At 65.8% G+C, this 57671-nt stretch carries 41 protein-coding genes; 12 read left to right on the forward strand and 29 right to left on the reverse strand.

What is annotated here, in order from left to right:
• Positions 1-591 (reverse strand): DHH family phosphoesterase (locus H5T65_00880; GenBank protein ID MBC7257780.1); only part of this gene is annotated, 591 nt, incomplete at its 3' end.
• Between the two features lie 149 nt (positions 592-740).
• Between H5T65_00880 and H5T65_00885 the strand changes: the two genes are divergently transcribed.
• Positions 741-2447, forward strand: coding sequence for a hypothetical protein (locus H5T65_00885; protein MBC7257781.1), 1707 nt, complete (start codon positions 741-743; stop codon positions 2445-2447).
• Here the strand turns inward: H5T65_00885 and H5T65_00890 are convergent.
• From H5T65_00890 to H5T65_00935, 10 genes are all read right to left on the reverse strand, one after another.
• Positions 2391-3272: a hypothetical protein gene (locus tag H5T65_00890; protein MBC7257782.1), complete on the reverse strand. Its 882-nt coding sequence runs from the start codon at positions 3270-3272 to the stop codon at positions 2391-2393. The genes H5T65_00885 and H5T65_00890 overlap by 57 nt on opposite strands.
• Positions 3269-4690, reverse strand: coding sequence for a 2-oxoacid:acceptor oxidoreductase subunit alpha (locus tag H5T65_00895; GenBank protein ID MBC7257783.1), 1422 nt, complete (start codon positions 4688-4690; stop codon positions 3269-3271). Before H5T65_00895 ends, H5T65_00890 begins: the two co-directional genes overlap by 4 nt.
• A gap of 326 nt (positions 4691-5016) precedes the next feature.
• Complete coding sequence (locus H5T65_00900) at positions 5017-6210, reverse strand: 4Fe-4S binding protein (GenBank protein MBC7257784.1); 1194 nt, start codon at positions 6208-6210, stop codon at positions 5017-5019.
• 9 nt (positions 6211-6219) lie between these two features.
• On the reverse strand, positions 6220-7020 hold the full coding sequence (locus H5T65_00905; protein ID MBC7257785.1) for an electron transfer flavoprotein subunit beta/FixA family protein: 801 nt from the start codon (positions 7018-7020) through the stop codon (positions 6220-6222).
• Between the two features lie 135 nt (positions 7021-7155).
• Entirely contained in the window at positions 7156-8376 is a 1221-nt protein-coding gene (locus H5T65_00910; protein MBC7257786.1) for an acyl-CoA dehydrogenase family protein, read from the reverse strand.
• A 248-nt stretch (positions 8377-8624) separates the two neighbouring features.
• On the reverse strand, positions 8625-10622 hold the full coding sequence (gene cooS, locus H5T65_00915) for an anaerobic carbon-monoxide dehydrogenase catalytic subunit (protein MBC7257787.1): 1998 nt from the start codon (positions 10620-10622) through the stop codon (positions 8625-8627).
• 32 nt (positions 10623-10654) lie between these two features.
• The gene (locus H5T65_00920; GenBank protein ID MBC7257788.1) at positions 10655-10906 is read right to left on the reverse strand and encodes a DUF2249 domain-containing protein; all 252 of its coding nucleotides are present in this window, start codon (positions 10904-10906) and stop codon (positions 10655-10657) included.
• A gap of 18 nt (positions 10907-10924) precedes the next feature.
• Positions 10925-11479, reverse strand: a complete 555-nt coding sequence (locus tag H5T65_00925) for a hemerythrin domain-containing protein (GenBank protein ID MBC7257789.1) — start codon at positions 11477-11479, stop codon at positions 10925-10927.
• A gap of 230 nt (positions 11480-11709) precedes the next feature.
• Entirely contained in the window at positions 11710-13356 is a 1647-nt protein-coding gene (locus tag H5T65_00930) for a cbb3-type cytochrome c oxidase subunit I (protein MBC7257790.1), read from the reverse strand.
• 12 nt (positions 13357-13368) lie between these two features.
• On the reverse strand, positions 13369-13791 hold the full coding sequence (locus H5T65_00935) for a hypothetical protein (protein MBC7257791.1): 423 nt from the start codon (positions 13789-13791) through the stop codon (positions 13369-13371).
• 555 nt (positions 13792-14346) lie between these two features.
• Here H5T65_00935 and H5T65_00940 point away from each other — a divergent pair.
• The 6 genes from H5T65_00940 to H5T65_00965 all read left to right on the forward strand — a co-directional run bounded on the left by H5T65_00940 (position 14347) and on the right by H5T65_00965 (position 21712).
• Positions 14347-15504, forward strand: coding sequence for a trypsin-like peptidase domain-containing protein (locus H5T65_00940; GenBank protein MBC7257792.1), 1158 nt, complete (start codon positions 14347-14349; stop codon positions 15502-15504).
• Between the two features lie 16 nt (positions 15505-15520).
• Positions 15521-15862, forward strand: a complete 342-nt coding sequence (locus tag H5T65_00945; GenBank protein ID MBC7257793.1) for a helix-turn-helix transcriptional regulator — start codon at positions 15521-15523, stop codon at positions 15860-15862.
• A 37-nt stretch (positions 15863-15899) separates the two neighbouring features.
• A complete protein-coding gene (locus tag H5T65_00950; protein MBC7257794.1) occupies positions 15900-16991 on the forward strand; it encodes a hypothetical protein in 1092 nt (363 codons plus the stop codon).
• Between the two features lie 46 nt (positions 16992-17037).
• A complete protein-coding gene (locus H5T65_00955; GenBank protein MBC7257795.1) occupies positions 17038-19512 on the forward strand; it encodes an AAA family ATPase in 2475 nt (824 codons plus the stop codon).
• A gap of 31 nt (positions 19513-19543) precedes the next feature.
• Positions 19544-20632, forward strand: coding sequence for an RNA 3'-phosphate cyclase (gene rtcA / locus H5T65_00960; protein ID MBC7257796.1), 1089 nt, complete (start codon positions 19544-19546; stop codon positions 20630-20632).
• A gap of 132 nt (positions 20633-20764) precedes the next feature.
• Positions 20765-21712 carry a ribonuclease Z gene (locus tag H5T65_00965; protein MBC7257797.1) on the forward strand — a complete coding sequence of 316 codons (948 nt, stop codon included), beginning with the start codon at positions 20765-20767 and terminating at the stop codon, positions 21710-21712.
• A 6-nt stretch (positions 21713-21718) separates the two neighbouring features.
• Here H5T65_00965 and H5T65_00970 read toward each other — a convergent pair whose 3' ends face one another.
• Positions 21719-22942 (reverse strand): hypothetical protein, encoded by a 1224-nt coding sequence (locus H5T65_00970; protein ID MBC7257798.1) that lies wholly within the window; start codon positions 22940-22942, stop codon positions 21719-21721.
• Entirely contained in the window at positions 22929-23174 is a 246-nt protein-coding gene (locus H5T65_00975; GenBank protein ID MBC7257799.1) for a Trm112 family protein, read from the reverse strand. The genes H5T65_00970 and H5T65_00975 overlap by 14 nt, the downstream gene beginning before the upstream one ends.
• Before the next feature lie 109 nt (positions 23175-23283).
• Here H5T65_00975 and H5T65_00980 point away from each other — a divergent pair, with 109 nt between their 5' ends.
• The 5 genes from H5T65_00980 to H5T65_01000 are packed head-to-tail and all read left to right on the forward strand — an operon-like array spanning position 23284 to position 28634.
• The gene (locus H5T65_00980; GenBank protein MBC7257800.1) at positions 23284-24201 is read left to right on the forward strand and encodes an SGNH/GDSL hydrolase family protein; all 918 of its coding nucleotides are present in this window, start codon (positions 23284-23286) and stop codon (positions 24199-24201) included.
• Positions 24198-24842 (forward strand): protein-L-isoaspartate(D-aspartate) O-methyltransferase, encoded by a 645-nt coding sequence (locus H5T65_00985; protein MBC7257801.1) that lies wholly within the window; start codon positions 24198-24200, stop codon positions 24840-24842. The genes H5T65_00980 and H5T65_00985 overlap by 4 nt, the downstream gene beginning before the upstream one ends.
• Positions 24832-27138: an alpha-galactosidase gene (locus H5T65_00990; protein ID MBC7257802.1), complete on the forward strand. Its 2307-nt coding sequence runs from the start codon at positions 24832-24834 to the stop codon at positions 27136-27138. The genes H5T65_00985 and H5T65_00990 overlap by 11 nt, the downstream gene beginning before the upstream one ends.
• Positions 27139-27196: 58 nt before the next feature.
• Entirely contained in the window at positions 27197-27988 is a 792-nt protein-coding gene (locus H5T65_00995; protein MBC7257803.1) for a type III pantothenate kinase, read from the forward strand.
• Positions 27978-28634, forward strand: coding sequence for a GNAT family N-acetyltransferase (locus H5T65_01000; GenBank protein MBC7257804.1), 657 nt, complete (start codon positions 27978-27980; stop codon positions 28632-28634). Before H5T65_00995 ends, H5T65_01000 begins: the two co-directional genes overlap by 11 nt.
• A gap of 113 nt (positions 28635-28747) precedes the next feature.
• On the opposite strand, the gene H5T65_01005 is transcribed toward H5T65_01000, so the two are convergent.
• The 16 genes from H5T65_01005 to H5T65_01080 form a co-directional block, all read right to left on the reverse strand.
• Positions 28748-34600, reverse strand: a complete 5853-nt coding sequence (locus H5T65_01005; protein MBC7257805.1) for an Ig-like domain-containing protein — start codon at positions 34598-34600, stop codon at positions 28748-28750.
• A 112-nt stretch (positions 34601-34712) separates the two neighbouring features.
• Entirely contained in the window at positions 34713-35417 is a 705-nt protein-coding gene (locus H5T65_01010; protein ID MBC7257806.1) for a DUF881 domain-containing protein, read from the reverse strand.
• Complete coding sequence (locus tag H5T65_01015) at positions 35392-36132, reverse strand: DUF881 domain-containing protein (GenBank protein ID MBC7257807.1); 741 nt, start codon at positions 36130-36132, stop codon at positions 35392-35394. The genes H5T65_01010 and H5T65_01015 overlap by 26 nt, the downstream gene beginning before the upstream one ends.
• Positions 36133-36230: 98 nt before the next feature.
• On the reverse strand, positions 36231-36725 hold the full coding sequence (locus H5T65_01020; protein ID MBC7257808.1) for a hypothetical protein: 495 nt from the start codon (positions 36723-36725) through the stop codon (positions 36231-36233).
• Between the two features lie 331 nt (positions 36726-37056).
• Positions 37057-39405: a ComEC/Rec2 family competence protein gene (locus H5T65_01025; GenBank protein MBC7257809.1), complete on the reverse strand. Its 2349-nt coding sequence runs from the start codon at positions 39403-39405 to the stop codon at positions 37057-37059.
• 93 nt (positions 39406-39498) lie between these two features.
• Positions 39499-40440, reverse strand: coding sequence for an NAD-dependent epimerase/dehydratase family protein (locus H5T65_01030; protein MBC7257810.1), 942 nt, complete (start codon positions 40438-40440; stop codon positions 39499-39501).
• A gap of 22 nt (positions 40441-40462) precedes the next feature.
• Complete coding sequence (locus H5T65_01035; GenBank protein MBC7257811.1) at positions 40463-41242, reverse strand: alpha/beta fold hydrolase; 780 nt, start codon at positions 41240-41242, stop codon at positions 40463-40465.
• A 24-nt stretch (positions 41243-41266) separates the two neighbouring features.
• Positions 41267-41644 carry a response regulator gene (locus H5T65_01040; protein ID MBC7257812.1) on the reverse strand — a complete coding sequence of 126 codons (378 nt, stop codon included), beginning with the start codon at positions 41642-41644 and terminating at the stop codon, positions 41267-41269.
• 25 nt (positions 41645-41669) lie between these two features.
• Positions 41670-50447 (reverse strand): GAF domain-containing protein, encoded by an 8778-nt coding sequence (locus H5T65_01045; GenBank protein ID MBC7257813.1) that lies wholly within the window; start codon positions 50445-50447, stop codon positions 41670-41672.
• Positions 50448-50476: 29 nt separating this feature from the next.
• Positions 50477-51388, reverse strand: coding sequence for a response regulator (locus H5T65_01050; GenBank protein MBC7257814.1), 912 nt, complete (start codon positions 51386-51388; stop codon positions 50477-50479).
• Positions 51389-51436: 48 nt separating this feature from the next.
• Positions 51437-52489 (reverse strand): shikimate dehydrogenase, encoded by a 1053-nt coding sequence (locus H5T65_01055; protein ID MBC7257815.1) that lies wholly within the window; start codon positions 52487-52489, stop codon positions 51437-51439.
• 1 nt (position 52490) lies between these two features.
• Complete coding sequence (locus H5T65_01060) at positions 52491-53741, reverse strand: multidrug transporter (GenBank protein ID MBC7257816.1); 1251 nt, start codon at positions 53739-53741, stop codon at positions 52491-52493.
• A gap of 206 nt (positions 53742-53947) precedes the next feature.
• Positions 53948-54538: a 4-vinyl reductase gene (locus tag H5T65_01065; protein MBC7257817.1), complete on the reverse strand. Its 591-nt coding sequence runs from the start codon at positions 54536-54538 to the stop codon at positions 53948-53950.
• 182 nt (positions 54539-54720) lie between these two features.
• Positions 54721-55479 carry an alpha/beta fold hydrolase gene (locus H5T65_01070; GenBank protein MBC7257818.1) on the reverse strand — a complete coding sequence of 253 codons (759 nt, stop codon included), beginning with the start codon at positions 55477-55479 and terminating at the stop codon, positions 54721-54723.
• A 45-nt stretch (positions 55480-55524) separates the two neighbouring features.
• Positions 55525-56061: an ATP/GTP-binding protein gene (locus tag H5T65_01075; GenBank protein ID MBC7257819.1), complete on the reverse strand. Its 537-nt coding sequence runs from the start codon at positions 56059-56061 to the stop codon at positions 55525-55527.
• Positions 56062-56078: 17 nt separating this feature from the next.
• Positions 56079-56888 (reverse strand): DUF4388 domain-containing protein, encoded by an 810-nt coding sequence (locus H5T65_01080; protein MBC7257820.1) that lies wholly within the window; start codon positions 56886-56888, stop codon positions 56079-56081.
• Positions 56889-57671 lie beyond the last annotated feature (783 nt).

Here is a 57671-nt window from a genome sequence, read left to right on the forward strand (position 1 = left end):
CTCGCTGTTCTGCAGCAATTGATCGTACAGATTGCGCTGCCGTTCGGTAAGGGGGTAGCGGAGGTAGCGGTTGACCACCTCCAGGTTTGCGCGGCGGTCCAGCAGCCAGGCGGCCGCGCGGGCGTCGCGGGCCGTCGTCGTCAGGTAGCTCAGCGAGCCGGTGTCCTCATAGATGCCGAGCAGGAGGAGCGTGGCCTCAATGGGCGAGAGGGGCACCAGCGCCTGCGACACCTGCTCCACCAGCAGCGTCGTCGTCGCGCCGGTGTCGGCCAACGAGAATACCACATCCTCGGGCAGGTCGGCGCTCCGGGGGTGGTGATCAATGATCTCCATCTTGGTATTCTTGCCCATGCCCTTCAATGTGGGAGCCGTTTGCGTATCCACGAGGATGAGGCGCGTGATGGGCCGACGAGGCAGGTCCTCGGCGTGCCAGAACGGCAACTGCTCCCAGTAGAGCGTAACGAAGTCCTGCACGTTGCGGTTGAGCCGACGCGGGAGCACGGGCGTGGCGCGCGGATACAGTTTGGACGCCGCCAGGAGCGACGCCAGCGCGTCAAAATCCGTGTTCTCGTGCGTGGCGATGATCTCCATCGCTTTCCAGTCTCCCCCATGTACGGGCAGGCAAGTCCGTCGCAAACACCCTGCCCTCGCCTCGGATTATAGCGGCAAGAACATCCGTTGACAAAGCACGAAGCCGAGGGTATAATCCGCGGCACGTTGATCGGTTCCTGGAGGTAGGCTTGCGCTTCCCGGGCAGGAAGATTCTCACGATAGTAGCGTTGCTGGCGGTGCTCCTGGGCGCGCTGGCGGGCGTGGGTCGCACCCTGGCCGAGTACCGCCGGGCGCTGCACTCGTCCGGAGTCCAGCCGACGCCGCCGCGACAGGTGCACGACACCGACGTGAACCCGTTCGGGGCCAATTTCTTCCTGGCCCGCGAGGTGGAACTGTGGAAGCGCGAGAAGACCGTCCAGATGGCAGCCGCCGCCGGCATCCACTGGGCTAAGCAGCAGTTCTCGTGGGAGGAGATTGAACCCCGCAAGGGAGACTTCCGCATTCCCGCCACTGGCGAAAGCAGTTGGGGCAAGTACGACCAGATCGTTGACCTATTCCTCCAGTATGGCATGGAGGTCATCGCCCGACTGGACCGCCCGCCCGACTGGACGCGCCAGGACAATACCCTCAAGGAGCGCCCGCCCGACAACTTCGCCGACTACGGCAACTTCGTGTACGAGTTCGTCCGCCATTTCAAGGGCCGCATCCACTACATCCAGATTTGGAACGAGCCGAACATCTACCCCGAGTGGGGCGAACGTCCGGTAGATCCGGCCGGGTACGTGGAGTTGCTCAAGATCGCCTACTTGCGGGCCAAAGAGGCCGACCCCAACATCGTCGTCCTCAGCGCGCCGCTGGCCATCACGCTGGGCGAGCCGCACCCCGAACCGGGGAAGTGGCGCTCCATGAGCGACCTCCAGTTCCTGGAGGAGATGTACCAAGCCGGGGCGAAGGACTACTTTGACATCCTGTCGGCCAACGCCTTCGGGATGAGCCTGCCGCCCGACGACCCGCCCGACCCGAACAAACTCAACTTCTCTCGCGTGGTGCTCCTGCGTCAGATTATGGAGAAGTACGGCGACAGCCGCAAGGCCGTCTGGTTCAACGAATACGGCTGGAACGCCGCGCCCGAGTCGTTCCCGCTGGGGGCGCTCATCTGGGGGCGCGTGGACGAGGAGACGCAGGCGCAGTACACGGTGCGGGGGATTGAGTTGGCCCGGCGCGAATGGCCGTGGGCCGGCGTCTTCTGCATCTGGTACTTCCGCCAGGTGGGCCAGTATCCGGCGGACGAGGCGGCCTACTACTTCCGCATGGTGGATCCCGACTTCACGCCGCGCCGCCTATACTACGCCATCAAGGAGGCCGCTGCCGCCATGCCCCCCGCCGGCCCGGGCACCCACGAGGAGACCAGCCCCGCCGTAACCCGCGACGGCCCGTGGGAACGCATCCTCGCGCCGCAGGTGAGCGGAGGGGGCTACCTAGAGGCATCGCAGGCCGGCGCATCGCTGACGTTCTCGTTCACCGGCCAGATCGTGAGCCTGGTGGTGCACAAGTCGCCCTACGCGGGGCGGCTACGGGTGGCGCTGGACGGGCGGAACGCGCCCGGCCTGCCGGTGGATGCGGAGGGGCGGTCGTACATAGACCTGCACAGCAACAGCGACATCTGGACGGAAGTGTCGGTCGTCCAGGCCGCGGGCAGCGGGCCCCACACGCTGACCCTCACGGTCGCGGAGCAAACGAATCCGGCCGCCCAGGGAGCGAAATGCGGCATTGATGCGTTCGTGGTTCGCGCCGCGCCGACGCCCGCGTTCCCCTACCTGCCGCTCGGGGGGTTCGGGCTAGCGGCCGTCCTCGCCGCGCTTGGGTTGGTGCGGGTGGGTAGGAAAGGGCGGTAGCGAGGTGGGGCGCCCCTCCCGTCGGGCGGCGCCCCAATTACCAAGCCGCGGCGACCAAAACCACCCCCCACCAAACAAACCCGCCAACTCCTCGGCGGTCATCTTCGCGGCGCGGTCTTTGGGGACGCAGAGGCCTTTGTACCGCTCCAGGAGCGCCACCGGGTCGGCCAGTTGGTTGCGGCGGCCCCATTGCGTGGGGCACGGGCTGAGGACTTCCACGAAGGCGAACCCCACGTGCTGAAACGCCTCTTTCAGCGTGCGGATGAGTGGGCGGATGTGGTACACGGACCAACGCGCCACAAACGACGCCCCCGCGCCCTCCACCAGCCTGCACAGGTCAAACGGCGGCTCCTCGTTGCCCCGCGGCGTGGTGGCCGTGATGGTGCCGATGTCGGTGGTGGGGGTTACCTGCCCGCCGGTCATGCCATAGATTTGATTGTTGGCGCAGATCACCGTCATGTGCACGTTGCGGCGGGCGGCGTGGATCAGGTGGTTGCCGCCGATAGCCGCGATGTCGCCATCGCCGCCGATGACGACGACGTGCAGGTCGGGGTTGAACAGCGCCGCGCCGGTAGCGAAGGCGATGGGCCGCCCGTGGGTGGTGTGGAGCGTGTCAGCGGCGATGTGCGGGCTGGGAATCCACCCCGCGCACCCGATGCCCGACACAAACAGCATTCGGCGCATGTCCCACCCCAGTTCGTCCACCGCCCGCAGGATCGCGCCCATCAGGATGCCGTGGCCGCACCCGGGGCACATGGTGGAGGGGAAGACCTCGGGCCGTATCAACTCCCGTATGGATGCGGTTGTCGCCGTGTTTGCGCTCATCGTAGCCACTCCTTCGCCGCGGCCCAGATTTCGCCCGGCGCAATCACTTCGCCGTCGGTCTTGCCATATCCGCGCGCGTCGGGAACCACCCGCTGGACCTCGCGGAGCATCTGCCCGCGATTCATCTCGGCCACCAGCACGCAGGCGCTTTTCGCGGCCACCGCGCGCAGGGCCTCGGCGGGGAAGGGCCACACGGTGCGCGGGCGGAACAGCCCGACCCGATACCCGGCCTCGCGGGCCATTCGCGCCGCCCCCAATGCCGACCGCGCCGTGAAGCCAAAACTCACCAGCAGCAGGTCAAGACCGTCGTCGTCGCAAAGGTACGTCTCGCTTGCCAGAATCTCGTCCAGGCTGTCCGTGATCTTGGTGCAGAGCCGCGCCGTCAGTTCGGCCTGCACTTTGGCGCTGGACGTGCGGCGGTAGCCCCACTCATCGTGCGTGGAGCCGGTAACCAGCAGGCGATGTCCCTCGCCGAAGACGGGCATGGGCGGAACCGGCCGCCCGCCGAAGGGCGGCTCGCGGTCCGATGGGCCGATGCGGTTGAAAATGCGAACGTCCGGCGGGATGGTCAGGTTCTCGCGCAGGTGGCCCACGCCCTCGTCGGTCAGGAGAACCACCGGCACGCGGAAGCGTTCGGCCAGGTTGAAGGCGCGGATGGTCTCCGTGTACATCTCGCCGACGGACCACGGCGACAGGACGATGATCTCGTAGTCGCCGTGAGCGCCCCAACGGACCTGCATGTAGTCGCCCTGGCCGGGGCGCGTGGCCTGGCCGGTGCTGGGGCCGGCGCGCTGCACGTCCACGATGACCAGCGGCGTCTCGGTGATGATGGCGTAGCCCAGGTTCTCCACCATCAGGCTGATGCCCGGCCCGCTGGTGGCCGTCATGGCCTTCGCGCCCGCCCACGCCGCGCCGATGCACGACGCGATGGACGCGATCTCGTCTTCCATCTGCGCAAAGACGCGCTTGCCGGGCAGTTCCGCAAACCGCGCGCAGATGCGCTCCATGATCTCGCTGGCGGGCGTGATGGGGTAGCCGGCGTAGAAGTTGCACCCCGCCGCGATGGCCCCCTCGGCGCAGGCTTCGTCGCCCTGCAGGAAGTACCGGCCCGCAGGCAGGGGCGACGCGACCGTGGTCCATCCGGCAGGCAGAGGGCGCGGCGCCGGGCCTGGCGCGGGTTCCACACGAGCCTCGGCGGCCGGAGTTTCTGCCCCTTCGCCCAACACGGATATGGCCAGGTCGGGGCACAGCAGTTCGCATTGGCGGCACACGGTGCAATCGTCGGGGCGCGCCGCGACAACGGGGTGAATCCCGTGGTCAAACGATTCCTGATCCACTTCCAACACGTGGCGGGGGCACACGCTGACGCAGATGTAGCACCCCTTGCACCACTCGCGGTTGATGACGATTTCAGGCATGTTCTCTAGTCCTGCACCGCACACTATCTTTGTAGTCTGTAGTTTTCAACCAACAACACACCGTAGAGGCGCAGACTCTAGGCTATTCTCATCGTTCTGCGGGTCTCTGCGGTGAGCAAAGCGGCCGCCATGCGCCCGCGAACCTCACCCCCTCAGTCCCCCTCTACGCCCGCGGAGCCGGGGGTGAGGTGCAGTCCCCGTAGAGCAAATTGCCAATTTGCTCTACATATCTTTGTAGTCTGTAGTTTTCAACCAACAACACACCGTAGAGGCGCAGAGGGAACGAATATCCGTATCCCTCTGCGCCCTCGGTGGGGAAATCTCGGCTACTTGCGCAGGCGCTTGCGTAGTTCCTCCGCCAGCGCCGGCACCACCTGGAACAGGTCGCCCACGATGCCGTAGTTGGCCACCTTGAAGATGGGCGCCTCGGGGTCTTTGTTGATGGCCACGATGATCTTGGACGTGCCCATTCCGGCCAGGTGCTGGATGGCGCCGGAGATGCCGCACGCGATGTACAGGTCGGGGCGGACGGTGCGGCCGGTCTGGCCCACCTGGTGCGCGTAGGGAATCCAGCCGGCGTCCACGGCCGCGCGCGAGGAGCCGACGGCCCCGCCGAGCACCTCGGCCAACTCGCGGAGCGGCTTGAACCCCTCCGGCCCGCGCACGCCCCGTCCGCCCGACACGATGATCTTGGCATCGGCCAGGTTGACCTCGCCCTCCTCCACGATGAAGTCCACCACCTTGGCGGCGATCTGGTCTTCGGTCATCACCGGCGGGACTTTCACAATCTGGCCCTGGCGGCTGGAATCCGGCTCGGGCATCTCAAACACGCGATGGCGCACCGTGGCCATCTGCGGGCGGTAGTTGGGGCAGATGATGGTCGCCATGATGTTGCCGCCGAAGGCCGGGCGGGTCTGGCGCAGGAGTTTCGTCTCCGGGTCAATGTCCAGCCCCGTGCAGTCCGCCGTCAGGCCGGTGTGGACTTCGGTGGCCACGGCGCCGGCCAAATCTCGGCCACGGGCGCTGGCCCCCAGCAGGAAGATTTCCGGCTTGTACTGCCGCACCAGGTGCACCAGTTGCTTGGCGTAGGGCGCGGTACGGTACACGCCCAGCGACGGGTCGTCCACCAGGAAGACGCGGTCTGCGCCGTAGTAAATGGCCTGCTGCGCGATGCCCTCCACGTTGTGGCCCAGGACGCAGGCCGTGAGAGTGGTGCCCAGGCTGTCGGCGATCTTGCGACCCTGGCCCATCATCTCCCAGGAGATGCTGCACGCCTCGCCTCGGAACTGCTCCACCCAGACCCAGACGCCCTGGTACGCGCTGATGTCCTCTTCGCCCTTGCCCCGCTCGGGCAGGCTCAACGCCTCCACGGGGCAGACCTCCAGGCACGCGCCGCAGGCGGTGCACTTGTCGTCCACCGCCGCCTTGTCGTTCTCCATGCGCAGCGCGCCGAAGGGACAGGCCGCCACGCACGCCCCGCAGCCAATGCACGCTTCGGTGTCAATGATCAAGAGCGCCATGGCAGCCTCCTATATCACTTTCTCTTGAAGCAGCAGGTCGGCCAGTTTCGCGGCCTGCTCTTGGGGCGATTCGCCCTCAATCATCACGATTTGCCCGCTGCGGGGCGGCGGGTTGAACACGCGCACCACCTGCGTCGGCGAGCCTTTCAGCCCCAGCAGGTCCGGCTTGGCATCGGGCAGGTCCGCTGCCGTCCAGACGGGAATCTCCGCCCGCGTTGCCCGTCGGATGCCCATGATGGTGGGGTAGCGCGGCTGGTTGATGTCCTTGACGACCGTCAGCAGGGCGGGCAGGCGCGTCTCCACCACCTCGCGGCCCTCCTCCAGAAGCCGCTCTACCTTGATTCGCTTCGCCTGGAAGTCAATCTCCTGAATCTTGAAGACATACGTGAGTTGCTCAATGTCCAGTTGGCGGGCGATGCCCGGGCCGACCTGGCCGGTGTCGCCGTCAATGGCCTGCTTGCCGCACAGGATCACATCAAAGTCGCCGATCTTGCGGATGGCATTGGCCAGGGTGTAGGCGGTGGCCCAGGTGTCCGAGCCGGCGAAGGCGCGATCGCTGAGAAGGATGGCCTCGTCCGCGCCCATGGCGATGGCCTCCTTCAGCGCCTCTTTGGCCTGCGGCGGGCCCATGGAGATGACCGTTACCTTGCCCCCGAATTTCTCGCGCAGGCGCAGGGCCTCCTCAATGGCATAGGTATCAAAGGGGTTCACGATGCTGGGGACGCCCTCGCGGATGAGGGTCCCCGTCTCCGGATTCACCTTGACATCCGTCGTGTCAGGCACCTGTTTGATGCAGACAATGGCGTGCACGTTGACCTCCTCTGCTGATGATGAACTGCTTGCCGAAGCATTTAGCCATCAGCCTTTAGCCGTCAGCCATCAGCACACCCCGCTGACCGCTGTCGGCTGATCGCTGATTGCTGATTGCTGTCGGCTGACCGCTCCTTACGCTTCCCGCTGCCACTCCTCGGGGTCGTAGGCGGGCAGTTCGCACCGAAGCGGCTTATCGCTGCGGTATCCCAGGGCGTACTGCGCCTGCATGAGTTGCTGAATCTCCTTGGAGCCTTCGTAGATGACCGCACCCTTGGAGTTGCGCAGATACCGTTCTACATCGTACTCGTCGGAATAGCCGTAGGCTCCGTGGACTTCCACGGCGTCGTCGGCGCACTCAAAGGACGACTGCGTCGCGAACCACTTGGCCAGGCCCGTCTCGCGGGTGTTGCGGATGCCCTGGTTCTTGAGCCAGCCTGCGCGCAGGTACAGCAGGCGCGCCGCCTCGTACTTCAGCACCATGTTGGCGATCATCTGCTGGACGAGTTGGTGCTGGCCGATGGGGACGCCGAAGGTCTGGCGCTCGTTGGCGTACTTCACGGATGCCTCTAGGCAGGCGCGGATGAGGCCCGTTGCCCCCGCCGCCACCGTGTAGCGGCCGTTGTCCAGGCACGACATGGCGATCTTGAACCCCTCGCCCTCCAGCCCCAGCATGTTCTCGGCGGGCACGGGGACGTCGGTCATGGAGATGAAGCCGGTGTTGCCCGCGCGGACGCCCAGTTTGCCGTGGATGGTGCCGGTCTCCAGGCCCGGCCAGCCGCGCTCCACGATGAACGCCGACATGCCGCTGTGGTCGCGCGCCTTCTTCTTCTCCATGTCCGTCCACGCGAAGATGAGGAAGTGGTCGGCCACGTCCGCCAGCGAAATCCACATCTTCTCGCCGTTGAGAATCCAGTGGTCGCCGTCGCGGCGGGCGGTGGACTGGATGCCCACCACATCGGAACCTGCTGCCGGCTCCGTGAGGCCGTAGGTGGCGATCTTCTGCCCCATGGCCTGCGGGACCAGGTACTTCTGCTTCTGCTCCTCCGTGCCCCACTGGAGCAGGCCCAGGCTATTCAGGCCGACGTGCACCGACATGATCACCCGCGCCGAGGTATCTACTCGCTCCAGTTCCTCGCACGTCAGGCCCAGGGAGATGTAGTCCATCCCCGCGCCACCATAGCGCACCGGGATGCAGATGCCGAGGATGCCCTGCGCGGCCATCTTGGGCAGGATGCTGCGGTCAAAGGTGTGCTTGCGGTCGTTCTCCTTGACCGTGGGCGCGATCTCGCGTTCGGCGAACTCGCGCACCATCTTCTGCACCATGAGGTGCTCTTCCGACAGGGTAAAATCCATGTCCCCCTCCTCGCTAGTCTTTCGGCGCCCCGGTCGGCCCGGAAAACGAAAGGCGAAGCCGTTGCCGACAGGGAACGCCACAACCTTCCTGTCGGCGCACATGCTTCGCCCGGATTGGACTGCGCCTTCGCACGTCTGAGACCTCCGTGGGCTCCGACTCTTCTTGCGCCCATTATATCACGATGCGCAAAAGGCCACAAGCCAGGCCCGCCGGAGGGGATGGTTACGGGCCAATCGGACCCGCGGAATCAAGCGGGTTGGGCCACCTCCACACTCGCGAGGCTGTAGGGGCTGACCGGCGCGCCTGTCTCCCGCGCCCGCAGCCAGCGCAACATCATCGCGTCGCCGCTGGCCCCGAAGCGGTGCGGGTCGTAGCGGGCCAGGCCCAGCGCGGCGCGCTTGGCGTCTATGTGCGCTAGCGACCGCGCGACAATCTCTTCGGGATCGCGCACGAATTCCAACTTGCCGCCGACGCGCTGCTCCCACCCCTGGCTGATGAACTCGGTTACGACGGGGCTGGCCTCCACAGGGTTGTCGCCTCCGAACAGCGTGTACACACCCGAAGCGACCAAGTATGCCCCGATGGACACCGCTTTCTCGCTCATCCATTCGGGCGCGATGCCCACGCCGGGGATGTCGCTGATGTCTTCGCCCAGCCCGCCCTCGGTCGCCATCTGCGACAACACCGTGAGGATGCGCGAATTGTCCACGCACGACCCCATGTGGAGCACGGGCGGGATTCCCAGCGCCTCGCAGACCTCACGTAGCCCCGCGCCAACCTCATTGAACGCCTGTTCCGGCGACAGCAGCCCGTACTTCGCCGCCGAAATCGCCCCGCATCCGGTTTGCACCACCAGCACGTCATTGCGGATGAACTCGCGGACGATGTACTCGTGCGCCGCATCATGCGCGCTGGCGCGGGGGTTGTTGCACCCCGCCACGCCCGCCACACCCCGAATGCGGCCCTGCACGATCGCCTCGTTGAGCGGGCGAAACGACCCCCGATACACGCCGCCCATCATATAGTTCAGGTACTCATGGGAGAACCCGGCCACCAGGTTGCTCTTGAACTGCGGAATGCGGGTCTCGCCGCGATTGGGGTAGTTGTCAATCGCCATGCGCACCAGGTCTTTGGCGATGGCCAAGGCGCGCCGCTCGTCCATCTCCACGTGGAGCGCGCCGTGGATTTTCACCTTGGGCGAGGTGGTTACGAGTTTGGTGTGGAACCGCTGGGACAGCGGGGCCAGCGCCTCCATGATGCATTGCACATCCACCACCATCATCTCCACCGCGCCGGTGAGGATGGCAAGTTCCTGGCTGAGGAAGTTGCCCGCCGTGCCCACGCCCTGCCGCATGAGAACCTCGTTGGCCGTGCAGCAGATGCCCGTCAGGTTGATACCCGTCGCGCCCTTGGATTGGGCGTAGGCGATGAGTTCGGGATCCTGGGATGCCGCGACGATCATCTCCGACAGCGTCGGCTCGTGGCCGTGGACAACGATGTTGACGGTGTCCTTGCCCAGGATGCCCAGGTTGGCCTGGGATTGCAAAGGCGCGGGCGTGCCGAACAGGATGTCGGTGATGTCGGTGGCCAGCATGGAGCCGCTCCAGCCGTCGGCCAGGGCGCAGCGCAGGCCGGCCATGAGGATGTGCTCGTGGTCCTGGTCGTCGCCGATGTGGGTGCGGTGGAGCAAATCCACCACCTCGCGGTCAATGCCGCGTGGCGCGATGCCCAGATTGCGCCAGATTTCCTGGCGCGGCTTGGGGGCGCGGCGCAGGTAGGCGGCCTCCTTGCGTTGCGACGTGAACTGCTCCATGGCCTTGAGCGCCACGTCGCGGGCCACCTCCATCGTGCCTCGCTTCTCGGTGGCCACGCCCAAGAAACGCGCCACCTCGCGCAGTTTTCGCTCGTCGCGGATTCGGTAGTCGGGCGCTTCGCCTTCGGCGGCGGCCAGCAGGGTGAACACCAGGTCGCGCCCGTGATCGGAGTGGGCCGCTGCGCCTACCGCGATCATGCGGGCGAAGTTGCGTGAGGTAACGGTCTCTATCGTGGCCCCGCAGATGCCCGTCTGGCCGGGCTTCACCAGGCGGCACGGGCCCATGTGGCAATGCTTGCAGCACGCGCCGATGTGCCCGATGGGGCAGGGCTTCATCGCCTCGGCGCGGCTGAATGCCGTGGAGACGCCCTCCTGCTCGGCGTACTCCAGCAGGGTACACACCGCAGGGTCAATACTCTTTGTCGTTGCCATTGGCTCTCCTCTCCGTTGCTGTGCGGTCGCGCTCACTCGGGCTTGCCGATACGCACGCGCCAGATGTCCGGCCCCTGCTCCAGGTACTCCCAGGTGAACTGGCCTGGCCGCTCGTACAGAAAGGCGTAGTGGAGCGGCTTGGGGTCGTGATCGTTCACCAAAACGAACGCCTCGCCGGGTCGCAGGCCGTCAAACGTGGCGTCAATCAGCGGGTGGCGCTCTGGTGGTGGCACCGCGCGGATGTCCAGTTCGCTGGTGATGAATGGGCGCGTTCTCTGCTCCATAGACTCCGCCCTCCCGGACTACTGCAGGTATATTCCGCTCAGCCGGTCCAGCATGTGGTGATACTCCTCATGCTTGCCCGGGCCGATGCGCTCCATCTCCACGCGATCAAACCCTTCCAGCAGGCAGGCCTGCTGCTCGTCCGAGAGGTGCATGTCGGCGATGACGTACAGGATGTTGTCTTCCTTGTCAATGTGCTGGGTGAGCAGGCCGATATAGTTGGAAGCGTTCTGCGCGAAGCGGCGTGCCGCCGCGGGGTCGCCGGCTTTGTACGCGGGCAGCGCGTCGGCCATCGCCCGCACGTAGGAGCGCCCCTGGTCATGCTCGGCCAGCATCACCGCGATGGGGCCGCCCTCCTTGGGGACGCCTGCCTTCTCCATCTCCCCGAACAGCAGGTCTTCCTCCTTGCCGTGATGGCAGCGGTCGGCGAAGGTGCGGATGAAGTCCACCATCTGCTCCATGTGCTCCGGCGGAACCGACTCCCCCACCTGGAGTTTGTCGGCAATCCTGCCCAGGATGCGCAGCCCCACCTTGATGCCCTGATGCTCCTCTTTGAGAACCTCCGTCGGTCTCATCTTCGCGCCTCCGATTTGCAACGGGCCGATGCCCGATTGTCAGGTTTCTTGTACATCCAGTATAAACCAGGGGCGCGCTCCTGTATGTGACTTTGGTCGCGTGGGCGCAAGAACCGTGCGGCGCACTTCCGAGGTGCGCCGCACGGTTCGCGCTCTGGAATGCTGAAGCGTGGCGTTGGCATTTGGAATGCTGAAGCGTGGCTTCAGCATTCCAAGTCTTCGCGGTTGGGCTACGCCTCCGCCGGAGCCAAAGCCGGTTTGCGCTCCAGCCACCGCTCCGGCACCACCAGGCTCAGCACGTTCTTCCACCCCAGCGTGGCGATGATGTTGATGAGGAAGGCGACAAAGCCCACTGCAATGAGGATGCCGCCGATGACGGCCAGAATCTCGTTCGTCTGGTACTGGCTGCCTTCGGGGTACAGCGTTCGGCGCAACATGCCCCTCGCCCCCGCCATGCCCATCACGTAGGCCATCCCTACCGAGCCGATCATCCACAGCCAGAAGTGGGCGTCCACGAGGCGTTTGCTCTTGATCTCCAGGTTCGTCAGCATGGGGATCAGCGCGTACACCACGGCGAACAAGAGCATTGCCAGTCCGGTCAGCAGGAAGGTATGCGCGTGGAGCGACACGACCCACTGGGTGTTGTGGAACACCACGTTCAGCCCCACGTTGGCCTGGATGAGGCCCGCCGCGCCGCCCATGATGAACCCGAACATGGAGCCGAGCACGAACTTCAGCGGCGGCGAGAACTTCACGGGCCGCGCCAGCCAGATGGTCATCAGCGTGGCGAACAGCGTCAGGCCCATGGTGAAAAACTCGCCCCACGTGATGAACTGCCCCGAAATGAGCCGCATCCACAGCGGCTGGCTCTGATCGCCCAGCAGGTGGTGGCTCCATACGCCCAGGGACACGAGCAAGTCCACCATGATGACCGTCTTCACCACGTTCTCGCCGAACAGTTTGCGGCCCACCAGCAGCGGCACCAGCAGGTACCACACCCCCGCCGTGTACATGAGCACGTTGCCGTCGGCCACCATGTCCAGCCCCCACCAGAACCAGTTCTTGTAGATGAGCGGGTCAATGGCGGCGGGGTTCAGCGGCGACTTCACAAGCGCCGCGATGCCATAGACCAAAATCAACGCCCCCGCCGTGAGGAGCACGATGGCGTTGATGACGGTGTCAATGGAGCCGCGCGCCACCGCCACGATGAACACGGGCAGCCCGTTGTAGTCCAGGTTGGGCGCGGCCTTGTCCTCTTTGCCCAGGCGCTTCATCAGCCGCGAGATGCCGAACGCCGCCCGCAGAAACGCGCCGAAACTGTACGAGCCTGGGTTGCTCTTGCTCAGCACGGTGCTGAAGGTGTTGAACGAGAACAGCAGGATGTTGACCATGATGATGGCCGCGCCGACGGTGAAGGCGATGCTCCCGATGAGCGGCACGCGGTCATAGGACACGGGCAGCGGCCAGTAGAGCGTGTACAGCGAATTGAACAGCCCGAAGAACCCCGCGCCCCAGCAAATCATCACGCCGACAATCTGCGCCCAGAAGTTGAAGACCAGCAGTTTCTTGTGGCGAACTTCTTTGCCGAGGAGATAAGGAACCAGGAAGTAAAACGCGCCGAACACCAGCATGTAGGCGAAGCCGTAGATGCCGACGATGGGGTGCGCCGTGAGCATCGCGTAGAACAATTCCGCCGAGGACACCTCGCGCCCCACGGGCCGCAGCGCCATCAGCGCCTCCTCCATGCCCCGGAGCGCGCCGGGCGCCGCCAGTTGGGTACGCATGAGCATTCCCTCAAACCCCGACAGCGCCAGGAACAGCAGCCCCACCACCGCGAACCGCAGCATCCACTTCGTTTGCCAAGTGAGTTTCGCCATCTCACACCTCCCCTATGGCACTACGCGAATGGCATTCGGGAAGTACATCTCCGAATGGCGCGGGCCTGAGTATTCGGTGGAACGCACATCGTACACGCCAGGGGTGTCAAACTTCCACGTAATCTTGTTCTCGTAGCCCGGCAGGACCTGCATCTGGAAGACCATCGTCCCATCGGGACGGAACACCCCGAAGCCGTAGGTTACGTCCTTGGACGTGGCGACAAACTGCACGAACTCATTGACCTTGACCTGCACGCCGCCCTGGGGAAACCGAATCTGGTAGTCTTCAAACTCCAGCGGAACGATTCGGTCGGGCGTGGGGCGAGACCACAGGAGCCACCGTTGCCAGGGAACCAAAGGCGAGAGTGTGATGGCGTTGACGAGCAGGAACACGCCCACGAGGACGAACAACCAGTTCCGTTCCCGTTTGTCCATCTCAATCTCCTTTCTCCCTCACTTTCCAGGCGAAGAGCAGCATGAAGAGGATCGCCAGAACCAGGAATGCCGTGTAAGCCCACCAGATGACATCCGTTGCGTACATAGCCCCCTCCTTGTGGTTTTTGCAGCACGCGGGTCTGCGAGGATAAGGCGGAGACTTCCGCCCTCATACGAAAATTCTAGCATCGCTGCAAGGCCACGTCTGTAACTTTTGTCGCAAATCGCGGCATGGCGCGGCCCGCAATATCCCGCTCCCATGCAGGCGACATGCGGATTGTCGGTAGGTCTTGCAGTAACGCTGTAAGATTTCCTCACAATAGCGCATTAAAATATTGACAGCCGCTCGCAATCCGTGCTATAATGTGCGCAGAGATCCTTCAACCCTGGCGCCTCATCTGGTCAACGCACGCGGCACCTCGGCACCGTTTGGTCGGAGAAAGGCGGGTGCTGTGGAATCCTGTCCTTCGGCAAGCATCTGTCGCACAATCGGATTGTCCCCACCCGCCTCTGCCAACGCGTGGGGAAATGCAATGTTCAAGGAGCAGAGCACAAATGAAAGCGCGGTTTGACGTACGCAAGTCCTGGGTCTTTTTCGCGGCGGTGTTGCTCCTTCTCCTGGGCTGCGGCTTCACAGGAGATGGCACATCCACGTCGCCGAGGGCCACGCCGCAACCCACGGCGCTCCCCGTGGTCGTCGCCACGGCCACGCCGCTCCCCCAGCAGGACTACGAGTCGCTGGAACTGGAGGAGCGCCTGCTGGTGAACCTGGTCCAGCGCGTCGGTCCCTCGGTGGTGCACATTCAGATCACGACGGCCACCGGCTCGGGCTCGGGTTCGGGCTTCTTCTACGACCGCGAAGGGCACATCGTTACGAACAACCACGTGGTGGAAGACGCCGAGACCATTCGGGTTGTGCTGGCCGACGGGTCCCAGGTCGCGGCCGAGGTCGTGGGCACCGACCCCGACGCGGACCTGGCCGTGATCCGCGTGGACGCGCCGGCCGACCTGATCGTGCCGGCCGAACTGGGCGACTCCAGCAAGGTTCAGGTGGGCCAGTGGGCCGTCGCCATCGGCAACCCGTTTGGCCTGGAACGCACGGTAACGCGCGGCATCATCAGCGCGCTGGGGCGGGTCTTCCCGCAGGAGAGCGGGTTCTCCATCGCCAACCTCATCCAGACCGACGCCGCCATCAATCCAGGCAACTCCGGCGGGCCACTGCTGGACTTGCGGGGCCGCGTCATCGGCGTCAACACCATGATCGTGTCGGAGACCGGCGCGTCGGCGGGGCTGGGGTTTGCCATCCCCGTGAACATCGTCAAGAAGGTGGCGCCCGCCCTCATCAAAGACGGCTTCTACGCGCACCCGTGGCTGGGCATCCAGGGCTACACCATCACGCCCGAACTGGTGGAGGCTCTGGCCCTGCCCGTGGAGCGCGGCGCGCTGGTGGGCCAGGTAACGGCCGGCGGCCCTGCCGATAAGGCCGGGCTGCGAGGCGGGCGGCGCACCGTGCGGGTGCCCGGCTACTTGGAGCCGGTCCAGGCCGGCGGCGACATCATCGTGGGCATAGACGGCAATCGGGTAACCGGCATGGACTCGCTCATCAGTTACCTGGACTTCACCGAGGCCGGCCAGGTTGTCGTGCTGGATGTGATTCGCGGCACAGAGCGGCTGTCCATTCGGGTTACCCTGGGCCAGCGCCCGCGCAGGTAACCGTGGGAGGAGATCCGTGACCGGCAATCCTTCGCCGCAGGAACCCTGCTACGTCATCAGTGTGGCGGCAAAGTTGGTGGGTGTTCATCCCCAGACCCTTCGCTACTACGAGAGTCTGGGGTTGATCAAGCCATGCCGGTCGCCGGGGAACAGGCGGCTGTACTCGCCCCGCGACATTGAACGATTGCGGCAAATCCAGCGTCTTACGGATGAGTTGGGCGTCAACCTGGCGGGGGTGGAGGCCATCTTGTCGCTCATGGATCAAGTCGCGCAGATGAAAGCGGAGATGGAAGCCCTACAGGCGCGCTTTGAACGCGAAGTTGCCTTGCTGAAGAGCAAGTTGCAGGGTAGCGAGTAGGCGGCAAGAAATCGGATCATGCAAACAGGAGGACAGTATGTTTGACGAAAAGGACGTTCGCGAACTGGCGGCTTTTCACGCAGATGGAGCCACGGTGTTGAGCCTGTACCTGAGCACAGATCCTTCCCGCCATCTCAAGGACGAAGCGAAGTTGAGCCTGCGCGGAATGTTGAAGCAGGCGATCGCGCTGGGCGCGGCCCAGTCCGACGCGGACCGCATGGAGCGTTTCGTGGACTTGGAATACGATTGGAAGGCCAAGGGGTTGGCCATGTTCTCGTGCCAGGAGGAGGGTTTCTGGCGGGCCCTTCCGGTCAGCGTGCCGGTCAGCAACCACGTCTTCGTGGCCGACCGACCGTATGTGAAGCCGCTGAGCGACATGCTGGACGAATACGGCAAGTTCGCCGTGGCGCTGGTGGACCAGGAAGGAACCCGCGTGATCCTGTACCATCTCGGCATGGTGGAAGACACCGCGGGGACATTCGGCACGGAGTTGAAGCGCCACAAGAAGGGCGGCTGGGCGGCCCAGCGGTTGCAGCGCCGCCAGGATGAGAAAGCCCACCAGAATCTGAAAGAGGCCGCGTCGCTCGTCAAAGACTTCTGCAACAGGCACCAGTGCAAGCGGCTCATCGTGGGCGGGCAGGACGAGACGGTGTCAAAGTTTCTGACCATGCTGCCCAAGGCATTGCGCGATAGTGTGATCGGCACCATGTCCATAGACATCACGGCGTCGGAAAGCGAGGCGCTGGAGCGGGCGCAAGATTTGCTGGAGGAGGCAGAGCGCGCTCGCGAAGCCGAACTCGTCCAGCAGGTGGTTACCGCGGCGACCAAAGGCGGGCCGGGTGCTATCGGCCTGGCCGACACGCTGACCGCGCTCCAGGAGGAGCGGGTGCATATCCTCGTGGTGGAAGAGGGCTTCCAGGCCACCGCGTTCCGATGCGACCACTGCGGCTACATCGGCGCCCAAGATACGGGAAAATGCGTCTATTGCGGAGGCCCCATGGTTCTCATCAAGGACGCGGTGGATGCCATCGTCCGCCGCGCCATCCAGCGGGGCGTGGAGGTGGAATTCGTGCAGGGGAACGACGCCCTGACGCGCGCAGGCCAGATCGGCGCGCTCTTGCGGTATTAGCCCCTGCACCCAGGGCCGGCACGCGCCGGCGAGGTGAAGACCTATGATGCGATTTGATCGGTTTACAGAGCGCGCGCAGGATGCGGCCATGCGCGCCTACGAGATCCTTCAGCGCTACAACCACACGCAGGTGGACACCGAGCACCTGCTCCTGGCGCTGATAGAACAGTCGGGGGGCGTGATCCCCCAGATTCTGGACAAACTGGGCGTGGACGCCGAGACGCTCAAGCAGCGCCTTGAGGCGACATTGCGCGCCGCGCCCAGAACCGCGGGGTTCGGCAGCGCCATGCCCGGCCAGATGTTCATCACGCCGCGCCTGAAGCACGTGGTGGACACCGCCAACGAGGAAGCGAATCGCCTGAAGGACGACTACATCTCCACCGAGCACCTGTTCCTGGCCATCCTGGCGGAGCGGGGCTCGCCGGCGTCGCGGCTGCTGGAAGAGATGGATGTTACCCGCGAGCGCGTCCTGGACGCCATTGCGCAGGTGCGGGGCGGGCAGAAGGTTACCTCTCCGCAGGCCGAATCACGCTACCGCACGTTGGAGCGGTACACGCGCGACCTCACCCAACTGGCCCGGGAGGGCAAACTGGACCCCGTCATCGGCCGCGACAAAGAGATCATGCGCGTGATGCAGATTCTGTCGCGCCGCACCAAGAACAACCCGGTGCTCATCGGCGAGGCGGGCGTGGGCAAGACGGCCATCGTGGAGGGCCTGGCCCAGAAGATTGTGCAGGACGACGTGCCCGAAATCCTGATGGGCAAGCGCGTCCTCGCCCTGGACCTGGGCGCGATGGTGGCGGGCACGCGGTTCCGCGGCGAGTTTGAGGAGCGCCTGAAGACCGCCATTGAGGAGATTCAGCGCGCCCAGGGCGAGATCATCCTCTTCATTGACGAACTCCACACCGTAGTTGGCGCGGGCGCCGCCATGGGCGCTATGGACGCCTCCAACATGCTGAAGCCCGCCCTGGCCAGGGGCGAACTCCAGTGCGTGGGCGCCACGACGCTAGACGAATACCGTCGCTACATAGAGAAAGACGCGGCCCTGGAGCGCCGTTTCGCGCCCGTGTTCGTGGACGAGCCGTCGGTGGAGGAGACGATCCAGATGCTGCGGGGCGTGCGCGATCGCTACGAGGCGCATCACAAGGTGCGCTTCTCCGACGAAGCCTTGGTCGCCGCGGCGCGCCTGTCCAAACGCTACGTAACCGACCGGCACCTGCCCGACAAGGCCATTGACCTGATAGACGAGGCGGCCTCCAAACTGCGGATGGCGATTCACAGCATGCCGCCCGAACTCAAGGAGAAGCGGGCCGCCATCCACAAACTCGCCACCGAGGAAGAGGCCGCCTGGCAGCGTCGCGACTACGAAAAGGCCGCCGTCTATCGCAGCGAGCGCCTGCGGTTGGAACAGGAATTCAACGCCGCCCGCGAAGCCTGGCAGCGCGAAAAGAACATTGACGAAGTCGTGGACGTGCAGGACATCGCCGAGGTGGTGGCCACGTGGACCGGCATACCGGTTACGGCGCTCATGGAGACCGAAGCCGAGCGCCTCGTGCACATGGAGGAGCGGCTCCACGAGCGCATCGTGGGGCAGGATGAGGCCATCCGCGCCGTGTCCAACGCCATCCGCCGGGCGCGGTCCGGGCTGAAAGACCCGCGCCGCCCCATCGGGTCGTTCATCTTCCTCGGCTCGTCGGGCGTCGGCAAGACCGAGTTGGCCAAGGCGCTGGCCTGGTTCCTGTTTGACGACGAGGAGGCCCTGGTGCGCGTGGACATGAGCGAATACCGCGAGCGCCACACGGTGTCCCGTCTCATCGGCGCGCCGCCCGGCTACGTGGGCTACGAAGAGGGCGGGCAACTGACCGAGGCCGTCCGCCGCAGACCCTATCAGGTCGTGCTGTTTGACGAGATAGAGAAGGCGCACCCCGAAGTCTGGAACGCCCTGCTGCAGATTCTGGAGGACGGCCGCCTGACCGACGGCCAGGGCCATACGGTGGACTTCCGCAACACGGTGGTCATCATGACCTCCAACATCGGCACACAGTACACCCGCAAGGGCGGCACGTTGGGCTTCCGCGCGGGCGACGCGCGGGACGCCGAGGAGCGGGCCGCGCACGAGGCCATTGAGCGCGGCCTGCGCGAGACCTTCCGGCCCGAGTTCCTGAACCGCGTGGACGAGATCATCATCTTCCACACGCTCACGTTGGACCAGGTCAAGCAGATCGTGGACCTCCAGATGAAGGAGATTCGCGCCCGTCTGCGCGAGCAGGGCGTGGAGGTGGAATTGACCGAGGCCGCGCGCGACTGGCTGGCGCGGGAGGGCTACGACCCCAACTTCGGCGCGCGACCGCTGCGCCGGGCGCTCCAGAAGCACGTGGAGAACGCCCTGGCGCTGCGCCTGCTGAGCGGCGAATTCCGAGAGGGCGACATCATCATCGTGGATGCAGGCGACACGGGCATCCGCTTCTACCGCAAGGAGAGCGTGGAACTCCCGTCGGATTCCGTCGCCGCAAGCCCGTGAGCAGGGCGCCATGGCCGAAGCGCGGGGCGACTTGCTGGAGATAGACGGCTCCTTCGGCGAGGGCGGTGGGCAGATTCTGCGCACGGCCCTGTCGCTGGCCGTGGCGCTGGGCCGGCCGTTTCGCATGCGTCGGATACGGGCGGGCCGCCCCACGCCCGGGTTGCGGCCCCAGCACCTGCTGGCCGTGCGCGCGGCGGCGGCGCTCTGCGGCGCGACGGTGGAGGGCGACCGCATCGGGTCCCAGGACTTGCTGTTCGCGCCCCAACGCCGACCCGCCGGCGGCGACTATACGTTTGACGTGGGGGCCACAGAAGCGGGCGGAAGCGCAGGAGCCGTCTCGCTGGTGTTCCAGACGCTGTTTCTGCCCCTGTCGCTGGTTGGCGCGCCCTCGCGGCTGACGCTGGTCGGAGGGACGCACGTGCCCTGGAGCCCGCCGTTCCACTATCTGGCGCACGTGTACCTGCCGGCGGTCGCCCGTTTGGGGTTTGCGGCAGACCTGGCGTTGGAACGGTGGGGCTGGTACCCGAAGGGCGGGGGCGTCGTCCATGCCCGCATCCGGCCCCGGCAGCATGCGGCGGCGGACGCGCCCTCCGGCGAGCGCGCGGAGTCGGCCCTGGACTGGACGCGGCGAGGGCGCATCACCCGCATCTGGGGCATCAGCGCGGCGTCCAACCTGCCGGCGCACATCATCCAGCGGCAAAAGGCCCAGGCGCTGGAGACGCTCCGCAAGGCCGGTCTTCGCGCCGAGATAGACGAGGTGGAAGCGCCTGCGGTGGGCTTCGGCACGGTGGTCTTCCTGGTCGCCGAGTACGAACGCGGCCTGGGCGGATTCACCGCCTACGGCGCGCTGCGGAAGCCCGCCGAGCGCGTCGCCGAGGAGGCAGCCCGTGAACTCGTGCGGTCTCACGAGACGAAAGCCGCCGTGGACGAGCATCTGGCCGACCAGTTGCTGCTGCCCGCGGTGCTGGCCGGGGTGGATGTGGCGTTCACCACGCCGCGGGCCACCGAGCATCTGCGTACCAACGCCTGGGTCATAGAGCAGTTTCTCGGCCAGCGGGTGGCGATTGAACCTCACCCGACGGGCGCGCTGGTTCGGGTGCGCGGCGCGAGTGCAGGGTAAGGCGGGTGTCCCCTCTCCCGCCGGGAGAGGGTTAGGGTGAGGGGCATCGGGCATGTCCCCGAACCCGCCATACGGGACACGGGGCGGCTACGGCCGAAGCCCCGCGCAGCATGACAACACAATGGAGACAGCATGTTTGAACTCATCTTTCTCGGAACATCGGCATCCGCCCCGTCCGTCAAGCGCGGGCTGTCATCGGCGATGGTGCTCCACAAGGAGTACCGCTTCCTGATAGACTGCGGCGAGGGCACCCAGCGGCAACTGCTCAAGAGCGGCCTGGGCTTCAAGCGCATGGACCGAATCCTCATCACCCACGGGCACTTGGATCACATCCTGGGTCTGGGGGGGTTGATGTCCACCTTCGCCCGATGGGAGTCCATAGACCGCGTGGAGATCATGGGCGGGGCGTGGGCGCTGGAGCGCGTGCGCACCCTGATGAACGTCGTCTTCGGCGAGGGTATCCCGCCCATAGAAATCGTGTACACCGAACTGGAGCCGGGTATCGTGCTGCAGGACGACTCCTTTGCGCTCATCGCCTTTCCGGTGCAGCACCGAGGGCCTGGGTGCTTCGGGTTCACGTTCTACGAGAAGGAGAAGCGGCCCTTCCTGGTGGACAAGGCCGAGGCGCTGGGCCTCCCGGCGGGGCCCGAGCGGGCGCGGCTGGTGCGCGGCGAGACGGTGAGGCTGGCCGACGGGCGCATTATCACCCCCGACGACGTGCTGGGCGAGCCGATCGGCGGGGCCAAGTTGGTGTTCGTCGGCGACGCGGGGAGCACCGACGGGCTGGCGAGCGTGGCCCGGCACGCCGACGCCCTGGTCATTGAGGCCACGTACACCGACGAGGAAGCCGACATGGCCCGCAAGTTCGGGCACCTGACGGCGTCGCAGGCGGCGCGGCTGGCCGCGGATGCCAACGTGCGCCTGCTCATCCTGACGCACATCTCGCGGCGCTACTCGGAGCGGCAGATTCTGGGCGAGGCCACGCGCATCTTCCCCAACACCGTCGTGGCCAACGACTTTGACACGTTCCGCATCATCAAGCGCGAACCCGCCGCCCAGGCCGACAGCAACGGGGGGTGAGGCGCGCTACGTCCGAACCCTCCGCACGATCAGCGCACCGAGCGCGGCCAGAATCAGCGCCGCCGACGAGCATATCGGCGTGGGGGCAGGCTCTTGTTGCGGGCGCGGCGTCGGCAACACGGGTGGCGTGGTGGGCGCAGGCGTGGGTTGCGGCGGCGCGCCGATGGCCTCTCGCCAGCGCGCGTCCAGTTCGTCAATCCCGAAGCCGTACACCTCGCGCAGGGCATCCTCCTGGTACACGCCCCTCTTAAACGTCTTGAGGAGCGCATCCATCTTGTCCGCGCCAAAGGTATCAATGAGGAACTTCACGACCGAGTAGCACTCGCCGTAGAACAAATCCACCTGCGAGGGGTCGCCCGTGTAGGCCGAAAGCGACCGCACCGAAATCAGGGTGTTGGTGCGAATCGCCCGCTCCAAGTCCGACTGATTCTCGCCGCGCAGGTCCCCTTCGGCGTACATGGCCAGGCCCTCGTCCAGCCACGTGGGCAGCCCGCCCAGCGGGTTGTCGGTGTACGCGCCGATGACGATATGGCTCAACTCGTGGGCGATGGTACGGTCGGCGTCGGCGGCCGTGGACAGGATGACGATGGTATCGCCGCCCATCGCCATGCCCAGGGTGATGGTGGCGATGTCGTAGGACTCGCTGCGCGACGGGATGGCAAGCCGCATGTCGGCCTTGCTGCGGTACAGGAAGATGCGGATGGGTTTTTGGAGTTCTACCCCCGTGCCGGCCTGAAGGCGTTGCAGAGCCGCCTGGGCCGCGGCCATAATCTTGTCGGCCTCGCGTTGGCTATCGCCATACCAGTGGACGACCAGGTTGCCCTCCTGGCGCTGCTTCCAGGTGAAGCGGCTGTCCTCATAGGTTACCGTGGCGCGCTCGGTCTCCAGCGTGCGCCCGTCGGCCAGTTCGGCCCGCCACCAGTAGGTAACGACCCTGCCTGGCGGCACGTCCCCAGGCTCCAGTTCCCACGTCCACTCGGCGTTGATGCGGGTGCCGGTGTCGTCCAGGTTCACGCGGTTGCGCGCCCGCTCGCCCTCCAGTTGGTAGAGCAGGTGCAACGCCTGCACAGGCGAGGCCGTCTGCGCCTGCAAGGCAAAGGTGATGGAGGCGCCGAAGTCCACCTTCGCGGTCAGGCGGCTGCCCGTCCACGGCTCCTGAGCCTGGGCCGGCATGGCGGGCAGAAGCGCCATCAGGAGCAAGACGGCGATGACGAGGCTACGCGTTCTCATCGGGCTTCCCCACGGTCTCCAGCGAGACTTTGGTGATGTCCAACTGCTCGGGCGGCACGTCCATGTACTTGTCCCCTTCCTCAATCAGCATGACGGGGATGTCCTCCACAATCGGGTACTTGCGGCGGCACTGCGGGTTCGGGCACACCAGCCACGAATCGCCGAACATCTGCACTTTGGTTCGGCACTGGGGGCAAACGAGAATGTCCAACAATTCTGGGTCTAGCGCCATCTCCACGGACTCCACGGATAGGATTGGTCTTTGAGCACGCCCCATTATATCACAAAACCTTGCGCACGGCACGTGGACATGCTACAATGAGGGCGTGAAGAAAGGGTGGATGTGGACAATTGCAGCCCTGGCGGGGCTGCTCGCCCTGGAGGGGGCGGCACGGGTGCTGTCGCGGCCCTGGCCGACGCTGGCCGACTTCGCGCTGCGCCGCGAGACCCTGGCGGGCGCAGGGGCCAGGCGCGCCCCGACCCGCGTCCTCCTCGTCGGCGATTCTATCGTGTACGGGCACGAGGTCTCGGCTCACGACGCCTACCCCACGGTGATCGCAAATCTGTGGGGGGCGGCGCATCCCGACCTCCCCGTCGCGTTTATCAACGGCGGCGCGAACGGGCTGACGACAATGCACGGGGTGCAGTTGCTGCCCCTTCTGCTGCGCACTTTCCGACCGCAGGTGGTGGTCATCGCCTTCGGGCTGAACGACGCCAACCTGGCGCGGTCGTACAGCGACGCGCGGCTGGAGGCGGCCTTTGCCGCGCCGACGTGGGTTCGGGCCATGCGCCATTCCCGCCTGTTCGTCGGCCTGGAACGGCGCTGGCGCAGATGGCAGGCGCAATACGCCGCGTGGGAGGGCAAGCGGTGGGAGCCGCGCGTCTCCGAGGGAATCTTCGCCCAGGCGCTGGACTGGATGGGTCGGCGGGCAGAGCGAGCGGGGGCGCGGGTCGTGTTTCTGACCACCACGCCGCTGGCGCCAGAGTTTCGGCCCGAATTGGACGCCGCGTCGCGCCTGGAGTTGCGGCGGTCGTGCGACGCCTACAATGCGCGGGTGCGGGCGGTGGCGTCGGCGCGGCGCGCGCGCCTGCTGGACGTGTACGCCCAACTCCGCCTCCCGCCTGGCGACTGGCTGGCGGATGGCGTCCACCTGAGCGCGAGCGGGTATCGCAAACTCGCCGCGTATGTGCATGAGCGCCTGGAGCCGCTGTTGCTTGGCCTGCCCGCCTGCGAAGAACCGACGGGGGTTGTCCGATGACCAAGCGCAAACTGGTGCTGCGGGAAGTATCCGACCCGCGCGTCCTGGCGGCGATGGAAGCCGTGCCGCGCCACCGATTCGTGCCGGCGCAGTACGCCGAGGACGCCTATGACGATCACCCGCTCCCCATCGGCTACGGCCAGACGATTTCCCAACCGTACATCGTGGCCCTGATGACTCAGTTGCTGGAACTCAAGGGGCACGAGAAGGTGCTGGAAATCGGCGCAGGCTCCGGCTATCAGGCGGCGATCCTGTCCCTGCTGGCCCGCGAGGTATTCACCGTGGAGCGCATCCCGCAACTGGCCGAGAAGGCCCGCGAGCGGTTGAGCGAACTAGGGTATCGCAACGTGCACATTCGCATCGGCGACGGCTACGAGGGCTGGCCCGAGCACGCCCCCTACGATGCCATCATCGTAACGTGCGCGGCGGAGGAGGTACCCCCGCCCCTGATTGAGCAACTGGCCGACGGCGGCCGCCTGGTCATCCCCGTGGGCGAGTCGGGCTGGTCCCAGCGGCTGATGCTGTTGCGCAAGCGCGGCGCCGAGTTGGAGCAGCGCGAGATCGCCGGCGTGGTGTTCGTGCCCCTGGTGCGCGGCGTCGCGCAGCCGCCGGAAAACGCAGGAGGTCCCGATGAATCTTGACGAGACGTACATCCGCGACCGGTTGATTCTGCACGGCAAGCGGGGGACGGTTACGTTCGTCTTCCAGGCCGTGCCGCTGATCCAGCAGGCTTCGGCGCGATTGGAATACCGCGCGGGCAGCGAGCGCCGCGTCCTGGAGATTGCGGGGCCAAACGCCGCGCTGGAGGTGCAACGGGACCACATCCGCTGGGAGCGCAGCGACGACCATGTTCGGCTCCGTTGGTACATCCACCTGGGCGACGACCTGGAAGTCGTCGTGGAGGCGCAGAACGTCGGGGCGACGCCCGTGAACCTGGACTGCCTGGCCGTCCTGGACGTGCGGCAGGACAACGGCGGCGCTGTGAACCTGGGCGCCGACCCTAGGCGGTGGTCGTTCTACAAGCACGGGTGGCAGTCCTGGTCTCCCACCTTCGCCCGCCACATCGGGGATGGGATTTATGTCAACCCAGGTGGCGAGGAATACGACCGCAAGCACACCCCTCACCCGAACTCGGGCACCGAGGACTTCCAGAGCGAATGGTTCACCGTGCTGCACGACCTGGACGGGGGGATGTCGGCGCTGCTGGGTTTCGTGGACGGCCGCCATGCCCTCGCGGATGTGGCGCTGTGCCTGGACGGGCGCTCGTTCCGGCGGCTCGCCGCGACGTGCTACGCCGACGGCGTCGCGCTGGCGCCCGGCGAGCGGTTCCTGTCCGAGCCGCTCATGGTGGCCTTCTCCGATGACCCGCTGCGCCTGCTGGAGCATTACGCCGACCGCGTCGCGGCGCGCATGAACGCGCGAGTCCCCTCCCGCATCCCCACCGGTTGGTGCACGTGGTACTACTTCTACGGCGAGAACTCGGCGGAGGACGTGCTGGCCAACGCGGCGCAGATTCGCAAGCACCACCTGCCCCTGGAATACGTCCTGATTGACGACGGCTACCAGCAGGCCATCGGCGACTGGCTGCGGATTGACGAGACCAAGTTCCCGCAGGGGATGAAGGCCGTGGCCGAGGGCATCCGTGCCACAGGGCTTCGCCCGGGCATCTGGCTGGCCCCCTTTGGCGTCAGCAGCGAATCGGCGGCCTACGCCGAGCACCCCGACTGGACCCTCAAGCGCGCTGACGGCTCGCCCGTTGTCGCCTGGCAGCATTGGGGCACGGACATCTACGCGCTGGATTTGTCCAGAGACGACGTGCTGGACTGGATTGCCCACGTCTTCCGGGTCATGGGCGACGAATGGGGCTACGACCTGTTCAAGATTGACTTCGTGTTCGCGGGGGCGATGGAGGGAATCCGCCACGATCCCGGGGTTACCCGCGCAGAAGCCTATCGGCGGGGGATTGAGCGCATACGCCAGGTCATCGGCGACCGGTTCCTGCTGGGGTGCGGCGCGCCGCAACTGCCCAGCGTGGGCGTGGTGGATGCCATGCGCATCGGCCCCGATGTCGCCTTCAACTGGGACCCCATCTGGGCCGACTTGAGCGCGCCGGCGGTGGCCAATGCGCTGCGCAACACCGCGGCCCGCTACTTCATGCATCGCCGCTGGTGGCTGAACGACGGCGACTGCGTGCTGGTGCGCATGCGCGGCGACCAGTCCGATTTGGTACTGAACGAAATGCGCACCCTGGTTACCTGCATCGCGCTGTCGGGCGGCCTGACCCTGGACAGCGACAACCTGCCCACCATCCGCCCCGGGCGGCTGAAATACCTCCGCATGGCGCTGCCGCCCTCGGGCCTGGCGGCCCGTCCGGTGGATTTGTTCCGCAACGAGAACCCGCGCCATCAGGTCCTGCACATGGACAAGCCCTGGGGCCAATGGTGGGTGGTGGCGCTCATGAACTGGCGGGACAAGACCGCCAGGACCGAAGTATCCCTGCGCGAACTAGGCCTTCCCGAGGGCGAGTACCACGTGTACAACTTCTGGCGGCAACGGTACGTGGGCGTCCGCTCCGACAAACTCGCCTTCCGCCGCCACCAGCCCCACGAGAGCATCGTCCTGTGCCTGAAGCCCGCCTCCGATGCGCCCGACCTGCTGACGTCCACCTTCCACGTAACCCAGGGCGCGGCGGAGATTCAGGGCGTGCAGCGTATGGTGCACGGGCCCAACGGGCAGACGCTGCGCGTGGCCCTGGAGAAAGCGGGGGCGCAGCGCGGCCAACTGGTATTCACCGCGCCTGCGCCGTGGCGCGCCAGCGAGGCCCGCGTGGATGGGCGCAAGTGGCCGTTCCGCGTGCTGGCGTCGGGGCTTGTCGCAGTCCGCCTGCGCCTGAAGGAGCGGGCGCTCGTAGAGGTGGACTTCGTCCGAGACGAATAGCCTGCCGCCGGGTTTGTGCGGCAGTGCAGGTATTCCAATTAGACCGAGGAGGGAACCGATGCTCCTATGCGTGAACGTCGGCAACACCAACACCGTTGGCGGCTTGTACAAGGACGGCGAATGGGTGGCGCGGTGGCGCGTGCGCACCGAACACGACATGATGCCCGACGAGTACGCCATGCTGTGGAAGGCGCTCCTGGACGACAGGGGCTACTCCTTTCGCGACGTGCGGCGGGTAACGATTTCCAGCGTCGTGCCGCCGGTTACGGGCGCCCTGGTGGAACTGTGCGAGCGTTACTTCGGGTTCGCTCCGCTGCTCATCGGGCCGGGCATCAAGACCGGCATGCGCATACGGATTGACAACCCAGCCGAACTGGGCGCCGACCTGCTCTGCGACGCGGTGGCCGCGTATCATCGTTTTCGCACCGCCTGCATCGCCATTGACTTCGGCACGGCGACCACGTTCAGCGCCGTGGCTGACAACGGCGATTTCATGGGGGTGTCTATCGCGCTGGGCCTGGGCCCCGCCGCAGACACCTTGGCGGGACGCACGGCGCAACTGCCCCGCATCAACCTGGTGCCGCCGCCCGCCGCCATCGGCAAGAACACCGTCCACTCCATGCAGTCGGGCCTCATCTTTGGCTACGTGGGGCTGGTAGAGGGCCTGGTCGCTCGCATGCGCTACGAACTCGGAGGCCAGGCCAAGGTGGTGGCCACCGGCGGCCTGGTGCAGGTGCTGGCGCCTTTGCTCAAATGCGTGGATGTCGTGGATCCGTGGCTGACCCTGGATGGGGTGCGGCTGCTCAGCGAGCGGAACGCGCCGCCCGAAGGAAAAACCGGTGACGGATGAAACAGCGCCCAAGCGGGGCGAAGAGGAATCGCCCGTTTACCTGCGCCCCCTCACCGAAGAGGATGCGGAGATCGCCTACGCCTGGTGGCGGGACCCCATCGTGCAGGGGTTGAGCGGCGCGCCGCTGGGGCCGCGCGACCCCGAAGAGTTCCGCCGCTTCTTCGTGGAACGCTACGTCCGCCCCAACCCACGGCGCATCGCCGCGGGCATCGTCGTCAAGGAAACGGGCAAACTCATCGGCCTGTGCGTGGCTCACATTGACCCGGACTTCCGCGAGGCCGAATACGGCATCAAGATCGGCGACCGCTCTTCGTGGGGGAAGGGCTACGGCACGGCCGCCACCCGCGCCTTCGTAGACCAGGTGTTTGAGACCACCGACATAGACTCCATCTACGGCCTCGTGGAACTGACCAACGAGCGCGCCAAGCGCACGCTCATCTCGGCGGGGTTCCGCATCTGCTGCCTGCTGTACAACCGCGAGTTCCTGCGCGTGGACCTGACGCGGTACGAGTGGGAATGCGACAAGCGCCGCCAGGCCCAAGCCGCCCCCAGCCCGAGCCGCGCAGGGGGAACGGCATCCGCGAATAACACGAATCCACACGAGTGGGGAACGGCATCCACGAATAACACGAATCCACACGAATAAATAGGGGAGACACGTGCGACGCATCTCCGAGGTGCGTCGCACATGCTTTCAGCCCCTTGCCGTCCGCGCGGAGAGCGAGATAGGGGCGACCAGTGAGCCGCCCCTGCCGTCCATCACGGGGTTACGGTGAACTTCGCGCCTCCGCTCCGCCCGAACGTCTCGGGGAAGTACATCTCGTAGGCCACCGCCGGCATGACCAGGAACTCGCCCGGCACGCTGGCCCGCAGCAGGTACGTGTACTCATACGTGCCCGCGGGCACCGACGTGGCGAACAGCGCGACCTTCTCGTCGCGAATCTCGGTGTGCGAGAAGACCCACCAGCCCCACACGTCCTCCTCGCCCGTCCGGCGGAACTGCGGCTGCTCCAGCAGTTGGCTGGTCGTCCGCAGGCTGGTATCCACCGCCTCCGTGCCGCCTGGAATCGGATCTTCCACCACCAGGTAGTGCAGCGAACTCGGCGCGATGACCGTGAGTTTCACGCGGATGATGTCGCCGACCCTGGCCGTGGCGACTTCCCGGGTCGGGTCATCCGCCAGCGTGTACTGGCGCAGGACGATGACCCCGCGATTCAGCGGGCCTACCTGCTCCACCGGCAGGTAGTACTTCAGCGCGGCGGAATAGTACAGCGCGCCTTTCTCGGCCTGCCCGCCCGTCAACGGCGACCGCTCCACGATCACGCGGTTGCCCACATCCTTCAGCAAATCCTTGAGCGGGATGCTGACCACGCGCGGGGCATCCACGGTGTCGGGCCGCACATCGCCCGCCAGCACGCGCTTCCCGTTGAGGCCGACCTGATACCGGTACTCGCCCTCCAACTCGCCGGTCTGGGCGGCGTAATCGGTCAGGGCCATGAGCGCCCATGCGTTCTCCTGCGTGGTGCCCCAGCGCCCGTCCTGGCGCGCGGCCATGAGCCAGCGAACCGCATTGGGCAGCAGCGCGTTGTCGGGCGTAAGGCGCACCAGCGCCCGCAACACGATGGCCGTGCTGCGCACGTCGGTGTTCATCAAGAAGCGGTCGGTCTGGGCCTCCTCCCAGTGAGCACCCGTGGCGCTCAAGACCGCCTGTCCGTTGAGTTCGGCCAGCAGCGCGCGCACCTGGCCTGCGTGAGCATCGCCGGCGGCCTGCAGGGCCTGCGCCAGGAACGCCTTGCCGTAGTGTCCGAGAAGATGCCGCTTCTCAAACAGGGCCACGGATCGGGCGGTGTCGCCCGCGCCGAACTCGCTCAGGACGTACAGGATGAAGGCCTGTTCGTTGGCCGCTGTTGCATCCTGGACGCCCGCCACGTCCAGCGAGGACTTCAGGAATCGCACGGCCCGCTCCATGACCGACGAGTCCACGCCAAATCCGGCGCGTCTGGCCTCATTCAGCCCCAGCAGCACGTAGGCCGTGATGTAGGGGTGGCTTTGCTCGGTGTACCACCACCCCCAACCCCCGTCCACGTTCTGCGAGGCGTACAGTTTCTGCAAGCCCACCGCCACCAGGTCGGGCAGTTTGGCCTCCAACTCCTCATTGCGCACGCCAAGCCGCTTGTAGGCTTGCCACGCCGCCACGTTGGGCAGGAATCGGCTCACCGTCTGCTCGGCGCACTCGTAGGGGAAGTGCTCCAGGTAACCCAGGGCATCCTTCATGCCGGCCACGAGGGACGGATCCAGCCGCACGGTGAAGTCGCCCTGCGAAGGCTCGTACACATCCGGCAACTGCACGATCTCCACCTGCTGCTCGCCCGCGCGGACTTCGCCCGCGGTGGCCACGACTTCCGGCGTCGTGAAGTGATAGACCGGTAGCGTGAGGGCGATGGCGTCCTCCAGCCCGCCCCCCGCGGCGCGCACGGACACCGTAACCTGCTCGTCGGCCCCGATGGTGCCGTTCCACGTGAGTTTCTGGAGACCCCTGGCCGGGATGTCCACGCTCTCGGTGCGGCCGAAGTCCGAACGCTCGCCGCGGACGGCCACCTGCACCTGCACGCGCAGCGCCTGGTCGGTGTTGTTGTGGACGATGGCGGCCAATTCCGGCTTGTCGCCGATGACGAAGAAGCGCGGCGCCACCACGCGCACCAGCAGGGGCTTGGTAACCACGATGTCCGATGTGGACGAACCAACCTGCGTGTTGGCCGTCGCGCCGTCGGCCACCATGCGCCACGTGGTCAGCGAGTCGGGCAAGTTGACCGCAACCGTGGCCCTGCCTGCGGCGTCGGTGCGCAGCGCAGGCTCCCAGAAGGCGGTGTCGGGGAAGTAGGTGCGGGCTGTCATGGCTCCCTCAGCACCGCCCCCGCCCTTGCCTTCGGGCGCAGGCTCGGCCTCGCGCTCGGCCACGGCAAGGGTCAGACTGGCGGCCGTCCGGATGCCAAGCCCGCGCTTGCGATAGAAGAAGTCCAGGATGTCCGGGCCGGGCCGCTGCGCCAGCGCCAGCACCGAAGCGTCCACCAGCGCCAGCGACACCTCGGCGGGCACGCCCTGTCCGTTGGCGTCCAGCGTCTCCACGGTGAACTGCGCCGTGTCGCGCGGGCCATAGGCTCCCGCACGGTCGGGGGTAACCCGAATCGTGAGATGCTTCTCGGCGGCGGACACCTGCAGCGCCACGTAGCCCACCCGGAACGACGCGAACGGTTCGGCCGCACCCTTGCCCTTCACAAGCACCACCGATACGTAGGCGTTGGGAATCAGATCTTCGGTGATGGGAATATCCACCTGGTCGCTGTTGGTCTGCAGCGTCAGCACGCGATACGAGAGGATTCCGGCCCGCTCCACGGTGAGGAGCGCCATCACCGGCCCCTGGAAGGGGCTGGGGACGAGGATGTGCGCCGTTTCCCCAGGTGCGTAACTCTTCTTGTCGGCGATGAGTTCCATGCGGTTGTTGTTCTCCATGCGCCACGACACGTACTCATCGCCCACGCCCGACACCCACAGGTACGTGGCGCTGCGGACTTCGTTGCCGCGTGCGTCGCGCCCCAGCGCCAGCACTCGGTAACTGCCGCCCTCCGGCGGGACAAAGGACGCCACCGCCGCGCCCTTGTCGTCTGTCGTGATCGTCTGTGTGAATACCGGCGTGTCGGTGAAGCGCGTCGTCCAGTAGAACCCGCCATCGGGCCACTTCTCCTGAACGCTGTACCAGTCGCGCAGGGAGAAAATGACGGTCAGCGGCACGTTGGGAACAGGCTCGCTCTTGCTGTTCACCGTGATGATGGAGACATCCGTGGGCTTGCCTGCCGTGCCCACGTAGGCTTTCGGCGACAGGCCAATGTAGAACTCGCCCTTGTGCACGGGAGCCGCCGTCCGTCCGCTCACCTCCTGGCCGTTCACGTCCGTAACATTGGCCTCAATGGAGAAGGTCTGGCTGGCCGTGAACTTGGCCAGGTCGGCGGGAACCGCGAAGGAGAAGCGGCCTTCGGCGTCGGTCGTCCCTTCGCCGCTGGCCACCACCTGCGCGCCGGTGTCCTCGCGCGTCCAGTAGTCCCAATCGTGGAAGTCGTACCAGCCCTGGCCCTGCCACGCGAAGAAGTAGGGTTGCGCCACGATGTTCCATCGGACTTTCGCGTTGGCCACCGGAGCGCCGAAGTAGTACTTGGCCAGCACGCTGACCTCTACGCGGTCGCCCTGGACGTATTCGGGCTGATTGGTCGCAACCGTGATTTCGTATTCCGGCTTGCGGTATTCGGCCACCTGGAAGGACGTGCTGAACTGCAGCGGGGCCTGCTTGTACCCGTGGGTGGTGGCGGCCTCGCTCGCGGGCGTCGCGTAAATCCAGTAGATGCCCGTGGGCGCGTTCTCGGCCAACGTCAGGCTGCCGTACACCGTCCCCAGGTCGCTCATCTGGAGCGTCTGGCTGTAGAACTGCTGGCCCTGCGGGTCAGAAACCGTAACGCGAAGCGGGCCGATGTCGGGCAGCGAGTAGCGCGCGTCGTCATCGGCGCGGACGATGCCCTTGAAGTAAACCGTCTGCCCGGGGCGGTAGATGGGCCTGTCCGTGTAGAAGTAGCCGACAAGGGGCGTGAGCCACGACTCGCTGGGGATGGAAAACTCCCAGGGGTCAATCCCCGCCGACCAGGGGCTGCCGGTTACGGCCAGGGACTCGCCGGAGCCGGCCACAACCGTGAGGGCTTCCCACAAGTCGCGAGGCTGGGCAAACTGTCCGCGCCACACGCCCTCGGCATTCGTCAGACCGTCCATGAGCATCTTGCCGCTGCCGTCGTACACCTTCAGCGGCAGGGAATCTATCGGCTGGCCGCTCACGAGGTCGGTGGCCCACACCAGCACGTCCTTAGGCCCGTGCTTCAGCACCAGGTTCGTGCGGGTTACCACCAGCGCCATCCCCTGCGGGCGAGAGACCTTCTCGGGGATGTCGGGCGAGGAGAGCATGAGGTAGTACACGCCGGGCGGCAGCGGGCGGGTGGCGTCGGCGGTGAGGGGCACGTCCAGGGTCTGCGTCTTGTTCCGAGGCGCGTTCACCGCCACTTCCCACGCGCGCAGCAGGCTCTCGTTCCGCGGCGCAAACTTGTCGCGGTATTCCCAGTCGTCGCCGTTGAGGCGCACGAACTCGTCCAGCGACAGGGCGTACAAGCGCAGATTGACGCGGGCGATATTGCGGTAGGCGATGGGAATCTGCACCGGATTGTAGGCGTTGAAAACGGTGGCGTCGCCCCACCTGCCGACCACGTACAGGCTGGGGTCCAAGTCGCGCGTGTGGAACGCCAGGACGTAATCCCGGCCCAGGGTGTTCCCGTATGGGTCCGCCGCCGAAGCCGGAATGGTGATTCGGTAATCCGTGTCCGGCTGGAGCCGAACGGAGAGTTGCAGCGAGTCCTCGTACTCATTCCAGTACGCCTGCCATGCGGTGCCTTCCGGCTCCACGCGCAGGGTGGGGGTGATGGTCTCCAGGAGCATGGGGCCGGCGAACCAAATCTGCACCCAAGCGTAGGGCGAGACGGCGGTCTCGTTGGCTCCAGGGCTTGTCCGAACCACGCGAGGCTTCGGCACGACGCCGAACGGCCACTTCTCTGTCGTTGCTAGCGTCCCGCCGGAAGCCGACCGCACGCCCGCCGCCACCGACGCCACATACCCCATGCCCATGCGCAGGGGCGCGCTCGGCTTGAAGTACAGCGTGCTCCCCTGCCACGAGAACGTGCCCGCCACCTTGCTGCCCGTCTGGATCTCGCGCAGGGCGAACCCCGCTTCCACGGAGGCCGCGTCCATGGGCTGGTTGAATGAGACGATGACCTGGGCCGTGGGCGCGACCTTCATCCCCTGCGGCTGGACGCCGGTGATCTTGGGCGACTCCGTGGTGAACGTCCACGAGTAGTCCTCGGCCAGCACGCTGCCCGTGGTATCCTGCAGGCCCGCGGCGACGGTGGCCCGATAGGTTGTGGATCCCGCCAGGCCCTCGGCGGGGCGGAAGATGTAGATGGACGTGTTGAGCCACTCGCCTGTGCCGGCGACGGGCGGCTCCAGGCGCAGTGGCTGGGGCAGGTCCTGGGCGCGCTTGAGATCCGTGAGCGGCACGACCGGCCTGTTGAAGATGACGGTGATGGCGATGTCCCGCTCTACCTCGGCGGCTCCATCCGCGGGCTGCGTCTGGGAGACGCGAAGGCTGCCCACCGTCTGGAATCGCAGGACGACTTCATCGGCCAGGGACAGGCCCGCGCTGGACTTGACCCCCTTGCCGAGCACGACGCGGTAGGTGGTGGCCGGCTCCAGCGGCGCTGCCGGCCGGAAGACCAGCCTGCGATCCTCCAGGACCCACTGCCCCGGAATCGCAGGGTCAATGCGCACCTGTCCCTCCAGGGACTTCGGATCCATGGGCTGGTTGAACTCCACGACGAGCGGCGCTCCCACCGGCAGTTCCTCGGAGGGGAGCGGAGTCTGCCGCACGATTCGCGGGATCGCGGGGGGTTGCTTGGGGCCGCACGAGACGGCCACAAGCGCCAGAAGGACAATCACGACCACAAACGTTACGCTGCGCCAAGATTTCATAGAGGCCTCCTGAGCAAACGAAAGCACGCCGAAGCGTGCGCGCACTTCAATCTACAGACGCACGGCGGGCGCGTCAGGTTCCCGCCGCACAGCCATCCGAGGCATCAGGGCGCTATTGCGCAGTTACGGGCTGTGCGTAACGGAACTCAATTCTCCGGGCATACATGGGGATCGCCAGGGTTTGCGCATCGGCAATCTCGGCTTGGAATCCCGGGTGTGCGGCTTGTAGCGACGCCAGCATCCCGCCTTTGCGCGTCAACGCCACCCTCAGGGTGTCGGGGTCGCCGAGCACCTGGAAGACGAACGGGCGGGAGAGCACTGTCCCGTCCACCGAGATGCCCGCCTCGGTACCCACGATGGCAGAGGAGACGACCAGCCGCTGGCCGTTGAGGGCAATCGCCTTCGCGCCGGAGTTCTTCAGTTCGTTGACCATATCCTGCAACTCCGTGGCGCTTACGGGGCTGTTCAGCGTGAGGGTGATGCCCGGCCCCGAGACTTCGCTGAGGCCGGTGATGAGTTTCAGGCGGTTCAGTTCCTCCACCATGACGACAAGGGAACCACCCTGCTGCTCCAATTCGGCCAGTTTGGCGCGCAACGAATCCACTTCCTCGCGCAGTTTCAGGTTGGCGTCCACGAGGCCGCTGATGAGAACGGCGCGATCGGTCCCCGAGGCGGCAACCCGCGCCGAGCGCAGGGCGCTCTCGCTGCGGAACTGGGCGAAGATGAGCATCCCCACCAGGACGAACAAAATCGCCAGCGGGATGTGCACGAGCCAGTTGTCGTGCGAGATTCTACGGAGATACTGAGACACTTGCATACAGCGCTCCGAAGCCGCCGCGATAGGCGGGCACCTGAATATCGGCGGCCTGCGCGACGGTGAAAGCCAGGCCGTAGGCCGCGACGCGATTGCGCAGGTCGGCGAGGAACCTGGGATTCTTGAGCAGCGACTCCTGCTGCTCCGATGGGCCGATGGCTCGGATCACGTAGGGCGGCGACAGGCGCGTATCGTTGACCATGATGGTCGCCCCCACGCAGTAGATGGACGTGCTGGCGACAATGCGCTCGCCGTTCACGGAGATGGCCTCGCTCCCCGCCGCCCACAACAGGTTGACCACGTCGCGCAGGTCGTAGTCGTGCACGAGGTACAGTTCGGGGTTCACCGCCGACGGAACAACTTGCCGATTGCTGTCGTTCAGGACGACCTCAACACCCGGGCCGTGCAGCGCGACGAGGCCAGCCAACACCTTCTGGCGCGCCAGTTCTTCGGCCAGCCCCGCCAACAGGTCAGCCGATTGGCCGCGCTGCTGCTGTCGCTCGTCCAGTTGCTGGCGCAGTTGAGACACTTCCGCCTTCAGCGCGTCCTGTTCCGCCTCCAGCCGCGCGATGGTGGACGCCGTGCGGTCGCGCGCGTAACTCGTGTCTGTCAGGCGCGTAGTCGGAGCCGAGCGCCACTGGAGCGACAGAAGCAGCCCCAGCGCCAGGCCCGCCAGCAGAAGCCCTATGGAAGATGTCCGGGTCTTCCTCTTCTCCATCGGATTGCACCGCGTTGTGATCTTTCTGCCATATATAACGCAGAAAAGCACCTTTCGGTGCCTTTCTGAAACACATCTCGTCTGTGCAAGAACGATGCCTAGCGGACCAGGTTCGCCAGTTGCAGCCTGTAGATGCGCTGATTGTCGGTAATGTCCGTCTCACCCAGGACCGGGGCCGCCCGCACCTTGAGCCAGTACTCGGGACGAATGGGGATTTCGGACAGACCCTGCAGGCGGACCACCTTGACCTCCCCCGGCGCCAGTTGCTCAACCGTGGCGACACGGGTAAGGATGGGCGAAGGCTCGCGGTTGTCCAGGCGGAGTTCGGCGCGCACGACGACGTTGCGCTCCGCGGTCAGGCCCGTATTCTCCACGGCAACCAGCAGATTGACCGTCTTCAGATCCTCCAGCGAGCGGATGGCATCCAAAGGCGGGTCAAAGTCAATGGCCAGAACCGCGATGTCGTGTTCCGGCGGCCTGGCCGAAACGTCATGCGACGTTCCGGTGAAGACATCCAGTTGCCGAGTCTCTATCTGGAATTGTGTGCAACCTGTCAGCAAACCAAGCAGGAGCGCGGAGAGCAAAACAGCCACCCGAAGGCGGCGTAAATCTCCATCTCCCATAATTGTCAAACCCTCCCCCACGTGGCATGGCATGAGTGTGCCGACAAAGCGCCATGATGAACGTTTTGTCACAATCGTATCATACCCGATTTTGGCGTCTTTGTCAAGTCATTGGCGGCTGCGATTGCTCCGTCTTGTGTTGGCGAGCAAACTGCAACGCACTGCCGAAAGTGCGTCGCACCCATGCCCATGGCGCGACCAACGGACTTTGGAACCGAGACGCGGTCGCGGCCGAAGCGGAGATCTGCGAAGCCCCCAGGGGGCTTTACGCCGCCCGGCGACGGTTGCGGGGCCGAACCCACTACCGCACCCAGTACTTCTCTCCGTCCGTAACGATTTCCAGCGAACCCTTGCGGCGAGTCTGCCACACGGTCGCACCGGTGGCCTCCAGCCGCTGCAAGGTCGTGGGGTGAGGGTCGGCGGCGGCGCGAGGGCCTCCCTGGATGACGGCCACCCGCGGCGCGACAGCGGCCAGGAACGACTCCTGCAGAGCCTTCTCGCCCCCGTGGTGCGGAACCTTCAGCACCAGCGAGCGCGGAACATCCTGCTGGTTCATCAGGAGCAACTGCCCTTCTTCCTCCAGGTCGCCGGGGAACAGGAAGGTGGCGCGCCCCATGGTAAGCCGAATGACCATGGAGCAGTCATTGACGGAGCGGCAGGGGGTTGTGGGCCACGGGTACAGCACCTCCAGCACCACGTCGCCGTCCACCACGAACCTCTGCCCAGGCGAGGCCGGGATGCGAGGGATGCCTCGGGCTTGGGCCGCCGCCACGCATGCCTTGTACTCAGGCGTCTTGCCCGGCCGCGCTTCCACAAACCCGCCCACGTTGTACCGCTCCAGAACGCCGATAAGTCCCCCGGCGTGATCGGCATGCGGGTGGGTGAGAAAGACCAGCGCCAGGCTGCGCTGCCAGAACGGGAGCCGCCGCCCCACCTCGCTCAACAGGCGGGCCGGGTCGCTTCCCCCGTCAATGAGCACGGCGCTCCCCTTCGGCGTGCGTATCAGCACCGCATCACCCTCGCCCACGTTGATGAAGTGCGCATGGAGCCGCCCGTCGGGCATCTGCAACCCCGCCGCCCACACCAACGCTGCCACAACCGCAAGCGCGCCCTGCCATCGTCCGCGCCGCACCGCCTTCGCCCAACGGCGCGCGGCCGGGCTCAGCCAGCGCCGCACCCGCTGCGAGCCGAAGGTCAGCCCTCCTACGACCACGTAGTACCCCGCCACGACCGGCCACGGCACCCGCGCCACTTGCAGGTTCGCCCCAGGCACCGCCGCCAGGGCCTCGGCCATGCGGATGGTGTACGCCAGGAATAGCCACGCCGTCCACCCCGCCGGCATCCCCAGCGGCAGCCAGACCAGCGCCAGCAGCAACCCCACGCCGCCCCAAACCATGACCTGCGGCTGCGCCGGCACGATGAGCAGATTGGCCACCAGGCTGATGGGCGACAGGTTGTGGAAGTAGGCCACCGTCAGGGGCAGGGTCAGCACCTGCGCGGCCAGCGTGGCGGCCAGGCCATCCCCCAGCCAGCCCACCGCCGCCTTCCCCAGCGCCCCGGGGATATGCGCCGACAGGAACGCCCCCACCCGCCGATGGAGCGGCTCCGCATACAGGATCATCCCAAGCGTAGCGGCGAAACTCAACTGGAACCCCACATCCCACAGCGCCTGCGGACGGATGGCGGTCATCAGCAGCGCCGAGGCCGCCAGGGCGTTGAGGGCATCGCTGCGCCGCCCCAGCAGAAGCGCCACCAACGCGATGCACCCCATGATGGCGGCGCGCACCACTGGCGGGTCCGCGCCCACAAGGAGGGTGTACAGGACGACGAGGGGGATCGTCGCGGCCACCGCCCACCGCCGCCCGACCGTGCGCGTGAGCATCCGCAGCAGCGCGCCCGCGATGACGGTGATGTTGAACCCCGAGATGGCGATGATATGTGCCGTGGCCGTTGTGCGGAAGGCGTCCATCACATCGGCCGAGATGCCGCCCTCGCGCCCCAGGAGAATGCCCGTCAGCAGCGCCGCCTCGGGGTTGGGCAGCAGCGCCGCCAGTACGGACTCGCACCGCGCCCGAAGCGCCCCGAGCATCCGCCGCAGGCTCCAGCCCTGTGCATGGCCCAGCACCTCCACCGAGGGCATGTACATCAGCGAGAACACGTTTTCGCGGGCCAGGTAGTCGCGGTACGAGAATTCCTCCCACACGGGCGGCGTGGTCAATTCGCCGTCCAGCCGCACCGTGTCGCCGTCGCGCACGACCGGGAACGCGGGCAGCGTGGCCAGCACGAAGCCGTGAACCGGCGCACGGCCATAGGCGTGGGTGATCTCACGCGCGGAGATGCGGACGCGCCAGCGAGCGCCCTTGGGCTCCGGCTCCCCGTGCACGACGCCGACCAGGCTCACGGAGCCGCCCTCGTTGTAGTGGGCCACATGGGCCGCGTCTATGCGGGGCAGGCCCACGGTGTAGCGCCAGGCCCCGAGCAGGAGAAAGGCAGCAGCCAGCAGCGGCAGGCCGGCGCGAGTCCTCCTGGCCAGAACCGCCGCCACCACCGCCGCGCCAAAGCCGCCAAGCCAAACTGCACTGGGAACCCGGGCCTGTTGGGCCAGCCAAATGCCGACCACCCAGGCCACCGCCATCCACACAAGCCGCATGGCCGTTACCTATCCACGAATCACACGAATGGACATGAACAAACGCCCGCACGCTGGGCTGGTTCGCGGTGCTCCTGGCGGGACAACGAGCGCCTATTCGCGGCGCATCAAGTCGCGGAGATAGGGGTCGTGCTGGAGCATGAGCCGCAGGCCGGTTGCCACATCCACCTTCGGCGAGTAGCCCAACAGCGCCCGCGCCCGCGTCAAATCGGCCACCAGCCGCGAGACGCCGCCCGTGTCGGCCTGGCTGTGCAGCGAATGCACCTCGCGCCCGATGGCAGCAGCGATGAGGTCTACCAGAGCGCGCACACTGGTCTCCTGCCCCGAACCGACGTTGATGACCTGGCGGTTGACCCCCGTCGCCTCCGAGGCGGTTACCAGCGCGTCCACCACGTCGTCTATGTACACGAAATCGCGGGTCTGCTGGCCGGTGCCGAACACGATGACAGAGCCGCCCGACAGCGCCTGCTTGAGGAAGAAGGGGATCACAGGCGCGTGGGCTGCGGGGACAAACTGGCCCGCGCCGTAGGCGTTGAAAATCCGCAGGCTCACCGTCTCTATAGCGTACAGTTCGCCCAGGGTGTTCACGTACAGTTCCGACGCCAATTTGCTCACGGCGTAGGGCGAGCGCGGATGGGGCCATGCGGTCTCCGACACCGGCTGCGTCTCCTGATCGCCGTACACCGCCCCCGACGAGGCGAACACCACCCGCCCCACGCCCGCATCGCGCGCCGCTTGCATCAGCGAAACCGTGCCACCCACGTTCACGTCGTTGTACTCGCGGGGATAGAGGACAGACTCGGGCACAGACACGCGGGCCGCCAGGTGGTACACGCAGGAGATGCCCTGGAGCAGCGTCCAGAGTTTGGGCACATCGCGCACGTCGCCACGGGTGAACACCACGCGGCGGTCCAGCCGCGACGGGTCACCCGCGCTCAAGTCGTCCAGCACGCGCACGTGGTGCCCTTCGGCCACCAGCCGATTCGCCAACGCCGCGCCGATGAACCCGGCGCCGCCCGTGATCAGAACCCGCATACCGTCCTCGTCCTGCTTTACTTCAGTGTGTGCGCCGACGCCATTCTGTCTTTAGGTCCAGTTGGGTCAGGTCCTCGCCGATTTCCAGGAAGTCGGCCAGCAGGCGGTTGAAACGGCCGACCTCATCCAGCATCGGGAAGTGCTTGGACTCGGTCATGGTGAGCACCCGCACCCGTGGGTTGTTGGCCGCTATGGCGGTGGCCTGGGCCGGATCCACCAGCCCGTCCTTGCGCCCGTACACGAGGAGCGTCGGCATCGGCAACTGGCGCAGCAAGGGACGGATGTCAAAGCCCTTCAGGTTGGCCAGACTCTCCTCAACCGCGTTGGGCGCGATGCGGGCGATGTCCTGCCACACGATATTGTGGGGGATCTGCCGCTTCTGCTGGAACTTGCCGATGGCCGACTTGCCGAGGATGGCGCCGGTGTTGAGGCCCGCATCGGTGAGGGGCGTGCTCACCAGCGCCAGGCGCGGCGCGCGGTCCGGGTGTTTGGCCGCGAAGTGCACGGCCAGGATGCCCCCCAGGCTGTGGGCCACCAGCGGAGCCTTGAGGATACCCATCTGATCCATGAAGGCTTCCAGCAGGCGCAGGTAGGAATCCATGTCGTGGCGGCCGCCCTGCTTGTCCGAATCCCCGTACCCCCACAGGTCAAAGGCGTGCGTGCGGTAATTCTCGGAGAGCGCCTCCATGGCATGCATCCAGTAGCGCCACGAACCGAGCCAGCCGTGAAGGAAGATCAGCGGCTTGCCTCGCCCCAGCGTTTCGTAGTGGATGATTCGCTCCTCAATGAGGATGACGCTCATCGCCGCTCCCTGGCCGCCCGCGCCTCATTTCCCTTTGGCGGCCGCCAGCACATTCCGCAGCCGACCGGGCAACTCTTCCGGCGAGAACGGCTTCAGGATATAGTCCGCCGCCCCCAACGAAAGCCCCTGCTTGATGTCGGCCTCCTGCCCGCGCGCGGAAAGAAACACCACTGGAATGCCCTTCGTCTTCGGGTTCGCCTTCAGCGCCTGGCACGCCTGGTGCCCCGTCATGCGCGGCATCCGCACGTCCATCAGCACCAGGTCGGGCATCACCGCCAGCGTCTGTTGCACGGCCTCTTCTCCGTTGTTCGCGGTTACGACCTCAAACCCGTTGAGTTCCAGGATGAACCGAAGGAGTTCCAGGATATCGCGCTCGTCCTCGGCTACAACGATTTTCGGCATACCTGCCATCCAATACGCAATGGGTTTACTCGGCGCGGTCCTCGGTCGCGCCGCGGGCCGACTCCGCCTCACCGTTCGGCCTGGACCGAGATTCCAGCGTCTTGCGCACTTCCTCCACCAGGTCTGGGATGGAGAAGGGCTTGGTCATGAAGTTCACGGCGCCCAGGGCCAACGCCCGCTCGCGCTTCATCTTGTCTTCAGAGATACTGGCCGTCATCACGATCACCGGGATGTCGGCGGTGTTCGGATTCCGCTTCAGTTGCTCCAGCACCGAGTAGCCGTCCAGCCCGGGCATCTTGAGGTCCAGCAGGATGAGGCCGGGGCGCTCCTTTTCGGCCACGGCCAGCACCTGGCGGCCGTCGGACACGGCCCGCGCCACGAACCCGTTGCGCTCCAGCACCTCGCGCAGCAGTTTCTGCGTGTCCTCGTTATCATCGCAGATGAGCACCAGGTCGTGGGCGAACAGGATGGAGTGAACCGTGCTGACGAGCCGCTTCTCGTCCACCGGCTTGCCCAGGTAGTCCACCGCCCCCAAGCGGTAGGCCCGGTCGGGGTCGGGGACGATGGACAGAATCACCACGGGGATGTCCGTGGTCTCGGGGTTGGACTTCAGGTCGCTGAGCACCTCAAACCCGTCCTTGCCCGGCAGGCGAACGTCCAGCGTGATGAGGTGCGGTCTCTCGCGCAGGACGAGGTCCATCACCTCGTCGCCCCGCCCGCAAGTGCTCACCTCGTACCCTTCCTCGCGCAGATGCGTGGCCACCAGGTTCGCGATGTCGGGCTCGTCTTCCACCACGAGAATCCGCTTGCCCGCGCCAATGGGCTCGGCTTCTTCCGTAACCTCTTCCCGCGGCGGGAGCGGCTGGTCAAACACGGCGATGGGCATCGTGAAACTGAACTTGGACCCCTTGCCCAGTTCGCTCTTGAGCCAGATGGTGCCGCCGTGCATCTCCACGAACGACTTGACGATGGCCAGGCCCAGGCCGGTGCCGCCCGTCTCCTGCACCACCGGATGGTCGGCGCGATAGAAGCGGTCAAAGACCTTCTTCTGGTCCTCGGGCGAGATGCCGATGCCGGTGTCGGCCACGTCTATCTGCACCTTGTCCGACACGCGGCGCGCCGAGACGGTGATCTTGCCGCCCGCGGGCGTGTAGCGGCACGCGTTGTCCACTAGGTTGGTCAGAATCTGCGTCAGGCGGTCGCGGTCGGCGTACACCGGCGGCAAGGGCGATTTGACCTTGATGGTAACCGTGAGTTGCTTCTCCTCGGCTTGCTTGCGCAGCGCGGTTACCACGTCCTGGATGACCTTGGCGGCGTCGGTGGGCTGGCGGTCCAAGCGGATGCGTCCGGTCTCAATCCGCGAGATGTCCAGCAGGTCGTTGACCAGCGTCGCCAGTCGGTCGGCGTTGGACTTGATGACGGTCAGGAACTTGCGCTGGGCATCCGTAATAGGGCCTGCCGCTTGCATGAACAGGAGGTCGGTGTAGCCCTTGATGGAAGTCATGGGCGTGCGCAATTCGTGGGACACGGTGGAGATGAATTCGTTCTTGACGCGCTCCGCCTCCACTTCCTTGGAGATGTCGCGGAACAGCGCCACGGTTCCCAGCAATTCGTCGCCCATCATCACCGGCGCCACGCGCACGCTGGCCACCTTGTTGCCCACGGCGAAACGCTCTTCCATCTGTGGCCGCTGGCGGGACGCGACGCCGACCCAGCGGCTCACGGCGGCCAGCCCGCGGGCGGCCATCTCGGCCCCCGCCGAAAGCGTGGCCGGCAGGGCATGCACGTTCTCGTTCATCACCACGTTGCGCGGCACGCCCAGGATGCGCTCGGCGGCGTCGTTGAACAGGATGATGCGCCCGTCGGTGTCGGTAACCACCACGCCGTCGGCGATGCCTTCCAGAATGGCGCGGGTCTTGGATGCCTCGGTCTGCTGCATCCGCAGCATGTCGCCCAGGCGGTCCGCCTGCTCCTGGATGAGGCGATACAGTTCGGCGTTGCCGATGGCCGTGGCGATCTGGGTGGCGGCGGCGGTTACCATCTTCAGGTGGGCCTCGCTGAAATAGTCGGGCCTGGGGTCGGCCAGCGTCAGCACGCCGAGGATGTCCTCGCCCGCCTGGAGCGGCACCGACAGCGCCGAGCGCACCGTCTCTTCGCCCACCGTGGTCAGCCAGCGCTTGTCCTTGGTTACGTCGGGCACGATGACCGCCTGGCGGTGCTGGAGCACCCATCCGGCCAGCCCAACCCCCGCGCTGAAGGACCGCGACAGCGACGCGGCCTGGTCCGCCTGGCCCCGCGTCAGCGAGGCGCGGTGCACCAGTTTGCCCGTCGCCTGATCCAGCAGCAGGATGGACCCCTGCCGCATGCCGATGGACTCCTTCAGGAGTTGCAGGGCGCGGCTCATCACGCGGTTCAGGTCCAGCGTCTGGCTCAATTCGCGGGCGATGCGGTACAGCGCCTCGGTGCGGTCGCGCTCAATCGTGAGTTCCTCGTTGGCCTTCGCCAGTTCGCGCGTGCGCTGCTCCACGCGCTCTTCCAGTTCCAGGTTCAGCCGCGTGATCTCTTGGTACAACTGGGCGTTGCGGATGGCGCGCGAGGCCTGGTTCACCAGGAAGTTCACGAGCGACACTTCCCGATCGGTGAAGTGATGGGGTTCGGTGGAGCCTGCGAACAGCACGCCGATGGTTTGTCCTTCCAGTTGCACCGGCACGCCGAGCATGGACTGCACGCCCAGTTTGCGAATCACCGAACTGACGCGGCTATCCTGCGCTACCTCGTCTATGACGAGCGGCTTGCCCGATCGCAGGATCTCGGCGGTCAACCCGCGCGCCCTGGGCTTGTGCACCTCAATCTGCTGCGCCATCTCCGGCGGGTCCGACACGACCTTGAAGACCAGTTCATCCTCGGTCTGGCCCTTGATGTACAGCGTAGCAAGTTGCGTGTGGGTCAGCCGCAGCGCGCTCTGGGCGATGAGCGTCAGCACGCGATCCAGTTCCAGAGTCTCGCTGAGGGCCACGCCCAGGTCGTACAGCAGGCGCATCTCCTCGGCGCTCTGGCGCGTCTCCTGGAACAGGCGCGCGTTCTGCACAGCCGTGGCCACCTGCGCGGCGATGGTTTGCAGCACGTTCAGGTCCTCTTCGGTGTAGGCGCGCGGCTTGATGTAACTCTGCACGGCGATCACGCCGATGACCTTCTCGCCGACGATCATCGGCACGCCCATCCACGACAGCGCGGGCCTGCCCACGGGCGGGTTGCCCAGGATTTCGGTCGCCGCCTCCACCACGTTCTCGGGCAGGAACAGCGGCTGTCGCGTGCGGATGATGTGCTCGGTCAGGCTCCGCGTGCCGCGTCGGCTGGCCCAGGTTACGCGCTCGCCCTCCTCAACCGCCAGCGGGAACGACACCTCATCGTTCTCCTCGTCGTACAGGGCGATGTAGAAGTTGGATGCGTCAATGACCTGGCCAATCTGCCTATACGCCTCCTCCAACAGCGCCGGCAGGTCCAGGGTGGAACTGATGGTCTGGCCCATGCGGTTGAGCGCGGCCAGCGAACGAATCCGCCGCTCCGATTCCTCAAACAGGCGTGCGTTCTCAATGGCCACGGCCAACTGGTCGCCAAGCGTCTGGAGGAGGAACAGGTCGTCGTCGCCGAAAGCGTCCAACTCGTGGCTCTGCACGTCCAGCACACCGATGACGCGGTCGCCGATGACCAGGGGCACGGTGCATTCCGACCGCGTGTCGGCCAGGAGCGGATGCGGCACGTAGTAGGGGTCCTTGGTAACGTCGTTGGCGATGAGCGGCTGGCGGGTGCTGGCGGCGTGGCCGATCATCCCTTCCTGGCCCACCTTCAGCCGCAGCCCTTCTTCGCGTATGGCGCGCCCCACGGAGCCGTTGCCCGCGCGGTACACGGCCTCTTGCGTGTCGGGGTCAATGAGGAACACGTGCACGTGGTCGTAGTTGAACGTCTCGTGCACCAGTTCCACCACCTCGGTGAGCAGTTCGTCCAGGCCCAGGATGGAAGCGATGCGGCGGCCCACCTCGCTGGTGGCCTCCAACTGCGTGGCGCGCCTGCGCGTCTCCTCGTACAGGCGACTGTTCTCAATGGCCACGGCGGTCTGCGCGGCCACCGCCGATAGGATGCGCAAATCCCGCTCGCCGAAGGCATCCAACTGGCTGCTCTGCGCGTCCAGGACGCCGATGAGCCGATTGCCCACCATCATGGGCACGGCGATCTCCGAACGGGTCTGCGAGTCCTTCTGGATGTAGCGGGAATCCTGGGTAACGTCGGGCACCACCAGCGGCTGCTTGTTCTCGGCGACCCATCCGGTGATGCCTTCCCGTCCCACCTGGATGCGCAGCCCGCGAACGTCTTCCATGTACCCCACGGCGGCGCGCACCACCAGGTCGTCGGTAACCGGGTCCAGGAGCAGGAACGCGCAGTTGTCGTACCCCGCCGACTGCCGGAGCGCGCTCAACACGTCTTCCAGCATCTCTTCGGGGTCCAGCGTGGAGACCAGCCCTCGGCTCACGTCGTACATGGCCGAAATCTCGCGCATGCGCGAGATGACGTTTTCGTACAGCATCGCGTTCTCAATGCCGATGGCCGCCTGGTTGGCAAACACCTCCAGCGCCGCGATGTCTTCCGGCTCGGGTCGGCGGCGGCTGATGGGGTCGTCCAGCGACAGGTAGCCGATGTGCCCCTTACTGCCGGTCAGCGGGACGATGAGGGCGTCGGTGGGCTGCCACTCCTCCGGCTCGCGCGGCCCCAGGTCGGGCACGTACACCGGCGCGCCGCTCCCCTCCAGCGTGCCCTTGCCGTCGCCGGTGATGAGATAGGACTGGCTGATGCGATAGCGTTCGTCCAGCAGGCTTTCCAGCGCGGCGCGCGGGAAGGGCGCCGCCGACACGGGCGCACCGTCGCCGACGCCCGCCGTGGCCACCACGCGCACCAGGGTGGGGTCTTCGCCGTCAATCAGGTTCAGCGCCACAAGGCGATACCCCATCTGCTTGTGCGCGGCCTCGGTGATCTCGCGGCAAACCTGCTCCAGGCTCATCTCGGCCTTGAGGGCATTGCCGAAGTTGAGCAGGTTGCTCAGTTGCTCTGCGCGGCGCGCCATCAATCGGCTCTGGGCCAACTGCTTCTCGTACAGTTGCGCGTTCTCAATGGCGATGGCCGCCTGGTTGGCGAAAATCTCCAGCGCCTCCACGACCGCGCGGGTGGGCACCCGCCCGTCGCGAGGCTCATCCACGCTCAGCAGCCCCAGAATCTCGCCGGACGAGGAATGCAGCGGGACGATGAGCATGTCTTCGGGATGCCACCGCCCCTGTTCCCACTCTTCGTCCTCCGGCGCCGGCGGCGTGTACACGTGAAGCCCTTCCTGCCATTCGTGCGCCTTCTGGTGCGGGAAGAAGTAGGACTGGCTGATGCGGTACTCGTCGCGCATGATGCGGGTGAACCGCTCCAGCGGCTGCCGCACGCGCCGCATCTCCTCAAAGACGGCGAGGGGCAACCCCGCCGCCGCAACGCGCCGCAGGTACGGCGGGTCGCCCTCCACGACGCTGAGCAGCGCCAGGTTGAACCCTGTCGTTTCGGGAATGGCGTACACGATCTGATCCAGCACCTCTTCCAGCGAGAGGTTCATGCGCAGGGCGTTGCCGATTTCCAGCAGGCTGCGCAACTGCTCGGCGCGACGGCTCAGGCTGCTCCCCAGCCGCACCTGCTCCTGATACCGCCAGGCGTTGCCGATGGCCACGCCCGCCTGGTTGGCCAGCGCCTCCAGGAACTTGACCGTTTCCTCGTCAAACGCCTGCGCTTCCATGGCGCGCAGGCTGATGACGCCCGCGACCGCCCCCTCGTACAGGATGGGCACCGCCACGGCCGACAGCGTGCCCTTGCGGATGCAGACCGGGCGCGTCTCCTTGCGTGCGTCGGCCACGATGATGGACTTCGCCGAGCGTATGGCGTCTTCGGCAACGCTGTTCCCGTCGCCCAGGGTCATCCCTTTGAGGATTGCCTCCTCTTCTTCGGAGTACCCCTTGTAGGCAACGACGTGGAACTTGCCGCTCTCCACGTCCAGCAAGGCGATGTTCCCGTGGGACGCGCGGGTGGCGCGAATCGCCTCGGTGATGACGACCTCCAGGATGCGCTCCAACTCCAGCGTGGCGTTGAGTTCCCGCGTGATGCGCTGGAGGGCCGTCATCTGGTCCACCTGATGTCGCAGTTGCTCGTCGGTGCGCTGGTACAGCCGCAGGTTCTGGATGCCGGTGGCCAGTTGCGCGGCGATGGTCGCAAGAAGCCGCTCATCCTCGGCGGAAAAGGCGCCGTCGCGCTTGTTCCCCGCATGGAGTTCGCCCAGCACCACGTCCTGCGTCCGCAACGGCACCGACAGCACCGTGCGGAATCCGTACTTGTGGATGAGCGGGCGATAGGCGGGGATGATGCGTTTGTCGTTTGGCGCGTCCGACGACCGGAACGGGCGTCCCGTGCGGAACACGCCATAGGCGAATTCGGGAAATGTCGCGTCAATGGACAGGGTTTCGGCCTCTTCGGGCGGCAGCCCCACAACGCCGCTGGCGCGAGCCTCCAGCCGCTCCGTGGTCTCGTTGTACATGAGCAGCGCCATCTTCTCGGCCTTGAGCAGGTCGGCCGCCTTGTGCAGCGTCTGCTGGAGCATCTGCTCCAGGTCCAGCGTGGAGGTAACGATGCCGGCGATTTGGAACAGGCCGGCCATCTCGTCCACCCTGGCCTGCATCTCTTCGTACAGGCGGGCGTTCTCAATGGCGACGGCGGCCTGGCCTGCAATCGCCTGCAGGAGGCGCAGGTCTTGCTGCGAGAAGGCGTTGGGGCGCTCCGCCGCCATCTCCAGTGTCCCCACCAGTTTTGGCCCCTTCATCAGCGGCACGCCCATATAGGAGCGGAAGGGGATTTGCTCCGAATCCAGGCGAGGCCGAACATCGGTGCGCGCCTGCACGTCGGGGATGAACAGCGGCTTCTGGTTGCGGGTGATCCAGCCGGTGTATCCCTGCTCGGGGGTATAGGTGGCGCCAACCTGGGTCAGGTAGCCGGGTTCGCCTGCCGCCGCCCACGTAACCATGACACCCTGGTCCTCGTCCCACAGGTTCACTTCGGCCACGTAGTAGTCCAGCAGGCGGCGCGCGCTTTCCAAAATGGTCTGGAGCGTGGCTTCCAAATCCAGGCTGCCCGAAATGGCCTGGCCCACCTCGTTCAGCAGCGAAATCTCCTGGAAGCGGCGGAGTTCCTGATCGTAGAGGCGCGCATTCCGCACCGCAACCGCCGCCTGGTTGGCCAGGTTCTCCACAAACGCCAGGTTGTCGGTCGTAAACGCGGCAGGGCGGTTGCTCTCCAGGTTCAGCACGCCCAGCACCTGGTTCTCGTAGCGGATGGGCACGGTCAACTGCGAGCGTGTGTCGGGCAGGGCCGGCACGTAGTCGGGGTCCTTGGCTACATCGGGGACGAGGGCGGGCCTGCCGGTGCGCACCACGCGCATGGTGATGCCACCAGGAGACGGGCGCTGCATGTCCCCTTCGGGCGTGATGAGCGTGGGGTAGTTCCGCTGCGCCAGGAGTTCCAACCTATCCGTTTCGGGGTCGTACAGGCCCGCCAGCGCCGAGGTCGCGCCCGTGGCCTGGATGGCGCGGCCGATGAGCAAGTCCAACACGCGGTGCAAATCCAGCGTGCTGGCCAGTTCGCGCGTGATCTCGCTCATCGCGCCCAGTTCTTCCACGCGCCGCGCCAGCGTCCGGTCGGTGGCCGCGTACAGTTGCGCGTTGGCCAGCGCCAGCGCCGCCTGGTCGGCAATGGCCTCCAGAAAGTGAACGTCGGCTTCGGTGAACGCCTGGGGCGTCCGCGCCTCCAGGTTCAGCACGCCCACCACGACGTTGCCCATGCGAATGGGCACCGCGACCTCGGAGCGGGTCTCGGGCACGAGCGCAAAGTAGTCCGCGTCCTGCGACACGTCGGCGATCAGCGCCGGCTGCCCCGTCTCGCGCACGCGCCCCACGATGGTCTTCGTGGCCTCAAAATCCAGCGTCTTGTAGGCCATGATCTGGTCGGGCGTGTAGCCATACGCCTCGCGCAGCGCCAACTTCCCCGTGTTCTCGTCTACCAGGAGCAAGGCCCCGTGGGTCGCGGGCGTGGCGGCCACGGTCTCCTCCACGATCATGGGCAGGAGTTTGTCCAGTTCCAGGGTGCTGCTGAGTTGGCGGCTGATGCGCTGCAGGGCGGTCAGTTCGTTCACGCGCCGGCGCGACTGGGCGAGAATCTCCTGGCTCTCCAGTTGCGCAGCGCGGTCCTGCTCCTCTGATCGCACCAGGTAGCGGACGATGTACCCCAGCGCGTAGTAACTGAACAGGCCGGTGATCAGGAAGGACCAGCGGATCGGCTCGCCCGCGGGCCAGAGCGGCGGCACGAGGGGCAGCAGGAACGCCACGGCCACGCCCGCGATGAAGGCCGCCAGCGCCCCGATAGGCAGCCATGCGGCTCCCAGCCCGACCAGGAAGTACGCCAGGATGGAGGCGGGGCTTGTGCGTCCGCCCGTCAGGTAGAAGACCGCAATGGAAAATGGCACCTCAACGGCGAGAAGCCCGAGGAGGGCATGACGTTCGCGGAACGCGCGAAGTGCGCGGATGCGAAGCGCCAACAGTTGCGCGGCGAGCAGCCCCAGAACCCAGAATCCAACCCGGCCCTGATTGGCCAGGGAGGAAATCAGCGCGTACAGCCAGCCGAACCAGTACAGCCAGACAACGACTTGCTGCGCTCTCAGTCTTCCTCTGGAAATGTTCATACCCACCAACCCACGCAGATTCCGGGACGCTAGCCGATCTCGCCGGACTGGGCGATGGCGGCGGCGCGGCGCGCATCCGAGGCCACCTCGGTGATCTCGCGGATGTCGCTGAAACGTCCAGCCCCGCCGTGCACCGTCCCCACGGCCAGCGTCATGAGCGAGACCTTCTTCTCTCGCCCTGTCTCATCTTTCACCAGAAGGTAGCCGCGTTCGCGGTCTTTGAAGTTGTAGAAACTCTTGACCTCGCTGTTGAAGCGCGTGGTGATCCGTTCGCGCAGCGCGGCCTCGCGGTCGGGCGTGGTGATGATGATGAAGTCGCCCCCGCCGATGTGGCCGACGAAATCCTGGCCGCCTTCCAGCGCGTCAATCGTCTCGCCCAGCACCATGGCCGCAAAGCGCAGCACATCGTCGGCCGCAACGAACCCGTACAGGTCGTTGAACGCGCGCAGCCCGCACACGCCGATATACAGCACCGTCCAGTTGTCGCGCTGGATGAGGGCCTTCAGTTGCTCCTCTATCAGCCGCCCGCTGGGGAGGCCCGTAACCGGGTTCGTGAGGTTCTCGTAACTGGCCCTGCGCAGGGCGTTCTTGACCCGCAGATGCAGTTCTTCCATGTCAAAGGGCTTGGTGATGTAGTCGTCGGCGCCCAACTGGAGGCCGGCGATGCGGTCGGCCCGCTCATCCTTCTGCGTGAGGAAGATGATGGGAATGTGGCTGGTGCGCAGGTTGGTGCGCAAGCGGCGGCACACCTCGTAGCCGTCAATGTCCGGAAGTTTGATATCCAAGATGACCAGATTGGGCAGTTTGCGCCGAGAAATCTCCAGGGCCTCGTTCCCGTGCGTGGTAACAAGGACATCGTATCCCTGCGATTCAAAATAGAAGGCGAGCAGACTGGAGATGTCCCGGTCGTCCTCTACGATCAGAATCCTGTCCTTTGGCATGTCTATCCTCCATAACACCTTAGGCTACAAGCGCACCTGCCTGTTCTATTATACCACTCCTGCGCAAGATGACACGTCCACGGCCCGACCTCCGGCGCGAAGCGGAGCCGCGCGGAAGCCGTGCCGCTCGGCGATGGTGCAAATCACAGCCACCCGTTCGGGGGCGATGGCGCGCCCCAGCGTGAAACTCTCGTAGCGGCCCTCCAGCGCGAGCGCGATGGTCTCGGCCATGCAGGCATACGCATGTTCAGGCGGCAGGCCGAAGTCAAACCGGAACTCCGGCTGTCCCGGCACGATTACATCGCCGCCCGCGTACACAGTGACTTTCAGCCGCAGCGCGTGCACCGCCGCCGACACATCCGGCGGCAGCGCCAGGTCGTAGACCGCCGCGCCCGGGCGCAAATGCTCCGGACGAATCAGCGGCCCCGCCGAATTCGTGGCGCTGATGACGATATCCGCCTCCCGCAGCGCCAACAAGTCCGTCGCGCCCGACACCGTGCCAGGCGCCGCCCACTCCAATTCGGCCGCCAGCCGACTCACGGCCCCGGCGTCGCGCCCCACGATGCCCAGGTGCCCCACCTTGCCGGCGAGCAGGCGTGCGCATGCGCTGCCGATGGACCCCGTCCCGCCGAGCACGGCCACGTGCAACTCCTCCAGCGGCCTGCCCAGAGCGCGGGCGATGGTTCGCACGGCGCTGCACGTAACCGCCACCGTGTAACTGTTGCCCGTCGTAACGGGCACGCTCAGCCCTCGCTCAACCGTCTTGCCGGCATCGCCCACCGCCGAGGTCAGCGCGCCCAGCCCCACGATGCGCGCGCCCAGGCGTTCGGCCAGCCGCCCCGCGCGGATGATCTGGCGATACACGCGCCGCAGCGGGAACCGCGTCATCGCCCGCGGCGTGAGCGGACAGGCCACAAGCCACCCCTCGGCCTCTACACCCAGTGCAGAGCGAATGCCAGTAACGTGCGAAAGGTACACCGGCGGGAAGTACCCCGACAGGAAGTCCAGCCACCCCAGCGGCAGTCGGCTCAGGATAGCGAACCGCTTCGCCACATCCCTCCGCACGTCCAAAGGGTGCAGGATGAACCCGAAACGCTCCATCTCAATCCCTCGTGTACTTCTGAGGGTGCAGGCGCTCCTCACCCAGCCGCACGTGATCGCTCTCCTCAAACAGCACGTTGTCGGAGATGACGCCGCGGCCCTCGGCGCGGATGAGCACCGTGTCCGACTCAATGGTGCGTGCGGGGTAGATGACCATGCCCGCGCCGATTCGGCAGTTGTGCCCGACGCACCCGCCCAGAACGGGCAAGCCCACGGGTTGCGGCTGGCCTTTGTGCATGGTGCGCAGCGGCTTGCCCAGCAGGTTGAAATCCGTGAAGACCGTATTCGCCCCCACAAACGAGTGCCGCCCGACGACGCACAATTGCAGCGTGGCGTTCTGGGCCACCATGGAGTTCTCCATGAGTGTGGTCATGAACAGGGCGGCGCGGAACGGCAGGTAGCACCCATCGCTGACAACGCTGAGCATCACCTGGCAGCCCTGCATCACGTTGACGTTGCTGCCGATGATGGAGTTGGTTACCACAGCCCCCGGGCCGATGGTGGTGTTGTCGCCGATGATGGCCGGCCCCTGGATGATGGCCGTCGGGTCAATCTGCACATTGCGCCCCACGCGGATCATCCGGGACGACGACAGGAACTGCCGCCGCTCCAGCAGCGAGCGCATCAGCACCCGCGCCGCCTTGGAGAACCGCGTAACCTCGTGTTCCATCTTCGCCCCCATGCTGAAGATTCCGAAGGGCGAATTGGCCATGAACACGTGTACCCAATTCTCTATCGCCAGGAACGGTCGCAGGGGGACCCAGAAGACCAGTTCCCCCTTCTCCGAGGCCATGTACGTCGGGATGTGGTAATAGCCGATTTCTCGCGCCATGGTGTCCACGACCACGGGCTCCGCCGGCTCGTCGGTAGGGCCGTTGGGGTAGTACCACAGGTCCGCCACGTACACGTCGCCCTGGCGGCGGATGTTGTCCTGCAGGGGCAGGGCGTGGACGACGATGGCCTTGTCGTCGGGGGAGAAGGCCACCTGGCAGGGCTTGCGGCGCGCCTTGGCCAGGCGCAGGAACTCCTGGATGAAGTCCTCGTCAAAGAAGAGGTTGTCGCGGTACACGATGCATTCTTCGCGGATGGGCGGCAGCGGGTCTCCGCTTTCCACCTCCACCTCCGTGAGGCAATGCCGGGCCAGAACGTCGCGCTGGTGCAACCACAGGGGTTTATTGAGCACGCGCAGGTCTCGCGCAGGCTCGTTGAAGGGGGGTATCTTGGTGCGATCGCGGATGACGATTCGTATCATGGCCCTCTGGCACCCTCCAGATCGCCCACCGTCTTGCGCGCTCCTCCCCGCGCTTTCGGGCGAGGCGCGGACAACCCTTGGCCGACCGGCGGGCTGGGGGGTACCGCGCCCGGCCTGGGACTCGTTTTGCCGAGAACCGTCCGGAACCGCCGCATCAGCGTCCGACTCCGGCGCGTGCGTCTGGGTCTATCCGTGTCCTCCCCCGTCTAGTCCAACGGCTTCTTGTCAATCACGAAACAGCACGTGGGGTCGCCCTTGGCAATGCAGGTTGTCTCCACAACCGACATGTTCTTGCCGCCGGTTACCCACGCCAGGCTCTCTTGCAACAGGCCGAGGGCGACGTAGCAGATGGGCGTCTGCGACTTCCGGCCCCAGCACACCGGACAGCGAACGATGTGATAGTAGAAGTGCTCGTTGTCCTCTTCCAGGCGCACAACCTGGTCGCTGGAGCGGTTGAAGGTCTCGGCCATAACGCCCAGGCCCAGCCGCAGTTTCATGCCCAGCGGCATCAGGCGCATGGCCAGGTCGCTGATGCCCAGCATCGCGCCGTACTCCTTGAGCACATACTTGAACGTGGCGCGGCCGCCGCGCGTGCCCAGCCCTCGCCCGCCGCGCGGCCCGTACACGTCATCCAGCGCCTGATTCAGCGCCGCAAAGTCCTCAAACGGGAACTCGCGCTCAAAGTTGTTGGGCGGGTAGTTGTTGATGAGGTGCTTCAGTTTCGCCAGGTTGAGCAGCGCGTTCACGCCATTCTTGCCCAGCACGTCCTCAAGCGCCAGCAAGTAGATGCGCGCCATCTTGTTGCCGTAGTAGTACCGAGGCACGCCCTCCTCGCCGTGCGCGTGTTCATGCTCCTCGTGCTGTTCCTCTTGAGCGGGCTGCTCTACCACATTGTGCTGCTCTTCGTGGGTGTCTTTCTGCTCGTCCATGAGTCCTCCAAGAGAATTCATAAAACCTCGGATGGAGCCGTATGCGCCCGTCAATGCGACGCCAGAAACTGCCTTAACCGGCCGTTGAACTGGTCCGGATCGTCCAGCATCGGAAAGTGCCCGCAGTGCTCCAGCACCGCCAGGTCGGCCCTCGGAGCGCCGCGAAGCAGCACGCCCCCCTGCCGCGGATCCACGATGAGGTCGCGCTGCCCGTAGAACCCCAGCACGGGCACCTGAACCTCGCCGAGGCGGGGCGTCAAGTCCGTTCGGCGCAACGAGCGGATGCTCGTCAGGAACGCCTCCAACGTGGTGCGCGACAGGTCGTTCATGATCATGTCGTACCACTTGCGCCAGTCGTGCGCCAGCCGCGGCGAGAACGTGCGAAGCCCCCACCGCAACAACGCCGGCACGTGCCACACCAGGTACGCCACCGGCTTGCGCCCCGCCAGCCGCAGTGGCAGACTCAACGAGCGGCCGTTGACGGGCGACCCGACCACGGCCACCTTCGTAACCCGTTCGGGGCGCTCCATGGCCAACTTCAGCGCCACGGTCCCGCCCATAGAATGTCCCACCACGGGAGCCGCCGGAATCCCCAGCCGATCCATGAACTGGTCCACCAGGCTCACGAAGTCGTCCACTTCGTAGCCGCTGCGCGGCTTCCCCGACTCGCCAAAACCCCAAAAGTCTAGCGCGTAGGTACGGAAGGCGTCGGACAGGGCCTCCATCGTGTTCAGCCAATACCCCCAGGAGCCGAGCCACCCATGCAGCAAGACGACCGGCGGGCCGCTGCCCTGGGTCTCATAATGCACGATGCCTTGACGTGTTACGATGGAACCCAACCCGTTGGCCCCTCGCTATTCCTCGTCCTTGGAATTCTCCAGAATGGTGTACAGGAGTTCCAGCAGGACGCTCTTGACGCTTTCCTTGTCGGTAGAAACGCACGGCACGACCTTGACGCTGGGGTCTACCCGCAGCGCGATGCGCAAATCCTGCGGGCTCCAGGCATCGGGCAGGTCCTGTTTGTTCGCCGCCACCACATAGGGCGCGGGCGCGTAGGCTCGGAACACGTCCAGGATTCGGCGCGCCTCGCGGAACGTCTCGGGCCGCACCGAATCCACCAGCACGATGAACCCCAGCATCCCCTCGGACAGAATCTCCCACATGAAGTCAAACCGCTTCTGCCCCGGCGTGCCAAAAAGGAAGAGCACCAAATCCTCGTCAATGGTGATGCGCCCGAAATCCATGGCGACGGTGGTCTCTTCCTTCGTGGCGCGTGTCTCGTCGGAAATTCGCCGCTCGGTGGAGACGACGTCAATCTCGCTGATCGTCTTGATGAACTCCGTCTTGCCCGCGTTGAATGGGCCTGTGATAACCATCTTGACCGCTTGCATTCCGCAGTTCCTCCGAGTCAGCTGATGCGGCGAATTTTGTCAATCAAGCGCAAGATCACCCCCCGCTTGACCGCGGGCGACGGTGGGATGCCCGGTAGGCCCGGCGCGACTCCCTCGGGCCGCACCAGTTCCACCAGCCCCGCCGTCAGCAGACCATACACGATCTTCCGAATCTGAAACTCGCTCAGCCCGATGTACTGCGCGATCTGGCGGATGGTGTTGCGGGGGCTGATGAAGGAGATGACCCGCCACTCTTCCACGCTCAGGCTGATGTTCTTGAGGGAAGTCCCCGGCCGGTCCGTGAACTTCAGGGCCACGTCCAGGTCCGGCAACTCGGCCTGCAACTGCTCCCACTCCTTCATCCGCCGCGTCCCTTCCATGATGACGTTGTCCAGGTCAATGGGAACACCGATCTTTTCCTGAGGGAGCATGCGGTTGGGGTCAAACTGGAATGTCCCGTCGGTGAGCGCGAAGATGGCATAGACGGTTTCCAGGGACGCCGCCCGAACCACCTGGAGGATGTCCTTCTGGGTTACGTAGTTGTTGTGGAGTAGGAGGAGCCCGATCTCCTTATCGGTGCGCGTCTCGGCGCGGGAGAGGATGCTTTCCGCCTGCTGGGCGCTCACCTTGCCTGCGCGCTGCAGCAGGGCCAGTAGGCTTTCATCCTTGCTGTCCTGGTACGCGCCGAGCAACTTACCCTCGCGGAAATACAGCGTGGCCGAAAGGCCATCGCTGCGGACGGAGAGGGCGCCTGTCTTGCGGGCGATGTGAATCAGGTTCAGCAGTTGGGCGACGCCAAAGTCCTTCAGATTCCCCTTGAGGGCCATCTTCTCTCACCTTGTCTGCTTTTGCAAATGGACGAAATGCAAAGATGACTCCAATTGTATGTTGATTATAACCCTAGTCTCATTTTCCGTCAACCCCTTTGGCATACGAATGTGTTCTCCACGGAGTGGTAACCGCGAATCACGCGAACCCACACGAATGGAGAGTGCGGACACGTAGGGCGGCTTTCCATAGCCGCCGCAAACAGGGGCAGGTATGGAAACCTGCCCTACTAACCGCTATCCACGAATCACACGAACCCACACGAATGGAGAGTGTGGACACGTAGGGCGGCTTTCCATAGCCGCCGCAAACAGAGGGCAGGTATCCAATGTGCGACGCACTTCCGGAAGTGCGTCGCACATTGGCCGCCGACAGAATGCGAGACGCGGCAACCCCGTCCGCTTTTGACATGCGCCGCGTTCTATGCTATGCTTTGCGTAGCAGCGCAATACGCAAGGCGACGAACGGGAATAGTAGGCGGCCCGCAAAGGCCCCAGCGAGCCGGAACGGTGGAAGCCGGCGCCCTCGCACCGCCGAACCCGCCCGGGAGCCAGCGGCGAAAAGGCCCGCCCGATAAGCCGCATCGGGGTCCGCCCGTTACCGCGGATCGGTTGGATTATCGGCCCGGCAACCGCCACTCGCGATTGCCGCACCGAGCGACCGGCTGAGCGGCCGATCACCTCGGCCAGCAAGGTGGTACCACGGGGTGCAGCGCCTCGTCCTTGTAGGGCGGGGCGTTTTTGTTGACAAGAAGCCGTCAGCAGTCAGCGAACAGCCGTCAG

It is taken from the genome of Chloroflexota bacterium, assembly GCA_014360805.1.
Lineage (GTDB): Bacteria > Chloroflexota > Anaerolineae > DTLA01 > DTLA01 > DTLA01.

Coding starts and splice junctions, on each gene's coding strand:
- H5T65_00890 (MBC7257782.1), bottom strand. CDS start 3,272: ATGAGCGCAAACACGGCGACAACCGCATCCATACGGGAGTTGATACGG.
- H5T65_00895 (MBC7257783.1), bottom strand. CDS start 4,690: ATGCCTGAAATCGTCATCAACCGCGAGTGGTGCAAGGGGTGCTACATC.
- H5T65_00900 (MBC7257784.1), bottom strand. CDS start 6,210: ATGGCGCTCTTGATCATTGACACCGAAGCGTGCATTGGCTGCGGGGCG.
- H5T65_00910 (MBC7257786.1), bottom strand. CDS start 8,376: ATGGATTTTACCCTGTCGGAAGAGCACCTCATGGTGCAGAAGATGGTG.
- cooS (MBC7257787.1), bottom strand. CDS start 10,622: ATGGCAACGACAAAGAGTATTGACCCTGCGGTGTGTACCCTGCTGGAG.
- H5T65_00920 (MBC7257788.1), bottom strand. CDS start 10,906: ATGGAGCAGAGAACGCGCCCATTCATCACCAGCGAACTGGACATCCGC.
- H5T65_00925 (MBC7257789.1), bottom strand. CDS start 11,479: ATGAGACCGACGGAGGTTCTCAAAGAGGAGCATCAGGGCATCAAGGTG.
- H5T65_00930 (MBC7257790.1), bottom strand. CDS start 13,356: ATGGCGAAACTCACTTGGCAAACGAAGTGGATGCTGCGGTTCGCGGTG.
- H5T65_00935 (MBC7257791.1), bottom strand. CDS start 13,791: ATGGACAAACGGGAACGGAACTGGTTGTTCGTCCTCGTGGGCGTGTTC.
- H5T65_00940 (MBC7257792.1), top strand. CDS start 14,347: ATGAAAGCGCGGTTTGACGTACGCAAGTCCTGGGTCTTTTTCGCGGCG.
- H5T65_00950 (MBC7257794.1), top strand. CDS start 15,900: ATGTTTGACGAAAAGGACGTTCGCGAACTGGCGGCTTTTCACGCAGAT.
- H5T65_00955 (MBC7257795.1), top strand. CDS start 17,038: ATGCGATTTGATCGGTTTACAGAGCGCGCGCAGGATGCGGCCATGCGC.
- H5T65_00965 (MBC7257797.1), top strand. CDS start 20,765: ATGTTTGAACTCATCTTTCTCGGAACATCGGCATCCGCCCCGTCCGTC.
- H5T65_00970 (MBC7257798.1), bottom strand. CDS start 22,942: ATGAGAACGCGTAGCCTCGTCATCGCCGTCTTGCTCCTGATGGCGCTT.
- H5T65_00975 (MBC7257799.1), bottom strand. CDS start 23,174: ATGGCGCTAGACCCAGAATTGTTGGACATTCTCGTTTGCCCCCAGTGC.
- H5T65_00980 (MBC7257800.1), top strand. CDS start 23,284: ATGTGGACAATTGCAGCCCTGGCGGGGCTGCTCGCCCTGGAGGGGGCG.
- H5T65_00985 (MBC7257801.1), top strand. CDS start 24,198: ATGACCAAGCGCAAACTGGTGCTGCGGGAAGTATCCGACCCGCGCGTC.
- H5T65_00990 (MBC7257802.1), top strand. CDS start 24,832: ATGAATCTTGACGAGACGTACATCCGCGACCGGTTGATTCTGCACGGC.
- H5T65_00995 (MBC7257803.1), top strand. CDS start 27,197: ATGCTCCTATGCGTGAACGTCGGCAACACCAACACCGTTGGCGGCTTG.
- H5T65_01005 (MBC7257805.1), bottom strand. CDS start 34,600: ATGAAATCTTGGCGCAGCGTAACGTTTGTGGTCGTGATTGTCCTTCTG.
- H5T65_01010 (MBC7257806.1), bottom strand. CDS start 35,417: ATGCAAGTGTCTCAGTATCTCCGTAGAATCTCGCACGACAACTGGCTC.
- H5T65_01015 (MBC7257807.1), bottom strand. CDS start 36,132: ATGGAGAAGAGGAAGACCCGGACATCTTCCATAGGGCTTCTGCTGGCG.
- H5T65_01025 (MBC7257809.1), bottom strand. CDS start 39,405: ATGCGGCTTGTGTGGATGGCGGTGGCCTGGGTGGTCGGCATTTGGCTG.
- H5T65_01030 (MBC7257810.1), bottom strand. CDS start 40,440: ATGCGGGTTCTGATCACGGGCGGCGCCGGGTTCATCGGCGCGGCGTTG.
- H5T65_01035 (MBC7257811.1), bottom strand. CDS start 41,242: ATGAGCGTCATCCTCATTGAGGAGCGAATCATCCACTACGAAACGCTG.
- H5T65_01040 (MBC7257812.1), bottom strand. CDS start 41,644: ATGCCGAAAATCGTTGTAGCCGAGGACGAGCGCGATATCCTGGAACTC.
- H5T65_01045 (MBC7257813.1), bottom strand. CDS start 50,447: ATGAACATTTCCAGAGGAAGACTGAGAGCGCAGCAAGTCGTTGTCTGG.
- H5T65_01050 (MBC7257814.1), bottom strand. CDS start 51,388: ATGCCAAAGGACAGGATTCTGATCGTAGAGGACGACCGGGACATCTCC.
- H5T65_01055 (MBC7257815.1), bottom strand. CDS start 52,489: ATGGAGCGTTTCGGGTTCATCCTGCACCCTTTGGACGTGCGGAGGGAT.
- H5T65_01060 (MBC7257816.1), bottom strand. CDS start 53,741: ATGATACGAATCGTCATCCGCGATCGCACCAAGATACCCCCCTTCAAC.
- H5T65_01065 (MBC7257817.1), bottom strand. CDS start 54,538: ATGGCGCGCATCTACTTGCTGGCGCTTGAGGACGTGCTGGGCAAGAAT.
- H5T65_01075 (MBC7257819.1), bottom strand. CDS start 56,061: ATGCAAGCGGTCAAGATGGTTATCACAGGCCCATTCAACGCGGGCAAG.
- H5T65_01080 (MBC7257820.1), bottom strand. CDS start 56,888: ATGGCCCTCAAGGGGAATCTGAAGGACTTTGGCGTCGCCCAACTGCTG.